This window comes from Clostridium sp. UBA1056 (assembly GCA_002316385.1).
GTDB lineage: Bacteria > Bacillota > Clostridia > Clostridiales > Clostridiaceae > Clostridium_J.
On the sequence record DCDL01000004.1, the window covers coordinates 166481 to 209456 of the forward strand.

46 protein-coding genes are annotated in these 42976 nt (G+C 30.8%); 4 read left to right on the forward strand and 42 right to left on the reverse strand.

What is annotated here, in order from left to right; translation table 11 throughout:
• Positions 1-119: 119 nt before the first annotated feature.
• A complete protein-coding gene (locus tag B3W71_RS01810; RefSeq protein WP_346887223.1) occupies positions 120-482 on the forward strand; it encodes a YraN family protein in 363 nt (120 codons plus the stop codon).
• Positions 483-549: 67 nt separating this feature from the next.
• Here B3W71_RS01810 and B3W71_RS01815 read toward each other — a convergent pair whose 3' ends face one another.
• From B3W71_RS01815 to pta, 19 genes are all read right to left on the reverse strand, one after another.
• Positions 550-1335, reverse strand: coding sequence for a ribonuclease HII (locus B3W71_RS01815; protein ID WP_346887357.1), 786 nt, complete (start codon positions 1333-1335; stop codon positions 550-552).
• A gap of 28 nt (positions 1336-1363) precedes the next feature.
• Complete coding sequence (ylqF, locus tag B3W71_RS01820) at positions 1364-2227, reverse strand: ribosome biogenesis GTPase YlqF (RefSeq protein ID WP_346887224.1); 864 nt, start codon at positions 2225-2227, stop codon at positions 1364-1366.
• A gap of 114 nt (positions 2228-2341) precedes the next feature.
• The gene (gene rplS / locus B3W71_RS01825; RefSeq protein WP_346887225.1) at positions 2342-2686 is read right to left on the reverse strand and encodes a 50S ribosomal protein L19; all 345 of its coding nucleotides are present in this window, start codon (positions 2684-2686) and stop codon (positions 2342-2344) included.
• A gap of 112 nt (positions 2687-2798) precedes the next feature.
• Positions 2799-3524, reverse strand: a complete 726-nt coding sequence (trmD, locus tag B3W71_RS01830) for a tRNA (guanosine(37)-N1)-methyltransferase TrmD (RefSeq protein ID WP_346887226.1) — start codon at positions 3522-3524, stop codon at positions 2799-2801.
• A complete protein-coding gene (gene rimM, locus B3W71_RS01835; protein WP_346887227.1) occupies positions 3524-4021 on the reverse strand; it encodes a ribosome maturation factor RimM in 498 nt (165 codons plus the stop codon). Before rimM ends, trmD begins: the two co-directional genes overlap by 1 nt.
• 375 nt (positions 4022-4396) lie before the next feature.
• The gene (locus tag B3W71_RS01840; RefSeq protein ID WP_343824114.1) at positions 4397-4624 is read right to left on the reverse strand and encodes a KH domain-containing protein; all 228 of its coding nucleotides are present in this window, start codon (positions 4622-4624) and stop codon (positions 4397-4399) included.
• A gap of 29 nt (positions 4625-4653) precedes the next feature.
• Positions 4654-4896 (reverse strand): 30S ribosomal protein S16, encoded by a 243-nt coding sequence (gene rpsP, locus B3W71_RS01845; protein ID WP_035132758.1) that lies wholly within the window; start codon positions 4894-4896, stop codon positions 4654-4656.
• A gap of 40 nt (positions 4897-4936) precedes the next feature.
• On the reverse strand, positions 4937-6298 hold the full coding sequence (ffh, locus tag B3W71_RS01850) for a signal recognition particle protein (RefSeq protein ID WP_346887228.1): 1362 nt from the start codon (positions 6296-6298) through the stop codon (positions 4937-4939).
• A gap of 11 nt (positions 6299-6309) precedes the next feature.
• Positions 6310-6657, reverse strand: a complete 348-nt coding sequence (locus tag B3W71_RS01855) for a putative DNA-binding protein (protein WP_346887229.1) — start codon at positions 6655-6657, stop codon at positions 6310-6312.
• A 70-nt stretch (positions 6658-6727) separates the two neighbouring features.
• Positions 6728-7639: a signal recognition particle-docking protein FtsY gene (ftsY, locus tag B3W71_RS01860; RefSeq protein ID WP_346887230.1), complete on the reverse strand. Its 912-nt coding sequence runs from the start codon at positions 7637-7639 to the stop codon at positions 6728-6730.
• 11 nt (positions 7640-7650) lie between these two features.
• Positions 7651-11208 carry a chromosome segregation protein SMC gene (smc, locus tag B3W71_RS01865; RefSeq protein ID WP_346887231.1) on the reverse strand — a complete coding sequence of 1186 codons (3558 nt, stop codon included), beginning with the start codon at positions 11206-11208 and terminating at the stop codon, positions 7651-7653.
• A 263-nt stretch (positions 11209-11471) separates the two neighbouring features.
• Positions 11472-12554, reverse strand: coding sequence for an elongator complex protein 3 (locus tag B3W71_RS01870; RefSeq protein ID WP_346887232.1), 1083 nt, complete (start codon positions 12552-12554; stop codon positions 11472-11474).
• Positions 12547-13245, reverse strand: a complete 699-nt coding sequence (rnc, locus tag B3W71_RS01875; RefSeq protein ID WP_346887233.1) for a ribonuclease III — start codon at positions 13243-13245, stop codon at positions 12547-12549. Before rnc ends, B3W71_RS01870 begins: the two co-directional genes overlap by 8 nt.
• A 143-nt stretch (positions 13246-13388) precedes the next feature.
• Positions 13389-13619, reverse strand: coding sequence for an acyl carrier protein (acpP, locus tag B3W71_RS01880; protein ID WP_346887234.1), 231 nt, complete (start codon positions 13617-13619; stop codon positions 13389-13391).
• 144 nt (positions 13620-13763) lie between these two features.
• Positions 13764-14750: a phosphate acyltransferase PlsX gene (gene plsX / locus B3W71_RS01885; RefSeq protein WP_346887235.1), complete on the reverse strand. Its 987-nt coding sequence runs from the start codon at positions 14748-14750 to the stop codon at positions 13764-13766.
• A 101-nt stretch (positions 14751-14851) separates the two neighbouring features.
• Complete coding sequence (gene rpmF, locus B3W71_RS01890; protein WP_035132741.1) at positions 14852-15034, reverse strand: 50S ribosomal protein L32; 183 nt, start codon at positions 15032-15034, stop codon at positions 14852-14854.
• Between the two features lie 2 nt (positions 15035-15036).
• On the reverse strand, positions 15037-15558 hold the full coding sequence (locus tag B3W71_RS01895) for a DUF177 domain-containing protein (protein ID WP_346887236.1): 522 nt from the start codon (positions 15556-15558) through the stop codon (positions 15037-15039).
• 222 nt (positions 15559-15780) lie between these two features.
• Positions 15781-16977, reverse strand: a complete 1197-nt coding sequence (locus tag B3W71_RS01900; RefSeq protein ID WP_346887237.1) for an acetate kinase — start codon at positions 16975-16977, stop codon at positions 15781-15783.
• A gap of 94 nt (positions 16978-17071) precedes the next feature.
• On the reverse strand, positions 17072-18073 hold the full coding sequence (gene pta, locus B3W71_RS01905; RefSeq protein WP_346887238.1) for a phosphate acetyltransferase: 1002 nt from the start codon (positions 18071-18073) through the stop codon (positions 17072-17074).
• Positions 18074-18250: 177 nt separating this feature from the next.
• Between pta and B3W71_RS01910 the strand changes: the two genes are divergently transcribed.
• Complete coding sequence (locus tag B3W71_RS01910; protein ID WP_346887239.1) at positions 18251-19471, forward strand: nucleotidyltransferase; 1221 nt, start codon at positions 18251-18253, stop codon at positions 19469-19471.
• Positions 19472-19749: 278 nt separating this feature from the next.
• Positions 19750-20928 carry a sporulation integral membrane protein YlbJ gene (gene ylbJ / locus B3W71_RS01915; protein ID WP_346887240.1) on the forward strand — a complete coding sequence of 393 codons (1179 nt, stop codon included), beginning with the start codon at positions 19750-19752 and terminating at the stop codon, positions 20926-20928.
• Here the strand turns inward: ylbJ and B3W71_RS01920 are convergent.
• Genes B3W71_RS01920 through B3W71_RS01945 form a run of 6 tightly spaced genes read right to left on the reverse strand, consistent with a single transcriptional unit; the run spans position 20925 to position 26642 of the window.
• On the reverse strand, positions 20925-21479 hold the full coding sequence (locus B3W71_RS01920; protein ID WP_346887241.1) for a hypothetical protein: 555 nt from the start codon (positions 21477-21479) through the stop codon (positions 20925-20927). The two genes, ylbJ and B3W71_RS01920, sit on opposite strands and share 4 nt — an antisense overlap.
• On the reverse strand, positions 21479-21973 hold the full coding sequence (coaD, locus tag B3W71_RS01925; RefSeq protein WP_346887242.1) for a pantetheine-phosphate adenylyltransferase: 495 nt from the start codon (positions 21971-21973) through the stop codon (positions 21479-21481). Before coaD ends, B3W71_RS01920 begins: the two co-directional genes overlap by 1 nt.
• 3 nt (positions 21974-21976) lie before the next feature.
• Complete coding sequence (rsmD, locus tag B3W71_RS01930) at positions 21977-22531, reverse strand: 16S rRNA (guanine(966)-N(2))-methyltransferase RsmD (RefSeq protein ID WP_346887243.1); 555 nt, start codon at positions 22529-22531, stop codon at positions 21977-21979.
• Between the two features lie 18 nt (positions 22532-22549).
• The gene (gene recG / locus B3W71_RS01935; RefSeq protein ID WP_346887244.1) at positions 22550-24583 is read right to left on the reverse strand and encodes an ATP-dependent DNA helicase RecG; all 2034 of its coding nucleotides are present in this window, start codon (positions 24581-24583) and stop codon (positions 22550-22552) included.
• A 48-nt stretch (positions 24584-24631) separates the two neighbouring features.
• Positions 24632-26278: a DAK2 domain-containing protein gene (locus tag B3W71_RS01940; RefSeq protein WP_346887245.1), complete on the reverse strand. Its 1647-nt coding sequence runs from the start codon at positions 26276-26278 to the stop codon at positions 24632-24634.
• 13 nt (positions 26279-26291) lie between these two features.
• Positions 26292-26642, reverse strand: a complete 351-nt coding sequence (locus tag B3W71_RS01945) for an Asp23/Gls24 family envelope stress response protein (protein ID WP_346887246.1) — start codon at positions 26640-26642, stop codon at positions 26292-26294.
• Positions 26643-26866: 224 nt separating this feature from the next.
• Between B3W71_RS01945 and rpmB the strand changes: the two genes are divergently transcribed.
• Positions 26867-27058 carry a 50S ribosomal protein L28 gene (gene rpmB, locus B3W71_RS01950; RefSeq protein WP_035132719.1) on the forward strand — a complete coding sequence of 64 codons (192 nt, stop codon included), beginning with the start codon at positions 26867-26869 and terminating at the stop codon, positions 27056-27058.
• A gap of 157 nt (positions 27059-27215) precedes the next feature.
• Here the strand turns inward: rpmB and B3W71_RS01955 are convergent, their stop codons facing one another.
• The 17 genes from B3W71_RS01955 to B3W71_RS02035 form a co-directional block, all read right to left on the reverse strand.
• On the reverse strand, positions 27216-27371 hold the full coding sequence (locus B3W71_RS01955) for a hypothetical protein (protein ID WP_346887247.1): 156 nt from the start codon (positions 27369-27371) through the stop codon (positions 27216-27218).
• Positions 27372-27743: 372 nt separating this feature from the next.
• On the reverse strand, positions 27744-28373 hold the full coding sequence (locus tag B3W71_RS01960; RefSeq protein WP_346887248.1) for a thiamine diphosphokinase: 630 nt from the start codon (positions 28371-28373) through the stop codon (positions 27744-27746).
• 1 nt (position 28374) lies between these two features.
• The gene (gene rpe, locus B3W71_RS01965; protein WP_346887249.1) at positions 28375-29025 is read right to left on the reverse strand and encodes a ribulose-phosphate 3-epimerase; all 651 of its coding nucleotides are present in this window, start codon (positions 29023-29025) and stop codon (positions 28375-28377) included.
• Positions 29022-29885 carry a ribosome small subunit-dependent GTPase A gene (gene rsgA / locus B3W71_RS01970; RefSeq protein ID WP_346887250.1) on the reverse strand — a complete coding sequence of 288 codons (864 nt, stop codon included), beginning with the start codon at positions 29883-29885 and terminating at the stop codon, positions 29022-29024. The genes rpe and rsgA overlap by 4 nt, the downstream gene beginning before the upstream one ends.
• Positions 29886-29958: 73 nt before the next feature.
• Positions 29959-31941: a Stk1 family PASTA domain-containing Ser/Thr kinase gene (pknB, locus tag B3W71_RS01975; RefSeq protein ID WP_346887358.1), complete on the reverse strand. Its 1983-nt coding sequence runs from the start codon at positions 31939-31941 to the stop codon at positions 29959-29961.
• A complete protein-coding gene (locus tag B3W71_RS01980; RefSeq protein WP_346887251.1) occupies positions 31935-32651 on the reverse strand; it encodes a Stp1/IreP family PP2C-type Ser/Thr phosphatase in 717 nt (238 codons plus the stop codon). Before B3W71_RS01980 ends, pknB begins: the two co-directional genes overlap by 7 nt.
• A 24-nt stretch (positions 32652-32675) precedes the next feature.
• The gene (gene rlmN / locus B3W71_RS01985) at positions 32676-33710 is read right to left on the reverse strand and encodes a 23S rRNA (adenine(2503)-C(2))-methyltransferase RlmN (protein WP_346887252.1); all 1035 of its coding nucleotides are present in this window, start codon (positions 33708-33710) and stop codon (positions 32676-32678) included.
• Between the two features lie 8 nt (positions 33711-33718).
• Positions 33719-35050, reverse strand: coding sequence for a 16S rRNA (cytosine(967)-C(5))-methyltransferase RsmB (gene rsmB / locus B3W71_RS01990; protein ID WP_346887253.1), 1332 nt, complete (start codon positions 35048-35050; stop codon positions 33719-33721).
• 48 nt (positions 35051-35098) lie between these two features.
• Positions 35099-35791, reverse strand: coding sequence for a zinc metallopeptidase (locus B3W71_RS01995; RefSeq protein WP_346887254.1), 693 nt, complete (start codon positions 35789-35791; stop codon positions 35099-35101).
• Between the two features lie 37 nt (positions 35792-35828).
• Entirely contained in the window at positions 35829-36773 is a 945-nt protein-coding gene (fmt, locus tag B3W71_RS02000; protein WP_346887255.1) for a methionyl-tRNA formyltransferase, read from the reverse strand.
• A gap of 11 nt (positions 36774-36784) precedes the next feature.
• The gene (def, locus tag B3W71_RS02005) at positions 36785-37225 is read right to left on the reverse strand and encodes a peptide deformylase (protein WP_346887256.1); all 441 of its coding nucleotides are present in this window, start codon (positions 37223-37225) and stop codon (positions 36785-36787) included.
• Between the two features lie 12 nt (positions 37226-37237).
• Complete coding sequence (priA, locus tag B3W71_RS02010) at positions 37238-39427, reverse strand: primosomal protein N' (RefSeq protein WP_346887257.1); 2190 nt, start codon at positions 39425-39427, stop codon at positions 37238-37240.
• A 117-nt stretch (positions 39428-39544) separates the two neighbouring features.
• Positions 39545-40732, reverse strand: a complete 1188-nt coding sequence (coaBC, locus tag B3W71_RS02015) for a bifunctional phosphopantothenoylcysteine decarboxylase/phosphopantothenate--cysteine ligase CoaBC (RefSeq protein ID WP_346887258.1) — start codon at positions 40730-40732, stop codon at positions 39545-39547.
• Positions 40725-41015, reverse strand: coding sequence for a DNA-directed RNA polymerase subunit omega (gene rpoZ, locus B3W71_RS02020; RefSeq protein ID WP_346887259.1), 291 nt, complete (start codon positions 41013-41015; stop codon positions 40725-40727). The genes coaBC and rpoZ overlap by 8 nt, the downstream gene beginning before the upstream one ends.
• A gap of 5 nt (positions 41016-41020) precedes the next feature.
• The gene (gene gmk / locus B3W71_RS02025) at positions 41021-41620 is read right to left on the reverse strand and encodes a guanylate kinase (RefSeq protein ID WP_414631967.1); all 600 of its coding nucleotides are present in this window, start codon (positions 41618-41620) and stop codon (positions 41021-41023) included.
• 1 nt (position 41621) lies between these two features.
• Positions 41622-41894: an extracellular matrix/biofilm regulator RemA gene (remA, locus tag B3W71_RS02030; protein WP_346887261.1), complete on the reverse strand. Its 273-nt coding sequence runs from the start codon at positions 41892-41894 to the stop codon at positions 41622-41624.
• Positions 41895-41910: 16 nt separating this feature from the next.
• Positions 41911-42789, reverse strand: a complete 879-nt coding sequence (locus B3W71_RS02035) for a YicC/YloC family endoribonuclease (RefSeq protein ID WP_346887262.1) — start codon at positions 42787-42789, stop codon at positions 41911-41913.
• Positions 42790-42976 lie beyond the last annotated feature (187 nt).

The window sequence follows — 42976 nt, forward strand, 5'->3', positions numbered from 1 at the left end:
ATCGTTATCCAGGGACGTAGCCGCTCTTTACTCCCACTTTGAAACAGATGGGAGTATTAGAGCTGGTAGTCATCGGATAAATAAGTTAATTAAAATGAAGTTTGAGGTTATAATTTAAAATGAAGATTTTAAATAAAGCTATAGGAAACTATGGAGAAAATTTAGCTAAAGAATATATAAAAGAAAAAGGATATATAATATTAGAAGAAAATTTTTTATGTAAATTAGGAGAAATTGATATAATTGCTAAAGATAATAATTATATTTGTTTTATAGAAGTAAAGACTCGTTATAGTAAAAGGTATGGTATGCCCTTAGAAAGTATCAATAAAGCTAAGCAGAAAAAATTATATAAAACTGCTCAGTACTATATATGTTTAAAAAATATACATAAATCTTATTTTAGATTTGATGCCATCGATGTAACTATTTTCTCTACTCCAGAAAAACCTAGTATTACTCTTATTAAAAATGCTTTTTAAATAAAAATACTTCAATGAAAAAAGTGATATAATCTCTTTTTCATTGAAGTATTTTTCATTTTATTAATTATTTGTTAAGTATATTTTTCAGAAAACTTTCTCTATGAATAGGGCAGCTACCATAATCAATTATTGCATTTATATGTTCCTTGGTGCCATATCCAACATTTTTATCTAAATTATATTCTGTATATTTTTTACTATATTCTTCCATGATATTATCTCTATATACTTTGGCTATTATTGATGCACATGCAATAGCAGCACTTTTAGTGTCACCTTTAATTACAGCTTCATTTCTAAGATGAAACTCTCTTATAGTATATCCGTCTGATAAAACTATATCTGGTGTCACCTTTAGACCATCCACCGCCATTTTGAAGATTTCATTGTTACAAAAGCCTATACCTTCTTTATCTATTTCTTTATTTGTTTTCAATGATATAGAATAGCTTACTGCTTCTCTTTTTATTATGTCACTTAACTCTTCTCTTACTTCTTTTGTCAGCTTCTTAGAATCGTTTATACGTAAAATTAAATCCTTTGAGTTATTATCGAGAATTACTGCTGCTGCTACTATAGGCCCTGCTAAAGGACCTCTTCCTACCTCATCTACACCAGCTACAAGGTTATATCCATAGCTCCTATCAAAATCGTATAATCTCTTTACTCTGTCATATTCATTTTTATGATGTTCTACATGCTTTTTTACGGTTTCTCCTAAAGCCCTAACATTTTTTCTATGATCTTTACTTAATACTTGATATATAAGTTCATAGTCAGCTTCATGACCACTTACATCCTTTAATGATATAAATCCTCTCACAGAAGATTTTATGTCATTAAATCTCATAGTTTTAATTTCTTCTAAAAAATTTGTACTACTCATACTTATTTTCTATATCAGGTACCTCTAGTGAAATAGGACCCAACTTACCCCCTCTAAATTCATCTAATAGCATTACAGCTACTCTATTATAATCTATGTTGCCGCCTGAAATCATAGCACCTCTTTTTTTACCTATGTTATCCATATTCGTAAGAGGATTTTCATCTAATTCTTTAAGCTTATATCTATCCATAAGTCTTGCTCCATGGGTATTTTGAAGTCTGTCTATAAGCTTTAATGCTAGCTCTTCTACATCCATTATTTCATCCTTTATAGCACCAGTAAATGCTAAATTAAGCCCCACTGTATCATCTTCAAATTTAGGCCATAAAACTCCTGGAGTATCCATAAGTTCTATTCCCATCTTTGTTTTTATCCATTGTTTACTTTTAGTAACACCGGGTCTATCTCCCGTTTTAGCAGCACTGTTTTTTGCCATCCTATTTATAAAGGTAGATTTTCCTACGTTAGGTATTCCTACAACCATTACTCTGGTAATGATATTTACGACACCTTTACTTTTCAACCTGTCATGCTTTTCCTTTAAAAGCTCATCTAGAGTGGGTTTTATCTTGTTAAGTCCTACACCTGTAAGACAGTTAACAGATAATACTCTAGTTTTTTCATTAGATAATTTCTTTACCCACTTCTTTGTTACATACTCTTCACTAAGATCACTTTTATTGAATAGTATTATCCTAGGCTTCTCACTACAGATATCTTCAATGTCTGGATTAGAACTTGAGTAGGCTATCCTTGCATCACGAATTTCTATTATTGCATCTACTAATTTTAGATTTTCTTTTATTTCTCTTCTGGTCTTTGCCATATGTCCAGGAAACCAGTTTATACTCATTTTATCTCACTCCTAATATATTATTAGCTATGTTAACTATTTTAGTATTAACATTTTTTATAATAAATACTTCTTTATGTGTAATAAAAAAAGGGACTATCTAGTCCCAATTTCCTACATTCTCTCTTTTACTTTAGCAGCTTTACCTACTCTATCTCTTAAGTAGAATAATTTAGCTCTTCTTACTTTTCCTTTTCTTACTACCTCAATTTTTTCTATAACAGGCGTATTGATTGGGAAAGTTTTTTCAACTCCAACTCCTGATGCAAATCTTCTTACTGTAAAAGTTTCTCTAGCTCCACCATTTTGTCTTTTAAGAACGGTACCTTCAAATATTTGAACTCTTTCTTTGTTACCTTCTTTGATTCTGATGTGAACTTTAACTGTATCTCCTACATTAAACTCAGGTAAGTCAGTTCTTAATTGTTCTGCTTCTATAGCTCTTATTATATCTAACATTGTGCATTCCCTCCTAAATTTTATTATGACGTTCTTACTCACAATATGTGACAGAGGACCGCCCGTACTAGCACAATCCTCATTTTATCACATAATATTTCAATGTGCAATATTATTTATCCTTTTTATGATAGTTCTCCAATAGCTTTTTATCTTCTTTAGTAAGTTCTATATTTTTATATAAGTCCCTTCTTCTTTCCTTTGTAATCAGTAATGATTTAAGTCTTCGCCACTTTCTTATATTTTCGTGATGACCAGATATTAATACCTCTGGAACTTCATCACCTTCAAAGGAAAAAGGTCTTGTATATTGAGGATATTCTAATAATCCTTCATAGAAGGATTCCTCTTCATAACTCTCATCACAGGATAAAACTCCTGGTATCATTCTAGCAATACTATCAACTACAGGTATGCAAGCCATTTCTCCTCCAGTTAAAACAAAATCCCCTAGAGAAATTTCCATATCTATATATTTATATACTCTCTCATCTATACCTTCGTAATGACCACATAAAAATATTAACTCATCCTCTTTAGCAAGTTCTTTACATAACTCCTGGTTTAAAGTTTTACCTCTAGGACCTAAAAATATAACTTTTCCTTTATTTTTTTCTTTTAGATGCTTTATAGAGTTTACAATAGGCTCTGGAGTCATTACCATGCCTGCTCCCCCACCATAAGGATAATCATCAACCTTTTTATGCTTATTTGTAGAGAAATCTCTTATATTAGTTGCTTTTATAGATAATATGCCTTTTTCCATAGCATTTCCTATTATACTATGATTAAATACATGAAACATCTCTGGAAACAAAGTTAAAATATCTATTTTCATTATTCAGACCATACCTTAACTGGTTTTATTATAATTTTATTATTTTCTATGTCAACTTCTTCTACAATAGTCTTTAGTACAGGAATTAATACATCTTCTTTTCCTTCTGATTTAACCCAGTATACATCATTACTTCCTGTTGCAATAACATCATATACTTTTCCTAGTTCTTCTCCATCTGTATCATAAACATAACAATCCATTAGATCGGCAACATAATAGCTACCCTCTGGTAATTTTATAGCATCTTCTCTTTTAACTTGAAGATATTTATTTCTATATAAATCAGCTTCCTCTATAGAATCGATTCCTTCTATTTTCAATATAGCTCTATCTTTTTGAAGTTTAACAGATGTAATATTTACTTCCTTGTCATCTATGTATGCCCTGTCTAGCTCTCTAAATCTTTCTAAACTATCTGTCAGAGAAAACACCTTAACTTCTCCTCTTACTCCATGGGGCTTAGTTATCTGCCCAACACTCATTAATTCCCTCATTTCATATCTCCTTACTATTTAATTACTTAATATTATTAGCACAAGAAATTTTTATAAACCTTTATATAGGTAAAGTTTTTGGTTTCTGACTGATTTTTATTCCATATGAAGTCTATTACAAATTTCCTATACTTAATACTTTTATAGATCATTATTTTAGAAAAATCTCCTGTGATACCTTGTTAAATTTATATATAACTTTATATACCCTATTGCAAAGAATATATTTAATATTAACCTTTATTTGTATTCTAGTAAAGTCTACACAAAGATTTAATCTACATATATAAAAACCATCGATTAATTATTATAATAATTCTTTATGATTATTGTCAACTCTAAAACATAAAAATAAGAGCTAGGCATTCCTAACTCTTATATTATCTCTACAACAACTCTTTTATTTTCTTTAATCGCTGCTGCTTTAACAACAGTTCTAATAGACTTAGCTATTCTTCCCTGTTTTCCAATTACTTTACCCATATCTTCTTCAGCAACCTTTAATTCTAAAATTATAGAATGCTCTCCAGTAATTTCATTTACTTTTACAGAATCAGGGTTATCAACTAATGACTTCGCAATAATTGTAAGTAATTCTTTCATGGATTGCGCCTCCAATCAATTAAACTTTTCTATTTTATTCCTGCATTGTTGAAAAGTCTTTTAACTGTATCTGTTGGTTGAGCTCCATTTTTTACCCATTTAACTGCTTTCTCTTCATCGATTTTAACAGTTACAGGTTCTGTAGTTGGATTGTAGTATCCAATCTCTTCAACGAATCTTCCATCTCTTGGAGATCTTGAATCAGCAACAACTATTCTGTAGAAAGGAGCTTTTTTAGCACCCATTCTTCTTAATCTTATTTTAACTGCCATTGTATTTTCACCTCCTTCAAAGGGTTATGTTTATTTAAACTTAGAAAGGTAATTTTCCAAACAAGCCTTTTTTACCAAATTTACCAGCTTTGCCTCCAATACCTTTCATTTGTTTCATCGCTTTTTTCATCATCTCAAAATCTTTTAAAAGCTTATTTACTGCTTGAATTGTAGAACCTGAACCTTCTGCAATCCTCTTCTTTCTAGATGGTGAAGAAGATACTATACTTGGATTTCTTCTTTCCTTTGCAGTCATGGAATGTATTATTGCTTCCATCTTACCCATGTTTTTTTCACTTTGTGAAAAATCTACTCCCTTTAATTCTTTCGCATTGAAGCCTGGAATCATTTCAATGATTTTTCCCATAGGTCCTAAATTCTTCATTTGGTTCATAGTTTCTAAAAAATCTTCAAGATTGAATTCTTGATTCATCATTCTGTTACCGAGTTCTGTAGCTTTCTTCTCATCAATAGCTGATTGAGCCTTCTCAATTAAAGAAAGTACATCTCCCATACCAAGTATTCTTGATGCCATTCTCTCGGGGTGGAAGATTTCTAAATCTGTCATCTTCTCTCCCATACCTACATATTTTATAGGTTTTTCAGTGATTGCTTTAATTGATAAAGCAGCACCACCTCTAGTATCACCATCTAGCTTGGTAATGATAACACCTGTAATATCTAGTGTATTATTAAAGGTTTCCGCTACATTTACTGCATCTTGACCTGTCATAGCATCTACAACTAATAAAATTTCTGATGGGTTTATTGAAGCTTTTATATCTTCAAGCTCTCCCATAAGAGTTTCATCTATGTGAAGTCTTCCTGCTGTATCCACAATAACTACATTAGATCCAATGCTTTTCGCATGTTCTATAGAAGCTTTCGCAATATCTACTGGGCTATTTTTATCTCCCATAGTGAATACAGGTACATCTATTGATTTTCCTACAACTTGTAATTGTTTTATAGCTGCTGGTCTATAGACGTCACAAGCTACTAATAATGGCTTTTTATTGCTTTTTCTAAGATTTAGAGCAAGCTTTCCAGCCATAGTAGTCTTACCTGCACCTTGAAGACCAACTAACATTATCATAGTTATGCCATTGTTAACAAATTCTATTTTCTTTTCAGTGGTTCCCATTAAATCAGTTAATTCTTCATTAACTATCTTAACTACTTGCTGACCTGGCGTTAAACTTTCCATAACCTGGTCACCAAGACATTTTTCACTGACAGACTTTACAAAGTTTTTAACAACTTTATAATTTACATCGGCTTCTAAAAGAGCAAGTTTTACTTCTCTCATAGCCTCTTTTATATCTTTCTCTGAAAGCTTACCTTTACCCTTTAGCTTTTTTATGGTCTCTTGTAATTTGGAAGATAGTCCTTCAAAAGCCATATGAAAACCTCCTATACATTCTCTTCTATATCTTTAATTATATGGTCTATTTCTACTTTTACATTTTCTTCAGAAGTAGTACCTTGTAATTTCTTTAACTTGTTAATAATTTCAGTTTTAGAATTTTCTATAGTTAAGGTTTTTTTCATTAAGTGAAGTTTACTTTCATACTCTTCTAAAAGATTTCCACATCTTTTAATTAAGTCATGAATTGCTTGCCTACTAGTGTTATTAACTTCCGCTATTTCTGACAAAGATAAATCATTATTATAATATAAATCCATAATATCTCTTTGTTTATCAGTAAGTAATAAGTTATAAAAATCTAGTAAAATTGATATTTCAACTCTTTTTTCCATATAATCACCCAACTCACAAAACTTATATTAACAAATTAATTTTATGCTGTCAAGTATTTTTACTTAACAGTTAAAATAAAGCTTCTACAAAATCTCTAGAATTAAATTCTTGTAGGTCATCTATTCCTTCCCCTACTCCTATATACCTAACGGGAATATTTAAAGTGTGTTTTATAGAAATAACTATGCCTCCTTTAGCTGTACCATCTAACTTTGTTAGAATTATACCATCTATAGGACATACCTCCATAAACTGCTTTGCCTGAATAACTGCGTTTTGTCCAGTGGTAGCATCTAAAACTAATAAAGTTTCTTTTTTAGCTTCTCCATATTCTCTATCAATAACTCTATTAATCTTTCCAAGTTCATCCATAAGATTTTTCTTATTATGAAGTCTACCTGCTGTATCACAAAGTAATACATCAACTTTTCTAGCCTTAGCAGCTTGCACAGCATCGTATATAACTGCTGCTGGGTCTGAACCTTCTTGATGTTTTACTAAATCTACATTTGCTCTATTACTCCATACTTCTAGTTGATCTATAGCTGCAGCTCTAAAGGTATCTGCTGCCGCTAATAAGACTTTATAATTATTATTTTTAATTCTAGCAGCCATTTTTCCTATTGATGTAGTTTTTCCTACTCCATTAACACCAATAATTAATCTTACTTCTGGTGTTGTTTCTGGTACTATTGAAGTTTCATAGTCTCCTAGCATATCCATTATTATAAATTTCATAGCTGGAAGTATCTCCTCAGTATCACTAATTCTTTCAGCTATAACCTTTTTCTTAAGCCTTTCAATAATCTCTACTGAGGTTTCCACCCCTATATCACTAGTTATTAATACTTCTTCTAATTCTTCATATAAATCATCATCTATAGTGACTGCAAGCTTTAATACCTGAGTTACTGCATCATTTATAGTATTTCTAGTTTTAGTAAGTCCTTCTTTTAACTTTTCAAAAAATCCTCCAAACATATTAAGCCTCCTTATTCCTTATTAAATTCCATGGATATCACCTTAGATACACCCTTTTCTTCCATAGTAACTCCATAAATCATATCACTGATTTCCATAGTTCCTTTTCTATGGGTTATTACTACAAACTGTATATTTTCAGAGAATTTCTTTAAGAATGCTCCATATCTAAGTACATTGGCATCGTCTAGTGCCGCTTCAATCTCATCTAGTATACAAAATGGAGTTGGCTTCATCTTTAAAATAGCAAATAGTAGTGCAATAGCCGATAAAACCTTCTCTCCTCCTGAAAGTAGATTTATGTTTTGTAGTTTCTTTCCTGGGGGCTCTACATCTATTTCAATCTTACAAGTAAGTTCATCATCTCCTTGAAGACTTAAATCAGCACTTCCACCCTTAAATAACTCCTTAAAAGTCTCATTAAAATAAATTCTAAGCTGTCTAAAATTCTCCATGAATACAGTTCTCATTTTTTCAGTCATTTCGCCTATGAGCTCAATTATTTCTTCCTTAGATTTAACCAAATCTTCTCTTTGAGTACTCATAAAAGTGTATTTTTTATTTAATTCTTTAAATTCTTCTATAGCTCCTAGATTAACTACTCCAAGTTCACTTATCTTCTTTTTTAATTCTGCAACTTGATTTTTTAGCACACCTATATCATAGCCCTCTATTTTAAAAGTTAATCCTTCTGCAAATGTAAGATTATACTCTTCATTAAGCTTCTTTAAAAGAGTCTCATTTTCCGATTCAATTTTAGCTAAAGAAATTTGAGTTTTATGAATTTCCTTTTCTAATTTATCTAATTGTAAATCAATATCTTCAATTTTTGAAGTTATAATCGGAATTTTTCCTTTTATTTTTAACTTTTCTACTTCAGTTTCTTCAAAGAACTGTTCTAGTTCTTTAAGTAACTTAATAATATCCTTAGCACTTTCAACACTTTTGGATATAGTTATGCTGTACTCTTCCTTAGCTAAATTAGATGCCTCTATATCTCTTAAACTATTTTCAATTAACCTTTTTTCAATATCTATTCCTTGATTCATTCTATCTAGTTCTTGGATATTGCTACTTATAACTTCTAAAAGCTTTGCTTTATTTATTTTTATAGATGTTAATTCATCTTTAATTCCATCTATATACAAGTTTTTATCCTTAGCTTTATTATTATGCTCATCATATTGTCTTTCTAAGTCTATTACTTTCTCTTTAAACTGTTCTAACTCTTTCTCTGAAAAAGTTAATTTAGCTTTTAAGGCTTTAATTTTTTCTTCCTCCTTAGCTAAATTAACACTGGCCCTTTGAAGTTCTCTTTTATTTCTAAATTCTTCTTCTGTAACTCTAGAGATTTCACCCTTAATCTTTGTAATATTAATATTCTCGTAATGTATCTCATCCTTTAGGTTAAGACCTATATCATCTAACTCTTTAATCTTAGCATTAACTGCTGTTATTTCTTCATTCTCATTAGAAATTATTTTATGACTTTCTTTTACTTGCTCAGTTAATTCTTCAATTTCTCTCTTTCTACCTATAACATTAGCATTCTTAGAATAACTACCTCCTGTTAATGATCCCCCTGGATTAAATACTTCTCCATCTAAAGTAACAATCCTATATTTATATCCGCTAATTTTAGATATATACAGTCCATTGTCCATAGTGTCACATACAAGAGTTTTTCCTAAAACTTGATCGATAACTCCCTTAAATCTGCCTTCAAACTCTATCAGTTCACTAGCCACACCTATATACCCCTTAGCATCCATCACAGCTCTATCTACTACTAAATTCTTACCTTTAACTATATTTATAGGCATAAAAGTAGCTCTTCCTATTTTGCTACTTTTTAAATAAGTAATAAGGTTTTTAGCTATAACTTCATTCCTAGTAACAATATTAGATATACTTGATCCCATAGCAATTTCTATTGCTCTTTCAAACCGTTCTGAAACGTTTATTATATCTCCAAGCACATAGCAATCTTCATTTGCTTTATACTCCTTACTATTCTCTATATGTTGCATAATAAGTTTTACTGATCTATTATATCCTTCATAGGAATTTTCTAGAGTTATTAGAGCATTTAATCTAGCTTCTTTATTTCCTTGCTCTCTTACTATTTCTTTTAAATTTTTCTCCAAAACTTCTAAATTATGCTTACACTTAGATAAATTCTTTCTATTTTCTTTAACTTCCTCTTCATATTTAGCAATACTAATTCTAATTCTATTCTCCTCTTCTACTAAATTATCCTTAGTCTTGTTGTTTATTAATATTGAATTTTTAAATGTTTGAATATCTAGTATTAGATTTTCTATACTTTCATTAATAATTTGAATATTATTTTTTAAAATATCTATTTCACTGGTTTTAGAATTTATATTATTGTAATACTCAAATTTTACTTCCTCTAATTCTTTTAACTTGTTATTATCACTTACTACACTATTTAAAATATTAGTAAGCTCTATTTCTTTTGCTGATATTTTATTATTTATATCTGTTTCTTCTTCTTTTAAAAGAGCAATGCTCTTTCTTTGGTTTTCTATCTTTAGCTGTGATTCCTTAATATACTGATTCTTTTGTAGTATCTCTTTATTTAATCTATTTATAGTTTCTTCTAAGTTTAGTATCTTTTCTTCAAAAAGTTTAACTTCTCCAAGTACCCCTTGATGCTGACTTTGACTTTCATAATAAATTTTCTTCTTTTCCTCTAAAATATTATTTAAAGCCTCTAACTCTTCATTTTTCTTTTCGTGTACTGCTTTTAATTCATGCTTTTCTTTTTGCAATCTATCTATATTTATAGTTATTTCACTTATGATATTGCTATATTTATCTATATTAATCTTAGTCTTTTCTAAGAAATCTACGATTATATTAACTTCATTTACCTTTATCTCTTCAGATGCCTCCAGAAATATTTTAGCCTTTTCGCAATCCTCTTCTAAAGATGGAAGTCTTTCTTCATATGTAGAAATAATATCATTTATTCTAATAAGATTTTGCTCTGTATTATCAAGCTTTTTCTCTGCTTCTTCTTTTCTTGTTTTATATTTTACTATACCAGCAGCCTCTTCTAATAGCTTTCTTCTATCCTCTGACTTTGCACTTAAGATTGCATCAATCTTCCCCTGTCCTATTAATGAATATCCTTCCTTGCCTATACCTGTATCCATAAATAAAGCTTGTACGTCTTTTAATCTACATACAGTATTATTTATTAAATACTCGCTTTCTCCTGACCTATACAATCTTCTTGCTACTGTTACCTGTGAATAAGCTATGTCTAAATCAGAATCACTGTTGTCTAAAGTGAGAGAAACTTGAGCAAGACCCACAGGTTTTCTATACTGAGTACCTGCAAAGATTACGTCTTCCATCTTGTCTCCCCTAAGGTTTCTAATACTTTGCTCTCCTAGAACCCATCTCACAGCATCCGAGATATTACTTTTTCCACTTCCATTTGGACCTACAACTACAGTTACTCCTTGCCCGAATGTGAGTTCTGTCTTATCTGCAAAGGACTTAAATCCTCTTATTTCAATAGATTTTAAGAACATCTATTCACTCTCCTAAGCTCCAAAAATAATAGGTAAAATAAGTGATACAACCATAGCTAGACATATGCCAGCAGTTATGATTTTAATATACTTTTCTCTTTTTTTCTTAGTCATTCTCATAAAATCCACTCCCAACTTTAATTTAATAATTGTTATGTCTTAAAGAATGTACCCTCTTTGCTATACTAGGATACTCTAAAATATATATTTATTTCAGCTAAACTTCACTTGGAAATCAGCCTTTCTTTAAAGCTAAATTTCACTTAATATTTAAGTTCTAAATATTCCTTCTGATTAATTATATCTAACTTTCTATGATTATAAAACCCTATGGAAGATTTTTCTATGCTACTTTCTTGAATCACAGCTATTTCTCTACGCTCTAACTTTTTTATAAGTTCCTTAAAATATTGCTTTCTATTGGCATAAAGTTTGGATACATCTTTAGGATTTATATATATTTTATACTCCTCTACTTCTCTGTCTTTATAATAATCATAAATCATATCACAATATACAGAGCTCTCCACAAGCTCTCTAAATGCAGGATGAAAAGGTCCATCTACTACATCTCCATCTGCACTAATCTCCTCTGTAGGTTGAAGTCCTATACGGATAACCTTGATATCCTTTCCTTCCATCATTCCATAGACTATTTTGCTTATATCTACTGCCTCTTCTAAAGTATATGGCTTATATCTACCTTCTATTAAGAGTTTTTCCATAGGTGTTTCCTTGATAACTAAGGATGGATATATTCTACAGATATCGGGTTCCATAGAAATACTTTTTCTCGTAGTTTCAATATCTTTCTCTCTCGTATCTCCTGGAAGTCCTAACATTATTTGATGTCCTAAGGTGAACCCATACTCTTTTATTAGCTCAGATGCATTTTCTACATCTTCTACACTATGCCCTCTTCCTGATTTATGTAAAACTTCTTCATCTAAGGATTGAACTCCTAATTCTATAATGTCTACATCAAAACTTTTAAGATGATCTAAAATTTTATTGTCTATATAATCGGGTCTAGTAGATAATCTAATAAATTTAATCTTTCCTAATTTTTTATAGCTTTGTGCTACTGATAGCAATTCTCTCTGAATGCACATATTGATTCCTGTAAAGGTTCCTCCAAAAAATGACACCTCAATTATAGCATCACTACTATCTATAGTTTCTAAATATTCATCTATGGTCCTTTTTACATAATGCCCATCTATATTTCCTGTACTTCCAGCAATCCCTGCATCTCCTGTGATACTATCTTGATTGCAAAATACACAAGTATGTGGACATCCTATATGAGGAACAAATATAGGTATTATATAATGATTTTTACTCACTAATGTCACCTCTCTTAATTAGCACTTCCCTAGCTGCCATTTGTTCTGCTTCCTTCTTACTATATCCCGAACCATTCCCCTTAGCATCTCCATTGATTAAAACCTCCACAAAGAACTCTCTTCTATGAGGTGGTCCTTCAAATTTAATAAGATTATAGTAAATATCTACATCACCATTCTTTTGTAATATCTCTTGTAGCTTTGTTTTATAGTCTAAAATTATTTCATTCTTAACAGCTTTATCAATAATTAAATTAAAGTTCTTAAGAACAAACTCACTAGTTGCATTAAGTCCATTATCTAAATACACAGCGGCAATAATGGCTTCAACAGCATCGGCTAAAATCGATACTCTTGTTCTTCCACCAGTTAACTCTTCACCCTTACTCATATATATGTATTTTCCTAGCTCCCAAGTCTTGGCTATTTCAAACAAAGAATTTTCACACACAATTAATGCTCTCACCTTAGTGAGGTATCCTTCAGTTTCATTGGTATGATTAGCAAATAAATACTCAGATATGATTAATTCTAATACTGTATCTCCTAGGAATTCTAATCGTTCATTAAAAGCTGTATTTCTCTCATTGGCATAGGAGCTATGAGTTATAGCTGTTTGTAATAAAGTTAAATCTTTAAATTCAATTCCTAATTTATCTTTTAATTCCAATGTGTTCTTTAATATTTTCATTCTTTTACCTCTTTCATAAAGGTTTATTCTTCAATTTATCTAAATAATTTAGCTCTTTCACTTTATTAATTTTATTTTTAAGTAAATAAATTCAAGAATAAATCTAAAAATAAGGTTCCGCATTTCTACGGAACCTGCTGATATTATTCCTCTACTCGTGATTTAATGTAGTCAACTACATCTCCCACAGTAGTTATTTTTTCTGCATCTTCATCAGGGATTTCCATGTCAAACTCCTCTTCAAGGGCCATAATTAGCTCAACTAAATCTAGTGAATCTGCTCCTAAATCATCAACAAATCCAGAGTCCATAGTTATATCATCTTCATCTATACTTAGTTGCTCCGCGATTTTTGCTCTTATTTTTTCAAACATTTTATTTACCTCCTAAAAATTCAATATAATATCACTATTTAATATAATAGCATATTGCATAATAATCAACTATTTATTTATAAATACTATATTATAATATACTAAATCTGCAAAATTTTATTCACTTATTTTCAAAGTTCCATTTTATTCCTTAAAAGCATTCTTAACTTTATCTAGTACTTTTGTATCATAGTAGGTTTTTGAAAGTTTAATTGCATTTTTTAAAGCTTTAGCATCAGAACTTCCATGAGCTTTTATACAAATACCATCAACCCCTAAAAAAGCAGCTCCACCATACTCCTTATAGTCATAGTGCTTCTTAAATTTCTTAAATACAGGCTTTAATAATAATCCACCTATTTTAGTTGTGGTAGAACTCATTATTTCTGTTTTAAGTTCCCTCAATATGGTTTCTGCAACTCCCTCATACATTTTTAGTACAGTATTACCTACAAAACCATCACATACAAGAACATTTACTTCTCCTTTAGGAATTTCTCTTGGCTCTACATTTCCTATGAAATTAATATTCTCTTGCTTTAAAAGCTGGTAAGCTTCTTTTGTTAATTCATTTCCTTTTTCTTCCTCTGATCCTATATTTACAAGACCTACAGTAGGATCCTTAACGCCTAATACATTTTCAAAGTATACCTTACCCATTTGAGCAAATTGAATTAAATAATGAGGCTTACAATCTGCATTAGCCCCTACATCAATTATCATGAACGGCCCATTTTGACCCGGCATAACTGGCGCTAATGCCGGTCTGCTTATCCCTTTAATTCTCTTTACAATAAGAGTACATCCCGCTAAGAAAGCTCCTGTGCTTCCAGCGGATACAATAGCATCTGCTTCCTTATTTTTAACTAATTCTAAGGCTTTAACTAGGGATGAGTCTTTTTTAGTTTTTAGTGCTTTTACTGGAGCTTCATTGGTTGAAATAACTTCTGTAGTATTTACAATGGTTATTCTCTTTTTATTATATTCATATTTTTCTAATTCTCTTTTTATAAGGTCCTCCTGTCCCGTTATTATTATATCTATATTATATTCCTTTTGTGCAAGGACGCAACCTTCTACTATAGCTTTAGGTGAATTATCTCCACCCATTCCATCAACTACAACCTTCATACTAATTCCTTCCATCATTTAAAATATTTAAATACATTATATATTTTTTTTATTAAAATTTCTACATAAAAAAATAAAAAGAAAGTCTATTGACTTTCTTTTTATTCCTCAGTTGAAACAACTTCTCTATTTTTGTAGTAACCACAGTTCTTACAAACTCTGTGAGCAAGCTTCATTTCGTGGCATTGAGGACACTCTACTATTCCTGGTAAACCAAGTTTAAAAGTTTGAGCTCTTCTTGAATCTCTTCTTGCTTTTGAAAATTTTCTAGCTGGATTTCCCATTATTACACCTCCTTATGGTTAGAAAACATTTGTGATAGCTTTTCAAGTCTAGGGTCTACATAAAAATCAGTACAAGAACATTGTCCTAGATTTAAATCTTTCCCACAAGTCTGGCATAAGCCTTTACAATCCTCTTTACATAACCTTTTAACAGGTAATTCAAGGATAATACTGTTTTCAATAATTTCATAAATATCTATATTCTCAGTATTGGTTGAGATAATCTCACAATCATCAGTGTTTGATATTTCTTCCTCTATATGTATCTTAATTTTATAAGGAAAAGCTTTAGTACATCTAGAGCAATTTAATAATACTTCAGTATTTACATCGCAAATAAGTTCCATAACTTCCTTTTTACGACGTAAAAACCCATCAAACTTAATAGGTTTGGAGTATTCTACCATTTCACTACCATCGAAAAATTTATCTTTTTCAATCTCGATATTTATATTCTTTCTTTCATGGTTCTTATCACTTAAATCTTTAATGTTTATAATCATAACAACACTCTGAAAAAACATAAGATACCTGTTTTTTCTCATATAACTAAGACTAGTTATATATAATGCAAAATGCATAGCTTGAGTAAAGCTCCAACTTCCCTCCTTAAGTTAAATAAATATATAATTCAAACACAAGTTATTATATAAATTCTGCCGATAAAAGTCAAGGCAATTTGCACATGTATATTTTTTCCTTAAGTTTAAAATTTGAACTCTTTACTCAAGAATACAATAAATTAATTATTTTGAAGTAAGTTCTTTAGTATCTCTTGCTATTACTAATTCTTCATTTGTAGGAATAACAAATACTTTTACTTTAGCTCCATCTTTACTTACTTCTGTAGATTTTCCTCTTACATTATTCTTAGCATCGTCTATTTCAATTCCTAAGAATTCTAATCCTCTGCAGATATCTGCTCTAGTTTCTATAGCGTTTTCTCCAAGACCTGCCGTAAATACAATTGCATCCACTCCGCCCATACCCGCAGCATAAGCACCAATCATTTCTCTCACTCTATAGTTATATACATCTAAAGCAAGAGCTGCTCTTTCATTTCCTTTTTTAGCAGAATCTTCTATATCTCTAAAGTCACTGCTTACTCCTGATAGTCCAAGAACTCCTGATTGTTTGTTCATTAGATTATCAACTTCTTTAGCTGTCATCTTTCCTTCATTCATTAAGAATGTAACTATAGCTGGGTCTATGTTTCCGCATCTAGTTCCCATAGCTATTCCTTCAAGTGGAGTGAATCCCATACTTGTATCTACACAATGACCATCTTTTATAGCAGCTAAGCTAGCTCCATTTCCAAGGTGACAAGTTATAATTTTAACATCTTTTATGTCTTTACCCATTAATTTAGCACATTCTGATGATACATATTTATGTGATGTTCCGTGGAAACCATATTTTCTTATGCCATATTTAGTATATAAATCATATGGTAGTGGATACATATAAGCAGTTTTTGGCATTGTTTGATGGAATGCTGTATCAAATACTGCCACCATTGGAGTATTTGGCATTAAGCTCTTACAAGCATTAATTCCAATTATGTTTGCTGGGTTGTGAAGTGGTGCAAGTTTTACACACTCTTCTAGGCTTTCCATAACCGCATCGTCTATTACTACAGACTCTGAATACTTTTCTCCACCGTGAACAACTCTGTGTCCTACTGATGATATTTCATCCATTGAAGCTATAACTCCGTGATTAGTATCAACTAATGCATCTAAAACTAATTTTATTGCATCTTTGTGATCTGCCATTGGTTGCTGTACTATATATTTATCTTTTCCTGGAACCTTTTGAGTTAAGATTGAACCCTCAATTCCTATTCTTTCAACTAACCCTTGTGCTAAGCTCTCTTCTGTCTCCATGTTTATTAATTGATACTTTAATGAAGAACTTCCGCAGTTTATTACTAATACTTTCATTCTTATTTCCTCCTACATGTATGTAATATATTAATATATCATTATATTAGATTACATTATATTTTTAATTAAATCAACATTATGCTTTTGGTATTTATTTGCTATTTTGTGCTTGTACTGCTGTAATTGCTACAACATTTACTATATCATCTACACTGCATCCTCTTGAAAGGTCATTTATTGGTTTTGCAAATCCTTGGCATACTGGTCCTATAGCTTCAGCTCCTGCAAATCTTTGAACTAATTTATATCCAATATTTCCAGCTTGTAAATCTGGGAATATTAAAACATTAGCATTTCCAGCTACTGTGCTATTTGGTGCTTTAAGACTTGCTACTTTACCAACTATAGCAGCATCTAATTGTAATTCTCCATCTATTACAAGGTCAGGTCTAGCTTCTTTTGCTATTCTTGTAGCTTCAACAACTTTATCTACATTTTCATGCTTAGCACTTCCCATAGTTGAGAATGATAACATTGCAACTTTTGGATCTATTCCACATAAAACCTTTGCATTCTCTGCTGTACTTATAGCTATTGATGCAAGTTCTTCTGATGTTGGATTTGGATTAACTGCACAATCTCCAAATAATAAAGTACCATTATCTCCATATGGTGAGTTTGGAACTTCCATAACAAAGAAGCTTGAAACTACCTTTATTCCTGGAGCTGTTTTTATGATTTGAAGTCCTGGACGTAATAAGTCACCTGTGCTATGTACTGCTCCTGAAACTAATCCATCGGCATCTTCTAGTTTAACCATCATTGTTCCATAATAAACTGGATCTTTAACTGTTTGCAGTGCCTTTTCTTCTGTAACGCCTTTATTCTTCCTAAGTTCATAAAATGCTTTCGCATATTCCGCTGTTTTAGGTGATACTTCTGGGTCTACAATTTCAATTCCATCAATATTTACTCCAAAACTCTTAGCATTTTCCCTAACTTTAGCCTCATTACCTACTAATATAATTCTAGCTATTTTATTTTTATGGATAATTTCTGAAGCTTTTAAATTTCTTTCCTCTTCACCTTCTGGAAGTACTATTGTCTTCATTTCTTGTTGTGATAATTTCCATACTTTTTGTGTAAAACTCATTTTCTCTTACCCCTTTCAGTAAAAATATTCTAAATATCCTTTATTAATATACCCCTTTTCACACATATTTTTCAACCTTTATATTGAATTTTTTTTATTTAACTCAATAATATGACTATGATAATTAACTTTTTTTTGGTATAATCTATGGTTATATAAGTATAGGAGGTAGTTTAAATGAAAGTATCGGGTATTATTGTAGAATATAATCCTCTTCACAATGGACACCTTTTTCATATAAATAAAACTAAAGAATTGACTAATAGTGATTTAATTATTGCGGTTATGAGTGGGAACTTTAATCAAAGGGGTATTCCTTCTATAATAGATAAGTGGGAAAAAACTAAGATGGCTCTAAATAATGGGGTAGATATTGTTTTAGAGTTACCAGCAGTATATAGCCTCTCTTCTGCAGAGTTTTTTTCTTATGGTTCTGTAAGTCTTCTAAATAGTCTAGGTATAGTTGATTCAATTTGTTTTGGCAGTGAAGTAGGCGATATAGAATTTCTTAAGGATGTGTCTAATCTACTAGTAGATGAACCACCTTTGTTTAAGTCTCTACTTAAAGAGAAATTAGATAATGGGTTCACTTTCCCCAAAGCCCGCTCTGCAGCATTAATTCATTATTTAAAAAATAAAAAACACTATAGTGAAGAAGAATTAATTGCTCATTTAAATTCTTCTAATAATATTTTAGGCATAGAGTATGTTAAAAGTTTAAAAAGGCTTAATAGTAATATTCTACCCTATACCATAAAAAGAGAAGGTGGTGCTTACAATAGCACTAGTTTAAACAATATTTTTTCAAGCGCGACTTCTATCAGAAAAGTTTTAAAATCAAATGCTTCAATGGAAGGGCTTATATCTCATGTTCCACCTAACGTTTATTCAGATATGGTAGAACTTAAAAATAAGAATTATAATTTCCCATTTGATTTTATGATGTATCCATATATAAAGTATAAAGCGATGAGTAGCAAAAAAAATTATTTTGAATTAATTCCTGACGCTTCTGAAGGCCTTCATAATAAAATATTAAAATCTTTGGAAGAGGCTAAAGATTATGAACAATGTATTGATATGATAAAAAGTAAAAGATACACCTACACTAGAATTAGTAGAATATTATGCCAGTATTTTTTAGGCTTTTATGAGTATAATACCTTAGAAATGCGTAAAGAATCTTGTCCATATGCCCGTATCTTAGGCTTTACTAGGAATGGAGCTAGTGCTTTAAAATCAATGAAAAATAACTCTGCTATTCCACTATATTCAAAGCTCCCAAAGGATATAAATCAAACCTTAAAGTTAGATTTACAATGCACTCGTAGCTATAGCATCCTAAACCCATATATTAGTGCTAATGAAGATTATTTACAAAGTCCAATCATACTATAAATAAATTCATTGCTTCTGGTAAAACCCTTACTTTCTCTGAATACTATTGATGAATTTTTTACTTCTTTCTCACTATAAGCTCTTATTTAGATATATAATTTTCATCGTTTTTCAATTTTATACGATGAAATCTTAAGATAATAGTCATAACAAAATAACATCTTTAAGATTAGTATTTCATATTAATTTTAAAGATTTTATTTTTCCTAACTTTTATTATCATATCTTTCAAAAATAAAAAATATATTTAAATATATCACTTTATAAGGATTGTTTTAATGAAAGTATTATTATTTATTGTACTAGCACTTATTGCATTTTTAATATATTTATTATTGAGAAAATCGTCAAAAAACTTATTATTTACAACTATATTTTCTATTTTAATTATTTATATTATACTAAATCCTAAAAGTTGTATCTCTTTCACTATAAGTGGAGCTAAATTATTTTTTTATTCAGTGTTTCCATCACTATTTCCATTTCTAGTTATTGTCAACTTAATCTTTGCTTTTGGTGGTATAGAGATTTATTCTAAAATTTTAGGTAAAATTCTATGTACTCCTTTAAGACTACCTAAGGAATGTAGTGTAGTTATTTTAGCTAGTTTATTTTGTGGATATCCTCTTGGCTCTAGATATGCTTGTGAACTTTATGAAAGAAAGGTTATTAATAAAGTCATTTTAGAAAGGCTTTTGAATATAGCAACCAATGGAAGTCCTTTATTTATTATAGGTACCGTTGGTACTGCAATGCTCAACAGTACCTTTTTAGGGTACATTCTTCTTATTTCTAATGCTCTATCTTGTATTATTATTGGCTTAATATTACCTACTAAAAAAACTGTTAACTATAGCTTAAGCGGTAATTCATCCGTAGCTGCTACACAAATAAAAGAAAATCCCAACTTTGGAGTGGCTCTAAAAAATGCTCTTGAGGACGCTACTAAAACTTGTTTATCCATAGGTAGCTTTGTAGTTATTTTTTCCGTAATTATAAGCATAATAAAAAGCAGTGGAATATATCACACTGCTATTAATACTTTATGTAGTACTGGTATCATCGACCATAGTATTCTTGATGGATTGTTTCTTGGATTTATAGAAATAACTAACGGTTGTAGTATTGTAGCTACAAGCAATCTAAGCTTAAATGTTAAAATTCTTATATGTAGCTTCTTAATAGGTTTTAGTGGTTTATCTATAACTTTCCAAGTGTACTCCTTTGTCTATAAATACAAAGTATCAATGAAAAAATATTTATCTTTAAAAGTTGTTCAAGGAATAATCTGTACCCTAATAACCTTATTATTCTTAAAGCTTCCCTTTTCTCTAATAGAACAAGAGACTTTTTTTATGAATAATAGTATGTTATCATCTAAAACAGGATTTTTAGCCATACTCATATTTATCTTTCTTCTTCCTGTTATATTAAAAAAGGTGCGAGATTGCTTTTAATCATCATTTCCTAAATCCTTAATATTTTCTCTAACTTTAGATGTAGTGGAAGAAATCTCTTTGTATAATCTTATAAGCATTTCTTCCATTTCATTTTGTATAGTTTTTAAAGATTCTTCTCCTATAACATCTATATCTTTCTGTAAATTACTCAGAGTGCTATCTGCATAATTCATAACACCAAATTTTAAGTCCTTAGCTTGCTTATTGGCATCTGCCTTAATTTTTTTGGCTTCTTCATTAGCATTTTCTAATATCTCATCAGCTTCTTTTCTCGCTGCTAATAACACATTGCAGTTTTCATATTCTTGTTGTGCTATTTTTCTACCTTCTTCAATAATACTCTCAGCTTCTATTCTTGCTTCTTCCAAAATTGATTCTTTACGTTTCATTAGATTTTTAGATTCTTCGAACTCATCTGGTAGAAGTCTTCTCATTTCATTTAGAGTTTTTAAAACTTCTTTTTTATTAATAGACACCTTACCAACTAAATTTTTTGGTGACATATCAATAGTTTGTTGTAGATAATCTATTAGTTCTAATATCTTCACTATAATTCCCCCTCAAAACTTTTGGCTCTTTCTCTAACTTCATCTTCTAATTCTTTTGGAATTAACCCCTCTAAGTTTCCTTTAAACAAAGCTACTTGTTTTATTGCTGAGGAGCTAAGATAAGAGTACTTAGAATTTGTCATCATAAACATAGTCTCTTTTGTTTTATCAAGTTTTTTATTCATTAATGCCATTTGAAACTCATAATCAAAATCAGACATAGATCTAAGCCCCTTAACCATGACATCACTATCCTCTTTCTCCATAAAATCAACTAAAAGCCCTGTAAAACTTTTTACTTTTACATTTGGTAATGATTTAACTACTCTTTCAATTTGATCTATTCTTTCCTCAATGCTAAACCAGCCACTTTTATTAGGATTAAGTAATACGGCAACTGTAACTTCATCAAATACATAAGAACATCTTTTTATAATATCTAAATGACCATTTGTTATAGGGTCGAAACTTCCTGGATAAACTGCTTTAATCATTTTTTACTCCTTAAATTCATAGAAACATACAGTTGTATTTCCATATTTTCTTTGGTCTATTAAAATAATATTTTCATAACCTTGACAAATCTCTTCACCTGAATCTATTTTTGTTACAATTAAACCATCTCTTTGTAGTAAATTATATTTTTTTATAAGCTCTAGTGCTGGTGGAATCATATCCTTTGCATAAGGTGGATCTATAAATATTAAATCGAAAATCTTACCTTTTATTCCAAATTCCTCTAGATATTTATAAGAATTTCCTTTATACGATGTACAAAAATCTTCGAACTTTAAATTTATAATATTCTGTTTTAAATAGTTATAGGTTACATCTCCCATATCTATTAGATGGCACTCTTTAGCTCCTCTACTAGCAGCTTCTAATCCTAAGCTTCCTGTACCTGCAAATTGGTCTAAAACTATGCTGCCTCTTACTCTGTTTTGTATTATACTGAAAATTGATTCTTTGATTCTATCAAGGGTAGGCCTAGTACCAATACCCTCTGGTGATAGCAGCTTTCTTCCTTTAGCTTTTCCTGCAATTACTCTCATCTTTTATCTCCTTTGATTTTAGTTAAAACAGATATACTTAGTGCTTCTCTCTAAGTTAATCATTATTTCTTTAAGTATTTTTTTATTTTCTTCCTCTTCATTATTTAAAAATTTCTTAGCCTCATCATTTGCTATTTTAAATAGAGAGAAATCCTCTCCTAAATCACTAAGAATTAATCCATTTTCACCTGATTGTCTAAGCCCAAACATCTCTCCACTACCTCTTAGTTTTAGGTCTTGCTCTGCTATATAAAATCCATCATTACTATTTTTCATTATATTCATTCTCTTTTTAGTTGTTTCACTTTTTATATTAGCTACAAGAACACAATAAGATTTATGAGCCCCCCTTCCAACTCTTCCTCTTAACTGATGCAACTGAGATAATCCAAATCTTTCTGCATTCTCTATAATCATAACCGTTGCATTTGGTACATTTACACCTACTTCAATAACCGTAGTAGATATCAACACCTTTATATTTCCTTCTTTAAATTCACTCATAATTAAGTTTTTGTCTTTATTACTCATTTTACCATGAAGAATTGCGATTTCCACACTTTTAAAGTAAGTTTTTTTAAGTTCTTCATATAAAGCTGTTACGGAACTCAGTTTCATATCTTCATTTTCTTCAACCAAGGGACAAACTACATAAACCTGTCGACCTTTTTTTATTTCTTCTAAAGCAAAATTATAGACTCTTCCCTTTTCTTGAGTAGATAAGTAATAGGTATCTATAGGTTTTCTTCCTGGCGGCAGAGTATCAATTATAGATACCTCTAAGTCTCCATAAAGATATAAGCATAAAGTTCTTGGAATAGGTGTAGCACTCATTACAAGTACATCAATATCTTCCCGCTTGTTTCCAAGCCTAGTTCTTTGTGTAACTCCAAAGCGATGTTGTTCATCAGTTATTATAAGTCCTAGATTTTTAAACTGTACATTATCCTCTATTAGAGCATGGGTGCCTATTATTAAATCTATTTCACCTTTTAATAATCTCTCTTTTATAAGTACTTTATTTTTTTCTGTAGTACTTCCAGTCAATAATTCTATGTTAACATTAAAATCTTTAAACAATTTTTCAGCCTCATAATAGTGCTGTTTTGCTAATATTTCTGTAGGTGCCATCATAGCCCCTTGATATCCATTCATAATAGCATTAAAAAGCGCGATAAGGGCAACTATAGTCTTCCCACTCCCTACATCCCCTTGTACTAATCTATTCATAGATGTGGACCTTCTTTGATCTCTCAATATTTCTCTAACCGTTCTAGTTTGTGCATCTGTTAATTGAAAAGGTAATCTTTCCTTTAACGTGGTAAGTTCCTTTGACACATTAAGGGAAATACCCTTTGAATTACTATTTCTATTCTTTAATGCCATTAACTTTAAAGAATAGGTAAATAGCTCCTGGAACTTTAACCTTTTTCTTGCCTCTTCCAATAATTTTAAACTTTTAGGATTATGTATATTTCTTATAGCATCATCTAAAGACATAAAATCATATCTATCTAAAATTGACTTTGGAAGATTTTCTTGTATCTTAACTAAATTTAAACCCTCTGTAACTATTTTATTTAAAAAGGTATTAGAAATATCATCTTTTAAAGGATATCTAGCCATAATATCTGTACTCTCTGTAGTAGTATTTCTCATTATGGTTCCATTCTTTACTGTAAAATCTCTTCCCTGCTTATCTATAACACCACTTATAACATATCTACTACCAACTCTAAAACTATTTTTCACATATGGTTGATTAAACCATATACCCTTGATTAATTTTTCCTTATGAACAAATCTAATAGTTGTAAGAATTTTACCTGTTTTAGTTCTTATATCTGGTAGAATTCTATCTACTCCAACCTCTAATATTACCTTCCCCTTAGAATCTACTTCGTCTAAATCCTCAACAATAAAAATACTTTCATAATCCCTTGGAAAGTATAACAATAAATCTAGAATACTATATATTCCGCACTTACTCAATTTTTCAGCCATTTTAGGTCCTACACCCTTAATAGCTGTAACACTACTGTAAATATTCATTTTATCAACTCCATATATGGCTAACATAGAAAAAAAGCCCTAAGGCTTTTATTCTACTGATGTAATAAAATAGTATAATGGCTGTTCACCATTAAAACATTGAACATCCATATCTGGGTATGCTTCCTCTAGTTCTGTTACTAACTGATCAACCTTATCCTCTTCACAGTCTTCACCATAGAATATAGTAATAAGCTCACTCTCTTCATCTACCATGTTCTCAATAAGCTTCTTACATACAGCATATACATCCTGACCTATTTCACTTATTTTTCCTTCTAGTAATCCTAGAATATCTCCCTCTTTAATGGCTCTACCATCATCTTCTGTATCTTTAACAGCGTAGGTTACAGAACCAGAAGTAACAGTTTCAATAGTTTCATTCATAGATGATTCATTTTCTTCCGCAGCACCATCTGGATTAAACATAGTTATAGCTGTAATTCCTTGAGGGATAGTTTTTGTAGGAATTACTATAACCTTTTTATCTTCTATTAAATCTACAGCTTGAGTAGCTGCCATTATTATGTTTTTATTGTTTGGAAGTACAAATACTACTTCAGCATTAATTTTATTGATGCTATTAACTATGTCCTCTGTACTAGGATTCATAGTCTGACCGCCTTCAATAACCTCATCTACTCCAAGGTCCTTAAATATTGCAGAAATTCCATTACCTCTAGCCACAGTTACAAATCCATAAGCTTTAGGTTCTGCTTTTATTTCTTCTGCCACTACATCATTACTATTTTCATCTATACCCAATAAAGATCTGTGTTGCTCTCTCATATTTTCAATCTTAATTTTTGAAAGAGCTCCAAAGGTTACAGCTTTAGATAAAACAGCTCCTGGATCATTAGTATGGACATGAACTTTAGTTATGTCTTCTAAGCCTACAAGTACTAATGAATCACCATGTGATTCAAGAAAATCTTTAAATTTTGGTATGTCCTTTACTTCATCAAGTATAATGAATTCTGTACAGTATCCAAACTTAATATCTTCTGGAGACATATTTAGCTCTGGAATATCATAATTGTTTTCTGATTCACCTTCTAAATCATTGATTAAAGAAACTTCTCCTTTGTTCTTTAGAGCTTCTAACATACCTCTTAATATGATTAACAATCCCATTCCACCAGCATCTACTACCTTAGCTTGTTTTAGCTGTGGTAACATTTCTGGAGTTCTATCAAGAGTTCTTTTACTCTCTTCACAAATCTCTTCTAATAATTCAACTATATTTTCAGCTTCACTACATATAGCAGCTTCTCCAGCAGCCCTAATAATAGTTAGAATAGTTCCTTCTGTTGGTCTCATAACTGCCTTATAAGCAAAATTTGAGCCTTCTACAAAGGAATTCTTAATTTCCTCTATAGTTGCTTCTTCTGCGTTTTCAAGTCCCTTTGCCATCCCTCTTAGAATTTGGGAAAGAATAACTCCAGAGTTTCCTCTAGCTCCCATTAAGGCACCTTTAGCTAATTTTTTAGATACTTCTCCTATGCCCTTATCCTCTAAGCTTTCTATTTCCCTAGCTGCTGCCTTAAATGTTAAAGACATATTTGTTCCTGTGTCTCCATCTGGAACAGGGAATACATTCAAGGAGTTCACATATTCTTTCTGCTTCTCTAATGCATTTGAAGCATTTTTTATCATATTTGAAAAATCACGTCCATTAATCTTTATATACGTCACTTTATGTTCCTCCTTAAACCCTAATGCCTTGAATATTAACAGTAACTTGAGAAATCTTAACTCCTGTAAGATTTTCTAAATTGTATCTAACTGTTTGTATTATATTATTAGCTATTACTGCAATTTTAGTTCCATATTCAACAATTATATATAATTCTATAGCTATAGCATTCTCTTTTTGAGTTATTTTAACCCCTTTTGCTAAATTTTCGGCTTTTAGTAATTCCCATAAACCGTCTTTAGCATTTTTTAAAGCCATGCCAACAACTCCATAGCATTCCATGGTGGATACACCTGCTATATTCGCTATTACATCTTCAGAATAGTATATATTTCCTATTTCAGTTGTTATATTAGCTTTCATAATCAATTCCTCCTTAATTATACCTTATAAACATTTTATATTAACTTAAGATTTAATTCAACTAATATAATTACATATATTATTGAATTTTACTATAACAATATGTATAATAGTAATGGTATGTGTTTATTTTTCTTAATACTTGCAACAATCATAGTAATTGTGTTAAAATGACTTATGTTTGATTTATAGCAGTATATTGGAATTCTGAGGAGGTGTAATATATGTCAAGAAGATGTGAAATATGCGATAAAGGTGTAGTTTCAGGAGTACAATTCTCTCACTCTCACCGTCAATCAAAAAGAAAATGGGCTCCAAACTTAAAAAAAGTTAAAGCTATAGTTAACGGTTCACCTAAGACAGTACACGTTTGTACTAGATGCTTACGTTCTGGTAAGGTTCAACGTGCCGTTTAGATGGTAAAAAAAATGCAACTACCTTTATAGTTGCATTTTTTTTATGTGCAAAACTAATCATTATGTTTTTGTCTTATAAAAAGTTTAACTATTCTAGATAAAAATTTAGGTAATTTAATTACTCTTATAGTCACCCTTTAACCCCCTCGATCAATTATTAGCAAAATTTATTCATTATAAACCATCCTGCACATATAATTGCACAACCTATAGCTATCATCCACCCCCAAAATGGAATTAGCATAGCCAATACTATTCCTGCTCCTACAGAACTAACAATAAGTCCCAGCCTTCTAATTGCCCTACGCCTCATACTTTACTTCCCCCATAAGCCTTTTAGTATCATTATATGTATTATCCTAAAAGTTGGTACATATAAATTTATTGAAGACTTCAAGTATTTTATGCAGTTCTATGAATAACTCAGCTTACACATGAAACATACTAATTTTCTATGACACCATCCACAACAATTTCCCTTACACAATAAACAGAGTTCTTTGATTCAGAGGGAGTTTTTACTCCATCTGAAGCTTAGTATCAGTATTTTTGATANNGTGCGAATCGCTTTCACAGAGTGCGATGTGAGTATTAGAGCGGGTAGTCATCGGATAAACCTTAAGCCTTAAAAAATAAAAATTACAACCATTATAATCAATGATTGTAATTTTGTTATAAATCGTTTTTAATGAATTCTAACTACTATAAGACATCCTTTAGAAAAAATTATACTCACCTTATCTTCCATGAATTCATTAGATACAGTGAGATTATCTCCCTGTGATAAATTAAAATTCTTAAGCTTATATTTAACTCCTTCTATTGTTAAATCATAAGTATCTTCTATATAACTAAACAGTGAAAATACATCACCTTTTTTTCCAAAAATATCTGTTGGCTTATCTATTATATAAATCTCATTATACTCATCTACTATGCGGCAATCTACAGATTTTTTTAACCCTTCATAAAGAATGCACAGATTTGCAAAAAAATGGTCAATTCTCTTTCCCGTACATCCTAAAAAGATTATTTCTGTAGCTCCCAATTCTATAGCTTTATTAAAAGCTATATGACTATCTGTATAATCTTTTTCCTTTGGAAATCTAATTGTTTTAGAGCTATTACTTGTTTCTGCATAAGCCTTTTCATCAATAGAGTCAAAATCTCCTAACAAATAATCAGGATGTATTTTATGCTTTAAAAGAACATTAGCGCCTCCATCAGCTGCTATAATTATAGATTCTTCATTTATGTATTGATTTAAAAGTTCTTTACTTGGAGGGTCTCCACCCCCAACTATAACTACTCTCATATTAAAACCAACACTTTATATTATCTATGTTTTTTTCTATTTCATTATTTTTAAATACAGCTGACCCTGCTACTATAGAATTTGCTCCACATTTTATAACTTTACTAACATTCGTCGCATCTATGCCCCCGTCAACTTGTATATATAATTCTTTATTATATTTATCCTTTAATTCTTTCACCTGAGATATTTTATCTGCTGAATAATCTATATATTTTTGTCCTCCAAATCCTGGATTAACCGACATAATAAGAACCATATCTAAATCTGAAATTAAGTTTTCTATCATAGAAACAGGCGTTCCAGGATTTAACGCCACTCCAGCCTTAACTCCTAAACTCTTAATATACTTTATAGTTCTATCTATATGTCTATCTGCTTCATAATGAACTGTTATAATATCTGCACCTGCATCTACAAAATCCTTTACATATCTAGATGGTTCTTCTATCATTAGATGAACATCAAACACTAAAGATGTAAGATTTCTTATAGATTTTATAACTGGTACCCCAAAGGATATATTAGGTACAAACATTCCGTCCATAACATCTATATGGACCCAATCTGCTCCATACCTTTCTATTTCTTTAACCTGCTCTCCTAATTTTGAAAAATCTGCTGATAATATAGATGGTGATAATTTTATCATTTTCTATTCCCCCTATTTATAATTTCTTCTAAAGTTCTTATGTAGAATTCATATCTACTTTTATTTATTGCACCTGATTCTACCTTTTCCTTTATAAAACAACCTGGCTCTTTATAATGAACACAGTTATTAAACTTACACTGATCTTTAACTCCTTCAAACTCAGGAAATAAATGCTGCAATTCTTCTTTATCTATAAAGTCTAGTTCTAAAGAAGAAAATCCTGGTGTATCAACTAAAAAACCACCTTCTACTCTTATAAGTTCACTATGCCTTGTGGTGTGCTTTCCTCTTTTTAATTTATCACTAATATCTCCAGTTTTCATAGCATCTCTACCTAACACTTTATTTAATAATGTAGATTTACCAACTCCAGAAGGCCCACAAAATACAGTAATGTTATTATTTATCTTTTTCTTTAATTTCTCTATACCAATACCATGCTTGCCTTGCACATACATTATTTCATATCCAGCCTCATTTAACATATTGCCTATTTCTCTACTATATTCACTTTCAATATCCATTTTATTGAAGCACATAATTGGTAGCACATGATTATATTCACATAAAACTAGAAATTTATATAGTAAGCTTAAATTTAGATCTGGGTTCTTACTAGTAACTACTACAAAGGCTTGAGTTACATTTGCAACAGCAGGTCTTATAAGTTGATTCCTTCTCTTCAAAATCTCTATTATAATCCCCTTACCATTTTCCTCTTCTATGATTACTTCATCTCCAATCATAGGAGTTTCACCTTTATGCCTAAACTTTCCTCTAGCTTTGCATTCTATAACATTTTCATTAATATCCACATAGTATAGTCCACCAATTCCTTTAACTATTATTCCTTGCATACATTCCTCCTAAATTTTAACTAATCCTTAGACAAATCTACAAATTTGCCTAAGGATTATATAACTTCATTTGTTAATGTTCTCCTTTTTTATCTGGCTTCCCTTGGTCTTCTTCTGTACTTGGCTCTTCCACCTTAGTTGTAAGATTTATTTTGCTTCCCTTCGCAACCTTCTGTCCTTCAGCCACATCCTGACTTATTATAAGTCCCTTTTTATCTCCTGAAACATTTATGTTAAGTTCAGCTGCTTCAGCTGCGCTTTGTGCATCTTTAACAGTTTTCCCTACGAAGTTAGGAACTACAACTTTACCTTCATCGGGATCCTTATATTGATAGTAACTAACGCTAATCTCCTTTCCTTCCGGAATTGAAGTGTGAGCAGCTTCTGTCTGATGAAATATCTTTTCATCCTTACTTTTATCATCTGTTACCACTGCAGTAGTAGATCCAAGCTTAAGCTTTGCTCCTGTTAACACTTTTTCTGCATCTTTGATAGTTATTCCCATAAGGTCTGGTACTGTTGTCTTTCTTTCCCTAGGTCCTTTACTTACAACTATATCTACAGCAGTACTTTTTTTTACTTTTGTACTAGCTCCTGGATTAGTGCTTATAACTGTGCCTTCTGACATTTCATCTGAATAGTCTTCCGATATATTTCCAACCTTAAGCCCTTGATTAACTATATAGTCTTGTGCAATACTTTTGCCTAAACCAACAACACTTGGTACTTCAACCTCTCCTGGCCCTGTACTAACTCTTACTCTAACTTGACTTTCTTTTTTTACAGCAGTTCCCTCTGCTGGAAATACTGCAATTATAGTTCCCGCTGGTTTATCACTGGCTTCTTCGCCTAATACTACATAAGTTAAACCCAGATTTTCTACAGCAGACTTTGCCTCATCTGCTGTAAGTCCAACTACTTTAGGAACCTTTAATTCTTCTTCTGTAACATTTTTATCACCTTTATTGTATATATTAGTACCTACAAATACTCCTAAAAGAATAGTTAATAAGACAGCTCCGCCAACTATAAGTATTTTCTTCCATGTGCTAGTTTTTGTCTTCTTGTCATCATAATCGTCGTCATAATCGTCATCGTCATCGTCATCTTCACCATCTATAATGTTATCAGCTAACTTCTTTCCAAGATTACTAGCATACATAGTGTTCTGAATTTGAGTTGCATCCATTACTGTAGTATAATCATTATCCATATTAGAAGGAGTTACTACATATTTATTATTATTTTCTATTCGCATTAAATCTATTAATATTTCTGTAACGTTATTATATCTCTTTATAACTTCCTTTTGGGTAGCTTTAATTACTAAATTATTTAAGTTATCTGGTACTTCTGGAACTAAAACCTTAGGAGGTATTATGGTATCTTGTATGTGCTTAAGTGCTACTGCTACAGCACTTTCTCCATCAAAAGGTACTCTTCCTGTTAGCATCTCATATATAACAATTCCAAAGGAATAAATATCAGTTCGATTGTCAACAATCTTTCCTTTAGCTTGCTCAGGAGAGAAATAGTGTGCAGAGCCGATCACTTTATTAGTATGAGTTATTGTATCAGAAGATGTAGCTTTAGCTATTCCAAAGTCTGTAACTTTAACTACTTCATCCTCATTAATTAAAATATTGTGAGGTTTTATATCTCTATGAATAATTTTGTTTTTATGAGCACACTCTAAAGCTTTAGCAATCTGTATTGAAATCCTTAGAGTTGTATCTGTGGAAAGAGGTGCATTTTCTCTTATGTATTCTTTTAAAGTTTTTCCATCAACTAATTCCATAACAATATAATTAATGTTTCCTTCTGAACCTACATCATAAATGTTGACTATATTGCTATGAGAAAAGCTTGCTGTAGCTAAAGCTTCTCTTCTAAATTTCTCCATAAATTCTTTATTATTAGAGTACTCTGGCTTTAGTATTTTTATTGCTACAAATCTATTTAAAATAGTACATTTAGCTTTATATACTACTGCCATACCACCTTCGCCAATCTTCTCTATAAGTTCATATCTATTTCCTAACATAGTCCCTACCATCTGCACTCACACTCTCCTTTAAAAATGATGACAGAAATATTATCTCTTCCACCATTTGCCTTACTCATGTTTATTAGTTCCAAACATTGATTTTCACTATCTCCTTGTAAAACTTTACGAATTTGTTCTTCATTTACTTCATTAGTAAGTCCATCACTACAAAGAATAACTTTTGAAATTTCTCTTATATCTAGATTATAATAATCAGCCTTTACTGCTGGATTAGTGCCTAATGCTCTAGTTATAACATTTTTATTAGGATGATTTTTAGCTTCCTCATTAGTTATTGTTCCATTATCTAATAGCTCTTGTACTAATGAATGGTCTCTTGTAATCTTAATAAGTTCCCCATTCCTCAGTACATAGCCTCTACTATCCCCTACGTTTACCATAGTTAGATTATTTCCTCTTAAAAAAGCTCCCACGAGAGTAGTACCCATTCCCTTACAACCTTCATTCAATAAGCTTTCTCTATATATTTCTCTATTAGCACTTAGGATTGCTTCATTTAAAATTTCCTCTTGAGAAGCATCATTTCTATGATTAATCACATATTTAATAACAGTATCTCTGGCAATTTTACTAGCTACTTCACCAGCATTATGTCCACCCATACCATCAGCTATTATAAATATGCCAAAATCATCTTCTTCATAGTAACCAACGGAATCTTCATTAAAACTTCTTTTATTTCCGACATCCGTTTCCATTCCTATTAATCTCCTCATTTAAAACTACAACTCCCTTTTTTCTATATAACTTTTTCTCAGCTGACCACAAGCAGCGTTTATGTCTAATCCCATCTCTTTTCTAACGGTAGTTTCAATTCCATGTTTCACTAAAATATCTCTAAATAGTTTAACTTGCTCTGAGTTTGATTTTTTTAAGTCATTTTCATCTATTTCATTTATAGGAATTAAATTTACATGACACAACATACCTTTTATTAATTTAGCTAACTCCTCTGCTTGTTTCCTAGAGTCGTTTACGCCCTTTACTAATGCATACTCAAAGGTAATTCTTCTCCCAGTTCTATCAATATAATATTTACAGCTATCAATAAGTTCAGCTATAGAATATACCTTAGCAATAGGCATAGTTTTTAGACGTAGATCATCATTAGGAGCATGTAAGGAAATTGCTAGAGTTATCTGGAAATCTAAATCTGCTAAACTCTTTATTTTAGGTACAATTCCGCAAGTAGAAAGAGTTATATGTCGCTTTCCTATATTAAGTCCATTTTCAGAGTTTACATCCTTAATAAATTTTACCACATTGTCATAGTTATCTAAGGGTTCTCCGCTTCCCATAAGTACAATATTTGAGATTCTCTCTCCAAGTTGTTTTTGTGCAGCCATTATCTGACCTATCATTTCTCCACTGCTTAAACTTCTAATAGCACCACCAATAGTTGAAGCACAGAACTTACACCCCATATTGCATCCCACTTGAGTTGATATACATATAGAATTACCGTGATTATATTGCATAACCACACCTTCCACAATATTACCATCATGTAAAATAAATAAATGCTTTCGCGTATCGCTATTCTTAGAACTATATGTTTCTAATATCCTAGGTATTCCTATAAAAAAGTTATTTTCTAATTTTTCTAAGGTGCTTTTAGATATATTTGTCATATCCTTAAAATTCCAGACATCATTATAAATCCAAGAAAATACCTGTTTAGCTCTAAATTCTTTCTCACCATTTTCTTTCATCCACATTCTAAGTTGTTCTATATCTAAATCTAATATATTTTTCATTTCTACTCCTACTTATTCCTACGAATTTTTGCTATAAAAAATCCATCCATATATTCATTTGGTAAAACTGTTACATAACCTTTTTCATCATAGATTAGATTTTCCATTTTCCCAAAATTTAAAGGCTCTATACTAAAATCTCTAAAATTCTTTAAAAACCAGTTAATATTTTCTTCATTTTCCTCTTTATTAATCGTACAAGTTGAATATAAGATTACTCCATTTGGTTTTACATATTTAGCTGCATTCTTCATTATATCACGTTGAACTGTTATTAAAGATTTTAATTCTTTTTCTTTCTTTGTATACTTAATCTCCGGCTTCTTTCTTATTATACCTAATCCAGAACAAGGTACATCTATAAGTACCCTATCTCCATTTTCTATTAATTCCCCACACTCTTTAGTAGCATCTAATATATCTAATTGAATATTTCTTAGCCCTAGTCTCTCACTATTACTTCTTATAAGTTCTAACTTATGCTCATAAATATCAAAACCCTTAACTATACCTGTATTATTCATTATTTCGGCAATATGAGTAGTTTTACCTCCTGGCGCACTACATAAATCTAATACAGTCATCCGCTCTTTTAAATACATGCTAGGTGCTACTAGCATAGCACTTTCATCTTGAACAGTAATGATACCTTCCTTAAATAAGGGATTATCCTCTATGCTCTTCCCTCTTACAATTCTTATAGCTTCAGGACATATTACTCCCTCTTCCACATTGTAACCATTTTTCTCCATCTCATTAAAGACCTGGTCAAAATCTCCTTTTGTAGAATTTACTCTAACTGTAACAGCTGGCCTTTTATTAAGCCCATCTAATATTTTTTCTCCAATTTTTTCTCCATATTGATCAATAAATAACTTTATCATCCACTGAGGATATGAATATAAAAATGCTAACTTTTCATTAATATTTTCTTTATTATAATAATCCTTATCTCTATTTCTTAAATAATTTCTTAATACACCATTAACTAATTTGGAAGCTCCTACAGACACTTTAGCCTTAGCTAAATTAACTCCTTCATTTACTGCTGCAAACTCAGGAATTTTATCTAAATATCTAAGTTGGTATATACAAACCCTTAATAAATTTAAAATATATTTATCAGTTTTGTCAAATTTTTTTTCTAAGAAGCTCTTAAGTATTTTATCAATGGCATATCTATATTTTATTGTACCATAAACAAGTTCTGTAGCTAATGCTTTATCTTTATCTCCTAGATCACATTGTCTAAGATTGTTATTCAATGCAATATTTGAATAAGCCTTATTTTCAAAAACCTGCATTACTGTATTTATTGCTATTTCTCTAGCACTTATCATTCATATCATCCTATCTATCGTCTAGTATTTCTTAATCTACTTCATCTATTAATCATTTCTATTTCTAATAGCAATAAGTCTTAAAAGCTGAGCTATGGCTGTAACTGCTGCTGCTACATAAGTTAATGCTGCTGCAGTTAATACATTTTTAGCTCCTTTTATTTCATCTTCATAAAGTATATTTTTTGCACTTAATATAGCTATAGCTCTACTAGATGCATTAAACTCTACTGGCAATGTAACTAACTGAAAAAGTACTACCGCTGAAAACAATATGATACCAAAGTTAATTAATGGTGTAAAAGATATTATAATTCCTAAAAAGAATAATATCCATGATGCTTGAGAACCTATATTTGCAATGGGAACTAAAGCTGTTCTTATTTTAATCGGTGCATATTCTTCCTTATGTTGAATTGCGTGACCTATCTCATGGGCAGCTACCCCTATAGCTGCAAGGGATGTACTATTATATACATCATTAGATAGATTAACTACTCTTCTACTTGGGTCATAGTGATCTGTAAGATGTCCTCCTGTAACTAATACTGGTATATCAAAAAGTCCATAGGCATCCAATATCATTCTAGCTACTTGACCTCCAGTATATCTATTTCTACTATATACTTGTGAATACTTTGCATAGCTACTTTTTATTTTCATCTGAGCCCATATTGAAATAATAAGAGCTGGTACAAGAATAATCATCGTTGGGTCAAAAAAACTTCCATAATATCTCATATATATCTCTCCTTACTTTATAAAATTAAATTAAATTTTACTCTTCAGCTATACTTTTTAATACTATATTTTCTTCAATAGAGTTTCCTTTTATATACTCTTCTACTCTTAAAGGTTTTTTATTAGGGAATTGAACCTTAGTTATTAATATATTGTAATCTTCAGTAGAAACCAGAATTCCTTCTTTATTAACTCTTAAAATAGTCCCTGGAGTCTTAGAAGATTTTTCATTAGTACGTCTAGTTTCAATTACCTTCATTGGTTCATTCTTATAATAAGTATACGCTATCGGGAATGAGTATAAACCTCTTACAAAGTTATGTATATCTTTAGACTCTTGATTCCAATTTATTTTAGCCATTTCCTTATTTAGCATGCTAGCATAGCAGCTTTCACTTTCCCCTTGTTTTATAGGAGCTATTTTACCATTATAAAGTCCTTCTATAGTTTCAACTAAAAGCTCAGCTCCACTATTCATAAGTTCGTCATGAAGCTCTGCTGTAGTCATATTTTCTGTAATCTCAACCTTATTCTTTAGTAGCATATCTCCAGTATCTAAGCCTACATCCATTAACATAGTTGTATTTCCACTTTCCTTTTCACCCTTAATAATAGCATAGTGAATTGGTGCCGCTCCTCTATATTTAGGTAGTAGAGACCCATGAAGGTTTATGCATCCATACTTAGGTATATCTAATACCTCTTTAGATAAAATTTGTCCAAAGGCTACAACTATTATAAAATCTAAATTCATGCTCTTCAATTCTTCTATTAGATCTTTTTCATTTCTCAATTTTTCTGGCTGATAGACCTTTATATCATGTTTAAGTGCCACTTGTTTTACTGGTGACATTGCCATAGATTTTCCTCTTCCTTTAGGTCTATCTGGCTGAGTAAGTACTGCCTTAACTCCATACTTTTCAATAATTGCTTCTAAGGATGGGACTGCAAAATCTGGTGTACCCATAAATACTATATTCATCTTAATACCTCCTACTTAACTACCTTATCTGTATATAATATTCCATTTAAATGATCAATTTCATGGCAAAGAGCTCTTGCTAAAAGATCTTCTCCTTGAATTTCAATAGGATTTCCTTCTCTATCTTGAGCATTAACTTTTACATATTGAGGTCTTATAACATTTCCTTCTTTACCTGGTACACTAAGACAACCTTCTCTATCCTCAACTTCACCATTAGTTTCAACCACCTCTGGATTTATAAGTATTAATGGTCCATGGCCAACATCTATAACAACAATTCTCTTTAAAATCCCTACTTGTGGTGCTGCAAGACCTACTCCATTAGCTTTATACATAGTATCTAGCATATCATCAATTAATATTTGTGTTCTTTCATCAATGTTTTTAACTACTTTACTAGTCTTTCTTAATATTGGATCTTCGTTAACTCTTATATTTCTTAATGCCATTCTTATTCTCCTTTATAGTAAACTATTTGGATTTATATCAATTCCTATCCTTATATTTCTATAATTAATCTGTTCATATACTAAATCTTTAATGTCCATGGCATAGTCATCATCAAATTGGCCTTTGAGTATAATTTGCCATCTATATGAATTTTTAATTTTAGAAACTCCGCAAGGACATGGTCCTAACAATTCAATTTTATCACTTTCATAATTTTTTATCCTTATTTTATCTGATAAACTTTGTATACATTTTATTAAATTTTCTTCATCTTCACTACTTAAGTTTATACATAAAATTTTAGAAAATGGTGGATAATCCCTCAGTTTTCTTATAATTATTTCCTCTTCATAAAAACTTTTATAATCATTTTCAGCAGCATAAATTATGCTATAATTTTCTGGATTATAAGTCTGAAGTATTACTTTTCCATGTTTGTCTCCTCTTCCTGCCCTTCCTGCTACTTGAGTTATTAGCTGAAAAGTTTTCTCTGCTGCTCTATAGTCTGGTAGATTTAAAGATAAGTCTGCAGCTATTATTCCTACTAAGGTTACATCCTTAAAATCAAGACCCTTGGCAATCATTTGAGTCCCAATCAATACATTATACCTCTTGGCTGCAAAGTCTCTATAAATTTTTTCGTAAGAATCCTTTCCTCTTGTAGTGTCAAAATCCATTCTAAGAGGTTTACTATCTAAAAAAGTTTTTTTAACACCATGTTCTAATTGTTCTGTACCTACTCCAAAATATTTTACATATTTACTTTTACATTTAGGACAAGTTTTTAAAGCTCTTTGCTTTGCTCCACAGTAATGACAAGTTAAGTTATCATCATTATGATAGGTAAGAGAAATATCACAATTACTGCATTTAAATACATAACCACACTCTCTACAAGACACAAAAGTAGAATATCCTCTTCTATTTAAAAACATTATAGCCTGCTCTTTTTTCCTTAGGCACTGAATCATCTCTTCATTCAGACTTCTGCTAAACATAGATTTATTGCCTTCTTTTAATTCTTCTCTCATATCCACTATCTCTATAGTTGGTAGTTTAGCTCCATCAGCTCTCTCATTCAAGGTGATTATATCATATTCGCCTTCAGTAGCCCTATAATAAGTTTCAATGGAAGGGGTTGCAGAGCCTAATACCACTTTACATCCTTCAATCTCTGCTTTAAAACTGGCTATATCTCTTGCATTGTATTTAGGATCGCTATCTGATTTGTAGCTAGTTTCATGCTCCTCATCTATAACAATAAGTCCCAGATTAGAAAAAGGAAGAAATATTGCCGATCTAGCCCCTATTGCTACTTTCACATTTCCCATTTTAACTCTCATCCATTCATCAAATCTCTCGCCAACAGACAATCTGCTATGAAATATAGCTACATCTCTACCAAACCTGCCTTTAAATCTTTCAACCATTTGAGGAGTTAAGGCTATCTCAGGAATTAATATTATCGAATCCATATCTCTTTTTATCATTTCTTTTACTAGATTCATATATATCTCAGTCTTTCCACTACCGGTTATGCCATGAATAAGAAATTTATTATTACTACTATGCAATAGTATAGTATCAACACATCTTTGTTGAGTTGGATTTAGCACTTTTTCTTCATATCTCTTATATATATTTTCATTATATCTATTAACTACAATTTTTTTAACCTCTAAAAAACCATATTTAATTAAAGTATTAATTCTAGATAAGGAAATGTTAAATTCACTAGTAAGTTCTGCTTTATTATAAACTCCATTATTTTCTTCTATAAAGTTTATAATATTTATATACTCATCTTTGTTATATTTTCCTGTTAAAGCCCTTCCAATAACTATACTATTTTTAGTTTTAAAGGTAGTTCCTTTAGTGATTCCACTTGGAATCATTACTTTTATGCACTCTAAATAAGTACATAAATACTTCTTTCTCATTATCTCTATAAGACGAATATTCTCCTCTGTAAGAAACTCCATACTATTGTCTATATCAATAATTTCTTTTAATTTAGTATTATCATCTATATCATAAAATATATCAACTATAAATCCATATATCTTCTTATTTCCATTTCCAAAGGGAACTGTAACCATTCTGCCTTTTTTTACTTTACTATATAGTCTTTCAGGTACCTTATATGTAAATATTCTATCTACTTTTACAGCTTCATTGTTTACTATAATCCCTAGATACATTTTTAGACCTCCCTTCTAGATGTATATCCCTCAAATTTAAGTTTATTATCAATTTCATTTTAATAATACATCATATTACATAAATAAATAATAAAAAAAGCGACTTAGTCGCTCTTTTTATTTATTGTTTAAAATCATATTAAAAAGCTCATATCCAACTAATCTTTTACTCATATTATCAAGAGACATTTCCTTACCATCTCTATTTATAATAGTAACTCTGTTAGTATCAGTTCCAAAGCCCGCATCACTTTCAGTTATATTATTAGCAACAATATAATCAAGATTTTTCTTTTCTAGCTTTATGTGTGCATTTTTTATTACATCATTACTCTCAGCTGCAAATCCAACTAATATTTGATGTTTTTTTAAGGCCCCTAGCTCCTTTAATATATCGTTATCTCTTACAAGTTCCATATTCAAATTGCCAGGTCCTTTTTTTATCTTCTTATCTGAATAAGTCTTAGGTTTATAATCACTTACAGCTGCAGATTTAACTACAATATCACTACTATCAAATTCTGACTTAACTGCATTTAACATCTCTTCATTAGTCTCTACATTAATAGTTCTAACTCCAACTAGTGGCTTTATATTAGTTGGTCCGCTGATAAGAACTACTTCTGCCCCTCTATCTCTAGCTTCCTCAGCAATGGCATAGCCCATTTTTCCTGTAGATTTATTAGTCAAGAATCTTACTGGATCTATATTAGCTCTAGTAGGTCCTGCTGTTACTAATACCTTTTTCCCTATTAAATCTTTTGGTTCATGAAGCTGTGATAAAATCACTTCTACAATCTCCTCTGTATCAGCAAGTTTCCCATCACCTACATCTCCACAAGCCAATCTTCCACTACTAGGATTTATAAATTCATATCCATAATCCTTTAATTTTTTAATATTTTCTTGAACAATGAGATTGTTATACATATTTGTATTCATAGCTGGAGCAAATATTACCTTTGCATTAGTAGCCATAATTGTAGTTGAAAGCATATCATCAGCTATGCCATTTGCTACTTTGCCTATAATATTCGCTGTAGCAGGCACTACCACTAATACATCAGCTTTTTTAGCTAAAGATATATGCTGAATTTCAAAAACCTTTGGCTCATCAAACATATCTTTAATTACTGCATTTTGACTTAGTGACTGAAAACTTAATGGGGTAACGAACTCACAAGCAGATTTTGTCATAATAACATCAACATTTATATCTTTCTTTTTCAGCCTGCTTATAACATCTAGAGCCTTATAGACTGCAACTCCACCAGTTACTCCAACAACTACATTCTTTTTATTCATTAAAATTTAAGCCTTCTTCCGCTTCTCCATTTACTAGCTCTACTTCTCGAGTTTTAGTAAACTTATCTTCAGTCTCTCTAACTTCTATAGCCCCTTGTTCAACTTCGTTAATAGCAATAGTTAATGGTTTAGCACCTACGCCTTGAATCATTGGCTCTTCACCATCAATTATTTTTCTTGCTCTTCTTGAAGTAGCTACTACTAGTGAATATCTGTTATCCACCTTTTCTAGTAAATCCACAATAGATGGATTAATCATTGAATTGCTCTTCGAATTACTCATGTCCTTTAAAACCTCCCTAATAGCTCATCTTTTATTTTAAAAACTCTACATTTTTCTGCAATTATTATACTTTCAATTTTTTTGACTGCATCTTCAACCCTGTCGTTTACAACAGCATAGTCATATTTAGATGCAAATCCTATTTCATCATAAGCAGACTCCATTCTAGTATTTAATGACTCCGGAGTTTCACTTCCTCTATTTGTGATTCTATTTCTAAGTTCTTCCATAGATGGTGGCATAATAAATATAAATATTCCTTCAGGATATGAAGATTTTATCTTTAATGCACCTTGAATATCTATTTCTAATATTACATCCTTGCCTTCATTTAGCATTTTTAAAACTTCAGGCCTAGGTGTTCCATAAAAATTTCCATAAACCTCTGCATACTCTAAAAAATCTTCTTTATCAATTCTTTTTAAGAATTCTTCTTTTTCTATGAAAAAATAATTCACGCCTTCTACTTCACCGTTCCTTGGTTTACGTGTAGTACAAGATGTGGAAATCCATATTGGATTTTTTTCAATTAGCGCCTTACATACAGTTCCTTTTCCTGCTCCAGATGGCCCAGATATAACTAATAATTGTCCTTTACTTCCCATATTATTCATCTACCTCATCTATAGTATCATCTTCCTTTGCAGATAATCTATGTGCTACTGTTTCAGGCTGAACAGCAGATAATATCACATGGTCACTGTCAGTAATTATAACTGCCCTAGTTCTTCTACCATAGGTAGCATCTATTAGCATACCTCTATCCCTAGCTTCTTGAATTATTCTTTTAATAGGCGCTGATTCTGGACTAACAATAGCTACTAGTCTATTTGCTGAAACAATATTTCCAAATCCAATATTTATAAGCTTTATACCCATGCCCTACCTCCTAAATTTATTCTATGTTCTGAACCTGTTCTCTAATCTTTTCTATATCACTTTTTATATCAAGTGCTGTATTAGTTAATTCCAGGTCATTAACTTTAGATGCAATTGTATTTGCTTCTCTGTTCATTTCTTGAATAATAAAGTCTAACTTTCTACCTATTGGCTCTTCTAGTTTAAAAGTTTTAAGAACTTGCGTTACATGGCTTTTAAGTCTAACAATTTCTTCATCAATACAAGTTTTATCCGCTTGAAGCACTACTTCCATAGCAATACGATTTTCGTCAATGCTTTTTTCTGTTAGAATTTCTTCTACCTTCTTTAAAAGTCTCACTCTATACTCTTCTGTAACTTCTGGTACTCTTTTATTAATTATATCAACATTACTTGAAATAAATTCACATCTCTTTGTAATATCTAATAAAAGTTTTTCACCCTCTTGCTCTCGCATAGATACAAGATTATGTACCGCTTCTTCCACTGCTGGTAATAATATCTTCCATGTATTTTCCAAGTCTTCTTCCTTTTGTTCTAACTTGAGAACCTCAGGAAATCTTGCTAAAGTTGTAGCAGAAATATCATCTCTTAAACTATACTTATCTCTAAGCCTATATAATGCTTCTACATAGTTATCAGCTAAACTTTCATTTATTACTACACCCATTTCTTCACTAACTGCTTGATTTTGAGTAATAAATATATCTACCTTACCCCTTTTAATCTTGTCATTTACATATTTTCTTATACCATCTTCTAAAGATATTAAAGTTCTAGGCATTCTAACATTAAGCTCAAAGTATCTGTGATTTACTGTTTTTATTTCCACAATAAAACTAGATGCTTCGCCCTCTGATGTACCTCTACCAAATCCGGTCATGCTTTTTATCATATACAACGCACCCTTCTAGACCTTGTTAAATTCTTTATTTATTATACATAATGTATATGACTTATTTCAACCCATAAACAAAAGAATTTTAAAGAAAATCGAAATATTCTTTAGAAAACCTTAGAAAAACCATTATAATTTAAAATAATTAAGGCATCTGAAAATAAATAACAAGTCAAAGATGGGA

Bases quoted from the DNA above. Each gene is read 5' to 3' on its own strand.
- B3W71_RS01900 (WP_346887237.1), bottom strand. From the start codon at position 16,977: ATGAAAGTATTAGTAATAAACTGCGGAAGTTCTTCATTAAAGTATCAA.
- rpe (WP_346887249.1), bottom strand. From the start codon at position 29,025: ATGATAAAATTATCACCATCTATATTATCAGCAGATTTTTCAAAATTA.
- coaBC (WP_346887258.1), bottom strand. From the start codon at position 40,732: ATGAATAAAAAGAATGTAGTTGTTGGAGTAACTGGTGGAGTTGCAGTC.
- gmk (WP_414631967.1), bottom strand. From the start codon at position 41,620: ATGGGAAGTAAAGGACAATTATTAGTTATATCTGGGCCATCTGGAGCA.
- def (WP_346887256.1), bottom strand. From the start codon at position 37,225: ATGGCATTAAGAAATATAAGAGTTAACGAAGATCCAATATTAAGAAAG.
- rplS (WP_346887225.1), bottom strand. From the start codon at position 2,686: ATGTTAGATATAATAAGAGCTATAGAAGCAGAACAATTAAGAACTGAC.
- ylqF (WP_346887224.1), bottom strand. From the start codon at position 2,227: ATGAGTATAAACTGGTTTCCTGGACATATGGCAAAGACCAGAAGAGAA.
- pknB (WP_346887358.1), bottom strand. From the start codon at position 31,941: ATGGTAGGGACTATGTTAGGAAATAGATATGAACTTATAGAGAAGATT.
- rsmD (WP_346887243.1), bottom strand. From the start codon at position 22,531: ATGAGAGTAATTGCAGGAAAAGCTAAAGGAAGAAAGCTGCTATCACCA.
- recG (WP_346887244.1), bottom strand. From the start codon at position 24,583: ATGAATATTTACAGTAGTGTTACAGCTATTAAGGGTGTAGGACCTAAA.
- B3W71_RS01910 (WP_346887239.1), top strand. From the start codon at position 18,251: ATGAAAGTATCGGGTATTATTGTAGAATATAATCCTCTTCACAATGGA.
- rpsP (WP_035132758.1), bottom strand. From the start codon at position 4,896: ATGGCAGTTAAAATAAGATTAAGAAGAATGGGTGCTAAAAAAGCTCCT.
- smc (WP_346887231.1), bottom strand. From the start codon at position 11,208: ATGTTCTTAAAATCTATTGAAATAAGAGGATTTAAGTCCTTTGCAGAT.
- B3W71_RS01815 (WP_346887357.1), bottom strand. From the start codon at position 1,335: ATGAGATTTAATGACATAAAATCTTCTGTGAGAGGATTTATATCATTA.
- remA (WP_346887261.1), bottom strand. From the start codon at position 41,894: ATGGGTATAAAGCTTATAAATATTGGATTTGGAAATATTGTTTCAGCA.
- rimM (WP_346887227.1), bottom strand. From the start codon at position 4,021: ATGAGGGAATTAATGAGTGTTGGGCAGATAACTAAGCCCCATGGAGTA.
- ylbJ (WP_346887240.1), top strand. From the start codon at position 19,750: ATGAAAGTATTATTATTTATTGTACTAGCACTTATTGCATTTTTAATA.
- B3W71_RS01980 (WP_346887251.1), bottom strand. From the start codon at position 32,651: ATGGAAACGGATGTCGGAAATAAAAGAAGTTTTAATGAAGATTCCGTT.
- fmt (WP_346887255.1), bottom strand. From the start codon at position 36,773: ATGAATATAGTATTTATGGGTACACCAGATTTTGCAGTCCCATCCTTA.
- rsmB (WP_346887253.1), bottom strand. From the start codon at position 35,050: ATGATAAGTGCTAGAGAAATAGCAATAAATACAGTAATGCAGGTTTTT.
- rpoZ (WP_346887259.1), bottom strand. From the start codon at position 41,015: ATGAGTAATTCGAAGAGCAATTCAATGATTAATCCATCTATTGTGGAT.
- trmD (WP_346887226.1), bottom strand. From the start codon at position 3,524: ATGAAAATAGATATTTTAACTTTGTTTCCAGAGATGTTTCATGTATTT.
- priA (WP_346887257.1), bottom strand. From the start codon at position 39,427: ATGTATCTAGGGATTATAGTAAACAATGAAGCTGTAAAAGTAGATAGA.
- coaD (WP_346887242.1), bottom strand. From the start codon at position 21,973: ATGATTAAAGCAGTTTATCCAGGAAGTTTCGACCCTATAACAAATGGT.
- rlmN (WP_346887252.1), bottom strand. From the start codon at position 33,710: ATGAAAAATATATTAGATTTAGATATAGAACAACTTAGAATGTGGATG.
- B3W71_RS01895 (WP_346887236.1), bottom strand. From the start codon at position 15,558: ATGTTTTTTCAGAGTGTTGTTATGATTATAAACATTAAAGATTTAAGT.
- B3W71_RS01840 (WP_343824114.1), bottom strand. From the start codon at position 4,624: ATGAAAGAATTACTTACAATTATTGCGAAGTCATTAGTTGATAACCCT.
- B3W71_RS01960 (WP_346887248.1), bottom strand. From the start codon at position 28,373: ATGAGAGTAGTTATAGTTGGGGGTGGAGACCCTCCAAGTAAAGAACTT.
- acpP (WP_346887234.1), bottom strand. From the start codon at position 13,619: ATGTTTGAAAAAATAAGAGCAAAAATCGCGGAGCAACTAAGTATAGAT.
- B3W71_RS02035 (WP_346887262.1), bottom strand. From the start codon at position 42,789: ATGATAAAAAGCATGACCGGATTTGGTAGAGGTACATCAGAGGGCGAA.
- B3W71_RS01955 (WP_346887247.1), bottom strand. From the start codon at position 27,371: ATGAGGCGTAGGGCAATTAGAAGGCTGGGACTTATTGTTAGTTCTGTA.
- pta (WP_346887238.1), bottom strand. From the start codon at position 18,073: ATGAGTTTTACACAAAAAGTATGGAAATTATCACAACAAGAAATGAAG.
- rpmF (WP_035132741.1), bottom strand. From the start codon at position 15,034: ATGGGAAATCCAGCTAGAAAATTTTCAAAAGCAAGAAGAGATTCAAGA.
- B3W71_RS01945 (WP_346887246.1), bottom strand. From the start codon at position 26,642: ATGAAAGCTAATATAACAACTGAAATAGGAAATATATACTATTCTGAA.
- B3W71_RS01810 (WP_346887223.1), top strand. From the start codon at position 120: ATGAAGATTTTAAATAAAGCTATAGGAAACTATGGAGAAAATTTAGCT.
- rnc (WP_346887233.1), bottom strand. From the start codon at position 13,245: ATGAAAATATTAAAGAACACATTGGAATTAAAAGATAAATTAGGAATT.
- B3W71_RS01995 (WP_346887254.1), bottom strand. From the start codon at position 35,791: ATGAGATATTATGGAAGTTTTTTTGACCCAACGATGATTATTCTTGTA.
- ftsY (WP_346887230.1), bottom strand. From the start codon at position 7,639: ATGTTTGGAGGATTTTTTGAAAAGTTAAAAGAAGGACTTACTAAAACT.
- B3W71_RS01855 (WP_346887229.1), bottom strand. From the start codon at position 6,657: ATGGAAAAAAGAGTTGAAATATCAATTTTACTAGATTTTTATAACTTA.
- plsX (WP_346887235.1), bottom strand. From the start codon at position 14,750: ATGAAGGTTGTAGTTGATGGAATGGGTGGAGATAATTCACCTAAAGCT.
- rpmB (WP_035132719.1), top strand. From the start codon at position 26,867: ATGTCAAGAAGATGTGAAATATGCGATAAAGGTGTAGTTTCAGGAGTA.
- ffh (WP_346887228.1), bottom strand. From the start codon at position 6,298: ATGGCTTTTGAAGGACTATCTTCCAAATTACAAGAGACCATAAAAAAG.
- rsgA (WP_346887250.1), bottom strand. From the start codon at position 29,885: ATGCAAGGAATAATAGTTAAAGGAATTGGTGGACTATACTATGTGGAT.